Source organism: Arcticibacter sp. (assembly GCF_045629565.1).
Taxonomy (GTDB): domain Bacteria; phylum Bacteroidota; class Bacteroidia; order Sphingobacteriales; family Sphingobacteriaceae; genus Arcticibacter.
Genome location: NZ_JAZQRL010000048.1, coordinates 1 through 54,282, shown reverse-complemented (window position 1 = coordinate 54,282; position 54,282 = coordinate 1). Strand labels below are relative to the sequence as shown.

At 44.9% G+C, this 54,282-nt stretch carries 47 protein-coding genes; 35 read left to right on the top strand and 12 right to left on the bottom strand.

Features of this window, described 5'->3' with window-relative positions; genetic code table 11:
- The 4 genes from ACKI5J_RS06665 to ACKI5J_RS06650 all read left to right on the top strand — a co-directional run.
- The coding region (locus tag ACKI5J_RS06665; protein ID WP_407427784.1) for an MFS transporter at positions 1 to 768 on the top strand (768 nt) is incomplete at its 5' end.
- Position 769: 1 nt separating this feature from the next.
- On the top strand, positions 770 to 2,254 hold the full coding sequence (locus ACKI5J_RS06660; RefSeq protein WP_407427782.1) for an ATP-binding cassette domain-containing protein: 1,485 nt from the start codon (positions 770 to 772) through the stop codon (positions 2,252 to 2,254).
- Between the two features lie 161 nt (positions 2,255 to 2,415).
- On the top strand, positions 2,416 to 3,456 hold the full coding sequence (locus ACKI5J_RS06655) for a glycosyltransferase family protein (protein ID WP_407427780.1): 1,041 nt from the start codon (positions 2,416 to 2,418) through the stop codon (positions 3,454 to 3,456).
- 21 nt (positions 3,457 to 3,477) lie between these two features.
- Complete coding sequence (locus ACKI5J_RS06650; protein WP_407427778.1) at positions 3,478 to 4,806, top strand: GH1 family beta-glucosidase; 1,329 nt, start codon at positions 3,478 to 3,480, stop codon at positions 4,804 to 4,806.
- 45 nt (positions 4,807 to 4,851) lie between these two features.
- Here the strand turns inward: ACKI5J_RS06650 and ACKI5J_RS06645 are convergent, their stop codons facing one another.
- The gene (locus ACKI5J_RS06645) at positions 4,852 to 5,580 is read right to left on the bottom strand and encodes an acyl-CoA desaturase (RefSeq protein ID WP_407427776.1); all 729 of its coding nucleotides are present in this window, start codon (positions 5,578 to 5,580) and stop codon (positions 4,852 to 4,854) included.
- A gap of 46 nt (positions 5,581 to 5,626) precedes the next feature.
- Positions 5,627 to 5,986, bottom strand: coding sequence for a DUF3817 domain-containing protein (locus ACKI5J_RS06640; RefSeq protein ID WP_407427774.1), 360 nt, complete (start codon positions 5,984 to 5,986; stop codon positions 5,627 to 5,629).
- An 86-nt stretch (positions 5,987 to 6,072) separates the two neighbouring features.
- Between ACKI5J_RS06640 and ACKI5J_RS06635 the strand changes: the two genes are divergently transcribed.
- The 3 genes from ACKI5J_RS06635 (at position 6,073) to ACKI5J_RS06625 (ending at position 11,660) form a co-directional block, all read left to right on the top strand.
- On the top strand, positions 6,073 to 6,717 hold the full coding sequence (locus tag ACKI5J_RS06635; protein ID WP_407427772.1) for an HAD family hydrolase: 645 nt from the start codon (positions 6,073 to 6,075) through the stop codon (positions 6,715 to 6,717).
- A 3-nt stretch (positions 6,718 to 6,720) separates the two neighbouring features.
- On the top strand, positions 6,721 to 7,347 hold the full coding sequence (locus ACKI5J_RS06630; RefSeq protein WP_407427770.1) for an HAD family hydrolase: 627 nt from the start codon (positions 6,721 to 6,723) through the stop codon (positions 7,345 to 7,347).
- Between the two features lie 176 nt (positions 7,348 to 7,523).
- Positions 7,524 to 11,660: a two-component regulator propeller domain-containing protein gene (locus tag ACKI5J_RS06625; protein ID WP_407427768.1), complete on the top strand. Its 4,137-nt coding sequence runs from the start codon at positions 7,524 to 7,526 to the stop codon at positions 11,658 to 11,660.
- Positions 11,661 to 11,693: 33 nt separating this feature from the next.
- On the opposite strand, the gene ACKI5J_RS06620 is transcribed toward ACKI5J_RS06625, so the two are convergent.
- From ACKI5J_RS06620 to ACKI5J_RS06605, 4 genes are all read right to left on the bottom strand, one after another.
- Positions 11,694 to 12,551, bottom strand: a complete 858-nt coding sequence (locus ACKI5J_RS06620; protein ID WP_106295365.1) for an RNA polymerase sigma factor RpoD/SigA — start codon at positions 12,549 to 12,551, stop codon at positions 11,694 to 11,696.
- A gap of 251 nt (positions 12,552 to 12,802) precedes the next feature.
- Complete coding sequence (locus ACKI5J_RS06615) at positions 12,803 to 14,050, bottom strand: metallophosphoesterase (RefSeq protein ID WP_407427765.1); 1,248 nt, start codon at positions 14,048 to 14,050, stop codon at positions 12,803 to 12,805.
- A 7-nt stretch (positions 14,051 to 14,057) separates the two neighbouring features.
- Positions 14,058 to 14,591, bottom strand: a complete 534-nt coding sequence (locus ACKI5J_RS06610; protein ID WP_407427763.1) for a YfiT family bacillithiol transferase — start codon at positions 14,589 to 14,591, stop codon at positions 14,058 to 14,060.
- Positions 14,592 to 14,647: 56 nt separating this feature from the next.
- On the bottom strand, positions 14,648 to 15,238 hold the full coding sequence (locus ACKI5J_RS06605) for a Crp/Fnr family transcriptional regulator (protein WP_407427761.1): 591 nt from the start codon (positions 15,236 to 15,238) through the stop codon (positions 14,648 to 14,650).
- 268 nt (positions 15,239 to 15,506) lie between these two features.
- Here ACKI5J_RS06605 and ACKI5J_RS06600 point away from each other — a divergent pair, with 268 nt between their 5' ends.
- The 9 genes from ACKI5J_RS06600 to ACKI5J_RS06560 are packed head-to-tail and all read left to right on the top strand — an operon-like array spanning position 15,507 to position 24,133.
- Positions 15,507 to 17,186 carry a GMC oxidoreductase gene (locus ACKI5J_RS06600; RefSeq protein ID WP_407427759.1) on the top strand — a complete coding sequence of 560 codons (1,680 nt, stop codon included), beginning with the start codon at positions 15,507 to 15,509 and terminating at the stop codon, positions 17,184 to 17,186.
- Between the two features lie 4 nt (positions 17,187 to 17,190).
- Positions 17,191 to 17,760, top strand: a complete 570-nt coding sequence (locus ACKI5J_RS06595; RefSeq protein WP_407427757.1) for a gluconate 2-dehydrogenase subunit 3 family protein — start codon at positions 17,191 to 17,193, stop codon at positions 17,758 to 17,760.
- Positions 17,748 to 18,917 carry a Gfo/Idh/MocA family protein gene (locus ACKI5J_RS06590; protein ID WP_407427755.1) on the top strand — a complete coding sequence of 390 codons (1,170 nt, stop codon included), beginning with the start codon at positions 17,748 to 17,750 and terminating at the stop codon, positions 18,915 to 18,917. The genes ACKI5J_RS06595 and ACKI5J_RS06590 overlap by 13 nt, the downstream gene beginning before the upstream one ends.
- The gene (locus ACKI5J_RS06585; RefSeq protein WP_407427753.1) at positions 18,914 to 19,969 is read left to right on the top strand and encodes a sugar phosphate isomerase/epimerase family protein; all 1,056 of its coding nucleotides are present in this window, start codon (positions 18,914 to 18,916) and stop codon (positions 19,967 to 19,969) included. The genes ACKI5J_RS06590 and ACKI5J_RS06585 overlap by 4 nt, the downstream gene beginning before the upstream one ends.
- Before the next feature lie 9 nt (positions 19,970 to 19,978).
- Positions 19,979 to 20,422, top strand: coding sequence for a c-type cytochrome (locus ACKI5J_RS06580; RefSeq protein WP_407427751.1), 444 nt, complete (start codon positions 19,979 to 19,981; stop codon positions 20,420 to 20,422).
- A gap of 2 nt (positions 20,423 to 20,424) precedes the next feature.
- Positions 20,425 to 21,129 (top strand): DUF1080 domain-containing protein, encoded by a 705-nt coding sequence (locus tag ACKI5J_RS06575; protein ID WP_407427749.1) that lies wholly within the window; start codon positions 20,425 to 20,427, stop codon positions 21,127 to 21,129.
- Positions 21,130 to 21,144: 15 nt separating this feature from the next.
- Positions 21,145 to 22,371: a nucleoside permease gene (locus ACKI5J_RS06570; RefSeq protein WP_407427747.1), complete on the top strand. Its 1,227-nt coding sequence runs from the start codon at positions 21,145 to 21,147 to the stop codon at positions 22,369 to 22,371.
- Positions 22,368 to 23,243, top strand: a complete 876-nt coding sequence (locus ACKI5J_RS06565; RefSeq protein WP_407427745.1) for a hydroxypyruvate isomerase family protein — start codon at positions 22,368 to 22,370, stop codon at positions 23,241 to 23,243. The genes ACKI5J_RS06570 and ACKI5J_RS06565 overlap by 4 nt, the downstream gene beginning before the upstream one ends.
- A complete protein-coding gene (locus tag ACKI5J_RS06560) occupies positions 23,243 to 24,133 on the top strand; it encodes a sugar phosphate isomerase/epimerase family protein (protein ID WP_407427743.1) in 891 nt (296 codons plus the stop codon). Before ACKI5J_RS06565 ends, ACKI5J_RS06560 begins: the two co-directional genes overlap by 1 nt.
- A 3-nt stretch (positions 24,134 to 24,136) precedes the next feature.
- Here ACKI5J_RS06560 and ACKI5J_RS06555 read toward each other — a convergent pair whose 3' ends face one another.
- Positions 24,137 to 25,006 (bottom strand): AraC family transcriptional regulator, encoded by an 870-nt coding sequence (locus ACKI5J_RS06555; protein WP_407427741.1) that lies wholly within the window; start codon positions 25,004 to 25,006, stop codon positions 24,137 to 24,139.
- A 143-nt stretch (positions 25,007 to 25,149) separates the two neighbouring features.
- On the opposite strand from ACKI5J_RS06555, the gene ACKI5J_RS06550 reads away from it, so the two are divergent.
- Genes ACKI5J_RS06550 through ACKI5J_RS06535 form a run of 4 tightly spaced genes read left to right on the top strand, consistent with a single transcriptional unit; the run spans position 25,150 to position 29,269 of the window.
- Positions 25,150 to 26,814: a UxaA family hydrolase gene (locus tag ACKI5J_RS06550; RefSeq protein WP_407427739.1), complete on the top strand. Its 1,665-nt coding sequence runs from the start codon at positions 25,150 to 25,152 to the stop codon at positions 26,812 to 26,814.
- 9 nt (positions 26,815 to 26,823) lie between these two features.
- Positions 26,824 to 27,588: an SDR family NAD(P)-dependent oxidoreductase gene (locus ACKI5J_RS06545; RefSeq protein WP_407427737.1), complete on the top strand. Its 765-nt coding sequence runs from the start codon at positions 26,824 to 26,826 to the stop codon at positions 27,586 to 27,588.
- Positions 27,589 to 27,594: 6 nt separating this feature from the next.
- Positions 27,595 to 28,458, top strand: coding sequence for a fumarylacetoacetate hydrolase family protein (locus tag ACKI5J_RS06540; protein WP_407427735.1), 864 nt, complete (start codon positions 27,595 to 27,597; stop codon positions 28,456 to 28,458).
- Positions 28,459 to 28,480: 22 nt separating this feature from the next.
- Positions 28,481 to 29,269, top strand: coding sequence for an SDR family oxidoreductase (locus ACKI5J_RS06535; RefSeq protein ID WP_407427733.1), 789 nt, complete (start codon positions 28,481 to 28,483; stop codon positions 29,267 to 29,269).
- A gap of 46 nt (positions 29,270 to 29,315) precedes the next feature.
- Here ACKI5J_RS06535 and ACKI5J_RS06530 read toward each other — a convergent pair whose 3' ends face one another.
- The gene (locus tag ACKI5J_RS06530; RefSeq protein WP_407427731.1) at positions 29,316 to 29,645 is read right to left on the bottom strand and encodes a YtxH domain-containing protein; all 330 of its coding nucleotides are present in this window, start codon (positions 29,643 to 29,645) and stop codon (positions 29,316 to 29,318) included.
- 386 nt (positions 29,646 to 30,031) lie between these two features.
- On the opposite strand from ACKI5J_RS06530, the gene ACKI5J_RS06525 reads away from it, so the two are divergent.
- Positions 30,032 to 30,712, top strand: a complete 681-nt coding sequence (locus tag ACKI5J_RS06525) for a response regulator transcription factor (RefSeq protein ID WP_407427729.1) — start codon at positions 30,032 to 30,034, stop codon at positions 30,710 to 30,712.
- Positions 30,661 to 32,031 carry a sensor histidine kinase gene (locus tag ACKI5J_RS06520; RefSeq protein ID WP_407427727.1) on the top strand — a complete coding sequence of 457 codons (1,371 nt, stop codon included), beginning with the start codon at positions 30,661 to 30,663 and terminating at the stop codon, positions 32,029 to 32,031. Before ACKI5J_RS06525 ends, ACKI5J_RS06520 begins: the two co-directional genes overlap by 52 nt.
- Here ACKI5J_RS06520 and ACKI5J_RS06515 read toward each other — a convergent pair whose 3' ends face one another.
- From ACKI5J_RS06515 to ACKI5J_RS06505, 3 genes are all read right to left on the bottom strand, one after another.
- A complete protein-coding gene (locus tag ACKI5J_RS06515) occupies positions 32,032 to 32,448 on the bottom strand; it encodes a hypothetical protein (protein WP_407427725.1) in 417 nt (138 codons plus the stop codon).
- A gap of 66 nt (positions 32,449 to 32,514) precedes the next feature.
- Positions 32,515 to 34,572 carry a M3 family metallopeptidase gene (locus ACKI5J_RS06510; RefSeq protein ID WP_407427723.1) on the bottom strand — a complete coding sequence of 686 codons (2,058 nt, stop codon included), beginning with the start codon at positions 34,570 to 34,572 and terminating at the stop codon, positions 32,515 to 32,517.
- A 159-nt stretch (positions 34,573 to 34,731) separates the two neighbouring features.
- Positions 34,732 to 35,529 (bottom strand): SDR family oxidoreductase, encoded by a 798-nt coding sequence (locus ACKI5J_RS06505; protein ID WP_407427721.1) that lies wholly within the window; start codon positions 35,527 to 35,529, stop codon positions 34,732 to 34,734.
- A 71-nt stretch (positions 35,530 to 35,600) separates the two neighbouring features.
- On the opposite strand from ACKI5J_RS06505, the gene ACKI5J_RS06500 reads away from it, so the two are divergent.
- Together ACKI5J_RS06500 and ACKI5J_RS06495 are read left to right on the top strand one after the other, a co-directional pair.
- A complete protein-coding gene (locus ACKI5J_RS06500; RefSeq protein WP_407427719.1) occupies positions 35,601 to 36,218 on the top strand; it encodes a thioredoxin family protein in 618 nt (205 codons plus the stop codon).
- Positions 36,219 to 36,397: 179 nt separating this feature from the next.
- The gene (locus tag ACKI5J_RS06495; RefSeq protein WP_407427717.1) at positions 36,398 to 36,907 is read left to right on the top strand and encodes a hypothetical protein; all 510 of its coding nucleotides are present in this window, start codon (positions 36,398 to 36,400) and stop codon (positions 36,905 to 36,907) included.
- A 58-nt stretch (positions 36,908 to 36,965) separates the two neighbouring features.
- Here ACKI5J_RS06495 and ACKI5J_RS06490 read toward each other — a convergent pair whose 3' ends face one another.
- Positions 36,966 to 37,475, bottom strand: a complete 510-nt coding sequence (locus ACKI5J_RS06490) for a hypothetical protein (protein WP_407427715.1) — start codon at positions 37,473 to 37,475, stop codon at positions 36,966 to 36,968.
- 184 nt (positions 37,476 to 37,659) lie between these two features.
- Between ACKI5J_RS06490 and ACKI5J_RS06485 the strand changes: the two genes are divergently transcribed.
- The 11 genes from ACKI5J_RS06485 to ACKI5J_RS06435 form a co-directional block, all read left to right on the top strand.
- Positions 37,660 to 38,031 carry an RNA recognition motif domain-containing protein gene (locus ACKI5J_RS06485; protein WP_407427713.1) on the top strand — a complete coding sequence of 124 codons (372 nt, stop codon included), beginning with the start codon at positions 37,660 to 37,662 and terminating at the stop codon, positions 38,029 to 38,031.
- Positions 38,032 to 38,164: 133 nt separating this feature from the next.
- Positions 38,165 to 38,725 (top strand): type 1 glutamine amidotransferase domain-containing protein, encoded by a 561-nt coding sequence (locus tag ACKI5J_RS06480; protein ID WP_407427711.1) that lies wholly within the window; start codon positions 38,165 to 38,167, stop codon positions 38,723 to 38,725.
- Positions 38,726 to 38,986: 261 nt separating this feature from the next.
- A complete protein-coding gene (locus ACKI5J_RS06475; RefSeq protein ID WP_407427709.1) occupies positions 38,987 to 40,414 on the top strand; it encodes an alanine/glycine:cation symporter family protein in 1,428 nt (475 codons plus the stop codon).
- A gap of 512 nt (positions 40,415 to 40,926) precedes the next feature.
- Positions 40,927 to 44,199, top strand: a complete 3,273-nt coding sequence (locus ACKI5J_RS06470) for a SusC/RagA family TonB-linked outer membrane protein (protein ID WP_407427707.1) — start codon at positions 40,927 to 40,929, stop codon at positions 44,197 to 44,199.
- A gap of 13 nt (positions 44,200 to 44,212) precedes the next feature.
- Positions 44,213 to 46,093 carry a RagB/SusD family nutrient uptake outer membrane protein gene (locus ACKI5J_RS06465; RefSeq protein WP_407427705.1) on the top strand — a complete coding sequence of 627 codons (1,881 nt, stop codon included), beginning with the start codon at positions 44,213 to 44,215 and terminating at the stop codon, positions 46,091 to 46,093.
- A gap of 7 nt (positions 46,094 to 46,100) precedes the next feature.
- A complete protein-coding gene (locus ACKI5J_RS06460) occupies positions 46,101 to 46,784 on the top strand; it encodes a DUF3823 domain-containing protein (RefSeq protein ID WP_407427703.1) in 684 nt (227 codons plus the stop codon).
- A 179-nt stretch (positions 46,785 to 46,963) separates the two neighbouring features.
- Positions 46,964 to 48,514 (top strand): alpha-N-arabinofuranosidase, encoded by a 1,551-nt coding sequence (locus ACKI5J_RS06455; protein WP_407427701.1) that lies wholly within the window; start codon positions 46,964 to 46,966, stop codon positions 48,512 to 48,514.
- A gap of 6 nt (positions 48,515 to 48,520) precedes the next feature.
- Positions 48,521 to 50,509 carry an alpha-L-arabinofuranosidase C-terminal domain-containing protein gene (locus tag ACKI5J_RS06450; RefSeq protein ID WP_407427699.1) on the top strand — a complete coding sequence of 663 codons (1,989 nt, stop codon included), beginning with the start codon at positions 48,521 to 48,523 and terminating at the stop codon, positions 50,507 to 50,509.
- Positions 50,510 to 50,514: 5 nt separating this feature from the next.
- Positions 50,515 to 51,534 (top strand): arabinan endo-1,5-alpha-L-arabinosidase, encoded by a 1,020-nt coding sequence (locus ACKI5J_RS06445; protein ID WP_407427697.1) that lies wholly within the window; start codon positions 50,515 to 50,517, stop codon positions 51,532 to 51,534.
- A 19-nt stretch (positions 51,535 to 51,553) separates the two neighbouring features.
- Positions 51,554 to 53,494, top strand: a complete 1,941-nt coding sequence (locus ACKI5J_RS06440; protein ID WP_407427695.1) for a glycoside hydrolase family 97 catalytic domain-containing protein — start codon at positions 51,554 to 51,556, stop codon at positions 53,492 to 53,494.
- Positions 53,495 to 53,514: 20 nt separating this feature from the next.
- A partial coding sequence (locus ACKI5J_RS06435) for a BNR repeat-containing protein (RefSeq protein ID WP_407427693.1) occupies positions 53,515 to 54,282 on the top strand: 768 nt, incomplete at its 3' end.

Below are 54,282 nucleotides of genomic sequence, written 5' to 3'. Positions count from 1 at the left end.
GGCGGGAATGCAGGAAGTGCTATCGGTCCGCTTTTAGCAGCGGTGGTTATTGTTCCTTACGGTCAGTTTAATATTTTATGGATTACGTTGGTTTCTGTTTTGGCCATTCTGATCTTGTTTCAAATAGGTAAATGGTACAAGGGGCATTTGATCCTGCGTGCGGCGACAAATCATCCGGCGGACGTGAAGCCCAATCTTTCGAAGCTTAAAATTTGGACTTCTGTAGGCATTCTGCTGGTTCTGATATTCTCGAAGTATTTTTATATGGCCAGTATGACCAGCTATTTCACTTTTTATCTAATTGAAAAGTTTGGCGTCTCTGTTCAGCAATCGCAGATGTATCTGTTTATCTTTCTGGGATCGGTAGCTGCCGGAACGCTGATCGGAGGTCCACTGGGAGATGCTTTTGGGCGTAAATACGTAATTTGGTTCTCGATATTGGGAGCTGCACCATTCACCTTATTACTGCCATTCGCCAGCTTATTTTGGATAGGGGTGTTGGCGGCAATTATCGGGGTGATCATCGCTTCTGCGTTCTCTGCAATTCTGGTATATGCACAGGAGCTGTTGCCGGGGAACGTAGGAATGGTATCAGGCCTGTTCTTTGGTTTTGCCTTTGGAATGGGCGGACTTGGATCTGCCATAATGGGTGAGCTCGCAGATGCCACAAGTATTGAGCATGTGTTTTATATCTGTTCTTTTCTTCCGCTAATCGGGGTGATAACCGGTTTCTTACCTTCACTTAATAGACTAAAATCAAGAGCATAAGATGAATAGAATCATCCTGGCATTTAATGAAATAACGGTTCGTAGTCTGAATCAGGTAATTTTTAAAGATCTGAGCTTTGAAATTCGTGAGAATGAAAACTGGGCATTGATTGGTGATAGTGGATCGGGCAAGAGCGCCCTGCTGGAAGCAATTGCTGGACGGCTCGCTGTAAGCAACGGGCATATTGATCATACCTATTTCGATAGCAGACAGGGTGTGGCCGGGGGACTGGTGAATTGGCATAAGCGGGTGTCTTTCGTATCATCGAGACATAGTTTTCGTAATCTTTCCAACACCACGGAGTTTTACTATCAGCAACGATACAACTCGTTTGACTCGGACGATGCGCCTACGGTTGGTACTTATCTGTCCGGATTAGATTTAGGTGAACGATCCTCGTACTGGACTATGGAAAGGGTTGTGGATCGACTTAATTTGCAAGAAGTGCTGGATGAACAGATCATTAAACTGTCGAACGGTGAAACCAAACGTCTGCTGCTGGCCGCTGCCCTTCTTAAAAATCCCATCCTTTTATTGCTGGATAATCCCTTAACGGGTCTTGACGTTGGGCGTCGAGCCGACTTCAACAATCTGATCGACGAGATCAATCAATCGGGGATCAGGATCATCATGGCCACTTCTCCTCTTGAAATACCTGATGCGATAACCCATATAGCCGTATTAAGTGCGGGAAAGGTGCAGAACACTGGCACTCGTGCTGAATTCTCATCTGAGAAGTATATGGCTGATTCGTCTTCTGAAATTGATGAGAGGGAACTAAGGGACCTGATCGGCAGAAAGCCTGTCGAGCCTTTTGATTTTATCGTGCGTATGAACAGTGTGAATATCCGCTATGGGGATGCGGTGATTTTAAAAGATGTCAACTGGACGATACGTCAAGGCGAGCGTTGGGCGTTGGTGGGGGCTAACGGGTCAGGTAAATCTACCTTGCTAAGTTTAATCAACGGTGATAATCCGCAGGCGTATGCAAACGATATTTTGCTATTTGACAGAAAGAGAGGGAGTGGCGAAAGTATCTGGGATATTAAGAAGAAAATAGGCTTTGTATCTCCGGAGTTGTTTCAGTATTTCCCTTCATCGATGACGTGTATACAAGTTGTGGAATCGGGATTTTACGATACTCTCGGGCTGTTTCGGCCATCAAACGTTAAACTTGCTGAGATTGCACGTCGTTGGATGAAGCTAATAGGCGTTAATGTTAAGGAATCACAGCTGTTTCGTAATGTCTCGGCCAGTAACCAGCGTCTTTGTTTACTTGCCAGGGCAATGGTAAAAAATCCTCCGCTTTTTATCTTTGATGAACCTTGTCAGGGTTTGGACGCCCATCAGCAGGTACACTTTAAACAAGTTGTTAACACCATTTGCAGAAATAGCAAAGCCTCATTAATTTACGTCAGCCATTACCATGATGAGCTTCCAGAAGTAATTGAGCAAACTCTGACGCTAAGTAAAGGGAATCGGTAACACAGGATTTCATAAAAACATTACCTGGACTGAACATATAGTTCACATTCCAGTAGTAATTTAACGGTATTAATCGTTACAGCTATGAGATTAAATCCGGTTTGTATATACTTTTACGTTAAAGAACGTTATTTTCGTGCGAGGATACGGTCCTTTTTTCTATGAAAATACTTTATGCTATTCAGGGTACCGGTAACGGACACTTGAGTCGAGCCATGGATGTCATCCCTTGTCTGCAGCAGCTGGGGGAGGTTGATATACTTGTCAGCGGTATACAAGGCGACCTGGTTTTGCCCTTCGATGTGAAGTATGAGCTGAAAGGACTAAGTTTTATTTTCGGGAAATCAGGGGGTGTGAATCTATGGAAAACGCTTGTTAAGGCTAACCTCCGTCGGCTCGTGAAGGGGATTAACTCATTACCCATAGAAAAATACGATCTGGTGCTGAATGACTTCGAACCCGTTTCTGCATGGGCTTGCTATATGAAAAATAAGCCATGTATCGCGCTTAGCCACCAGGCAGCAGTGTTATCACCTAATGCTCCGCGCGCTGAGCATCGCGATATGATCGGTAACCTCGTGCTTAATAATTACGCACCCGCCAGTTCCAGACATGGATTTCATTTCCAGTCTTACGATGAGGATATTTATACACCTGTAATAAGAAGCCAGGTGCGTAATCAGGATATCAGGAATGATGACCATTACACCGTTTACCTTCCCGCTTATGACGACGCCCGCCTGATTAAGCAACTTTCTGCATTCAAGGATGTTCAATGGGATGTGTTTTCGAAACACAACAAGAAGAAATTGACGGTAAAGAATATCACTATACAGCCGATCGATAATGAAAAGTTCACCAGAAGTATGGCCCGTTCTGCCGGCGTGCTCACCGGGGCAGGGTTCGAAACCCCGGCTGAAGCGCTGTACATGGGTAAGAAGATACTGGTGATTCCCATGAAAAACCAGTATGAGCAGCATCTGAATGCTGCAGCTCTCCGTGAAATGGGCGTGCCGGTGATTAAAAGTCTCAAAGACAAATATGCGCCGGCGATACAGAGCTGGATAGAGTCCGGTGAAACTATCCCTGTCCATTATCCTGATATGACGCAGGAAATCGTAAATTCTGTCGTTAATAGTTATACGGGCAAAGAGCCCGGACAATGGTCTGTTGACGATCAGTTTCGCTCAACCACTCTTTAATTGTAAACAGATAGACGAGGCTTGGATAAGGACTTATTTGGTAAAGATTTTAAATGGGGCGTTTCTACGGCTGCGTTTCAGATAGAAGGTAGCTGCTTCTCGGATGGCAAAGGAGCGTCTATCTGGGATACGTTCACCGCCAGGAAGGGGAAGGTACACGGTGGCCAGCATGCCGGGTTAGCATGTGATTTCTATAACCTTTATGAGAAAGACCTCGACCTGGTAAAGACCCTGAACATTCCGAACTTTAGATTTTCGATTGCCTGGAGCAGGATATTGCCCTTCGGGAAAGGTTCTGTCAATCAGAAGGGCTTAGATTTTTATAACAGGCTAATAGACGCGTGTCTGGAGCGCGGCATCGACCCATGGCCAACCTTATACCATTGGGATCTGCCGCAGGCACTGGAAGACTTGGGTGGATGGACTAACCGGGATGTCGTTGAGTGGTTTTCTGCTTATACAGATATTTGTGCGAGGAACTTTGGTGACCGGGTCGGTCACTGGATGGTGATGAATGAGCCGATGGTCTTTACGGGTGCCGGGCATTTTCTTGGTGTACACGCCCCCGGGAGAACAGGACTAAAAAATTTCTTTCCGGCAGTGCATCATGCCGTTTTAAGCATGGCAGCGGGCGGCAGGATATTGAAAGAATCTCAGCCTCATGCTGAGATTGGCACCACGTTCTCGTGTTCGCATATTGAACCCTATTCGCAACGGTCATGGGATGTGTCTGCTGCTAACCGGGCAGATATATTGTTTAACCGTTTATTAATTGAGCCGGTTCTTGGAATGGGTTATCCCGATAAAGAGGTGTCTGTGATGAAGGGTATTCGTAAATATATGCTCCCTGGAGATGAAGAGAATATGACCTTCGATTTCGACTTTATCGGCATTCAGACATATACAAGGGAGGTCATCAGATATTCTTTTCTGACGCCCTACCTGCACGCTAAACTCGTGAAGGCTGAGAAGAGGAAGGTGCCGCTGACCACTATGAAGTGGGAGGTGTATCCTGAGGGTATCTATCCGATCATCAAAAAATACAGTCAGTACAAGCAAATTAGAAAGATCTATATTACGGAGAATGGTGCTGCTTTTCCAGACGTCGTTATGGGTGGCGCAGTGGATGACCAGGAACGACTTTCATTTATCCGCACAAGTTTGCAGGAGCTGCTGAAAGCCCGGAAGGAGGGCTGTCCGGTCGAAGGCTATTTTGTATGGACCCTCACCGACAATTTTGAATGGGCGGAAGGGTACCATCCCCGATTTGGCCTTGTTCATGTGGACTTTGAGACACAGGAACGCAGAGTCAAGTCTTCAGGTAAATGGTACCGGGATTTTCTAAAATAGAAAAGGCTCCCTGAAGGAGCCTTTTGTGATCTCTTGATTAAAGTTTTATGCTTTGCGCAACCGAATGAGTTTGGTCCAGTGCAGAAACTTGATGACCGGATAAATAGGATCTACTTCAAACCACCGGTATCCAAAGTTTGGACTATTGGGAAAGCGATGATGATTATTCTGAAACAGCTCACCCAACATCAGAAAGTCAAACGGTGTTGTGTTTTTCGAATGATCGTTGTTGTCAAAATTGGCGTATCCGTACTTATGACCGCACCAATTTACAATAGCTCCGTGGATCGGTCCCATCAGAAAGTGGATAGGCAAGAGAAGATACATCCACCAATGAGTAGCAAACTCCATGTAGAATGCGATATATAGCGCGCCGAACATTAATCGTGAAGCAATGGATGAACCTATGCGGTCGACGATCGGCCATTCAGGATAAGTGGCAGAGCCTCTCGCCGTTTTGTCTTTAGTCATCCTGACATGGTCTTTGAAAGTTAATACCGTAGCCCACATTAGTTGAAATACATCTTTAAAAAAATGCGGGGAATGTGGATCCTTCTCTGTGTCACTGAAAGCATGATGATCTCGGTGCATAGTTGCATACGCCCTGGGGTTCAGAAAAGAAGATCCCTGAAATATATAGGTCATTAGATACAGAACGCGTTCAAAAAGTTTGCTGGTGGTGAACACCTTATGAGAAGCATAACGGTGCAAAAAGAAGGTCTGGAAAAACAAAGACAGGAACCAGTGACCGACAAAAAATAATAAAATATACATTGGTATTAAAACGTGTAAAGGGCAATAATAGTTCTATTCGGCGAAATTAAACTTTAATATCTTCTAAAGATACTGTATTTGGAGATAAATTGTTTTTCGCAATCGCATTTGCTTCATTCTTCAGTTCTCTGTCGAGAAAAAATGTGGCAAGTGGTATTAGGGAAGCAACAAGATATTTGAATGTTTTGTAAAAAGACCATTTCGCCATGAAGGTGACTTTAAATACGGCGGCTATATAAAGAACAAATAAGATACCGTGTGCCCAGCCAGTGTATTTAACGACGATAGGGTAATCAAACATATATTTTAGGGGCATTGCAATGACCAGTAGGAATACATAGGAAATACCTTCGATGATTCCGACAACACGGAGTTGGTTAAGAGCTTTTACTGTGACGTTTGTCATATTTGATCTATATTAAAGGCTTATGATAGCCTTTGGCAAAAATCAGCAATTGTTTTCAGTATCAAACCTATATTTTTGCGCGCAACATGGATATTACATTAAAACAACGATTTGACAGTATCATCTTTGATTTGGACGGTACTCTATGGGATTCGACTGAAGGAGTGGCTGCCGCCTGGCAGTCTGCCAAAGAAGAGTATGGTTATGTGAAAAATGACATTACGGCTGCGAGTGTAAGCGGAATCGCCGGTATGGCCTATGATGCAATATATGATTATCTTTTTCCGGAACTCACTGATGAACAGCGTCAGGAATTTAAAGCAAAGTGTGCAAAAAAGGAGCTGGAAGTGCTGAGCAGTAAGGGCGGTATCCTCTATCCTGGGCTGGTTGATGCATTGAAAGATTTATCTGTAAAGTATAAGCTCTTTATTGTAAGTAACTGCCAGTCAGGTTATATTGAGGCGTTTCTTGATTACTATAAGCTTCATGACTATTTTGTCGGTCACCAATGTTATGGAACCAAGAGCCGTCCAAAAGCAGACAACATCAGGGATATTGTAGTTGATCACCAGCTGGAGTTTCCGGTTTATGTAGGTGATACGCAGGGCGATTACGAATCAAGTAAAAAGGCGGGTGTTCCTTTCATTTTTGTATCCTACGGATTTGGTGAAGTCAAGGAAGGTCAAGTTGCAACAGCTAAAAGTTTGACGGAACTAGCGAAAATTTTATAGCTCATGGCAGAAACTGAATCTAATAAATTGAAGCTCGCTGAGCTTACAGAGCTTAGTAAGGGAGATTACGAAGCTTTTTTATATGACTGTGATGGGACACTTGCCGATAATATGGCAGCCCATAAAGAGTCGTATGCGCAGGTAGCACTCGGAGGAGGCATCGAAATAGATCCGGCAATTATCGATGAGTTTGCCGGACTTCCCATCCCCGTCGTGGTTGAGAAAATTAACGAAAGATATGGGGCGACATTTGATCCACAGACTTTTGAGATGGAAAAGTACGCTATATTTTATAACAACTATATAGAGCACACCAAACCGGTTCAGTTCGTGGTCGATCATTTGCTTGCTCATGTAGGGAAGGTGAAAATTGCTGTGGTGTCGGGAGGGTCAAGAGAAGCTATTTTGAAAACATTGCGAGTACTGGGGATAGAGTCTGAGGTTGATGTGCTGGTCTGTGCGGGCGAGACTCCTAGAGGCAAACCTTATCCTGATCCTTTTTTGAAGGCAGCTGAACTGCTCGGTGTCAAACCTGATACATGTTTGGTTTTCGAAGACGGACAGGCAGGAGTAGAAGCAGCAGAAATGGCTGGTATGGACTGGATCAGAATAGACAAGTTAAACCCGTAAAAATGTGTATATTAGGACAAACGATTCACGCGAGATTTTGGCCCTAATTTGTTCCCATGCCTAACCATCCTAGCCTTTATCACACTCTTTGTACATTATTCTTTTGCTATTTAGGAATCATATCAGTTCAGGCACAGAGCCCATTCACATTTAAGAGGCTTACAACGAAGAGTGGTTTGTCGCAAAGTAACGTAACCAGTATAGCGAAGGATGAGAAAGGGTTTTTGTGGTTTGCCACCCGCGATGGACTGAACCGATATGACGGATATCAGTTTAGGACCTATCAATACGACAGAGAAGACAAGACAAGCCTGAGCAGTAGCTATGTGAGTGTTGTTTATGTGGATTGGCGGGGACGAATATGGGTGGGTACATCTTCGGGACTTGATCTCTACGATCCGGCAAGTGATTCTTTTAAGCATTATCGACCGCACAGAACTGATACTTATGTAAAGACGATACTTCAGGATTTTGACGGGCGGATGTGGATCGGTACGAAAGAAGGACTCTTTCTTTTTGACCCTGAAAAGGGTCAGTTTAATAGTTTCTATTACAATGTTTCTGATTCTGAATCCATTAGTAATAATGATATTAACGTTCTTTGCCAGTTTGATAACGATAATATCTGGATTGGAACGACGGGGGGACTGAACAAACTTGACCTAAAGACTAGAAAGATAAGACGGTATCTTGCTACCAATGAAAATTTATACCATTCACCTGGATCAGTCAAAGGAATAGTACAGGAACGCAACGGCTATATATGGGTTGCATATGAGGGCAGAGGTTTGTTCAAACTCGATCAGCGTACAGGTCAGTTTGTTGAAGTTGGTAAAGATAATAAGAATTCACGACTACCAAGCAATAACCTGATTACAATGAAGATGGGCGGTGATGGTCGTTTATGGATCGGTACTGAATCAGACGGATTAATTATTTATGACCATGTCAGGAATAAGTTTGAACAATACAAACACGATAGCTTTGATGAGAGCACAATTTCACACAATATCGTACGCTCAATATATCATGACCCCTCAGGAATCGTATGGCTGGGAACCAATAGTGGCGGCGTCAGTTACATCACCAGAAATGCAGACAAGTTTATTCATTATAAGCCGATACCCTACCGGGTGAATACTCTCCGAAATGCGGGAGTAAAGGGATTCGCAGAAGACGATAGCAAGCACATATGGATTGCAACCGAGGGAGGTGTAGATTTTTTCGATCCTTTAAAAAAGACATTTAAGCACTATCAGCATACGGAGAATCAGAAAAATGGCCTTTCTGATAATAACATTTACTGCGTTGCGCGCGTAGGCAAAGATTCGATGGCGTTCGGCTCATTTGAAGGCGGAATGGACATTCTGGATATTAAAACCGGTAAGTTCACCAATTTCAGGAAGGATCCGCTCAATCCAAATTCGTTGTCGGATAACCGGATCTTTAAAATTTTTCTGGATAGTAAAAATAATGTTTGGATAGCGACTTGGGCAGGTGGATTAAATAAGTTCAATAAGAACACCAGAAAAATGACCCGATATTCTATTGCCCGGGATCTGCAAAAGACAAATGAGGCGCTCATTTACACGTTAAATGAAGACTATGACGGGAATATGTGGCTCGGAACGGAACAGGGCCTCTATCTCTTAAATGTCCCTACAGGCGATTTTAAACGATACATACATAAGAATGGTGATAACACATCCTTAAGTAATGATATTGTAACCTGTATCTTGCTGGATTCGAAAAAGAATCTTTGGGTAGGAACAGCTGGTGGTGGAATCAACTTATTCAACCGGAAGAGTGGGACTTTTGGTCTGCTCAATAAAAAGAAAGGGCTTGCCAACGACTATATACATGGAATAGTTGAAGACCGGGCAGGAGATCTTTGGATTAGTTCAAATAATGGCCTTACACGATACAATGTTTTAAGCGCAAAGTCAACAAATTACGGTCTGGCATACGGGCTTCAGGGGCTTGAATTTAAGCAAGATGCCAGTCTAAAAGGCTCCGATGGGGCGATTTATTTTGGTGGAACCAACGGGTTTAATGTTATTCGCACAAATGAACTCGTAACAAATACTTTGGTTCCTAATGTTGTGTTTACGGGATTCAATATTTTCAATAAGCCCGTGTCACCCCGGGACGAGCAATCTCCTTTGGAACATAGCATTACGGAAACGACACACATTACGCTTAATGCCAACCAGTCCACCTTCTCGCTTGAGTTCGCAGCGCTTAATATGATTGCGTCTGAGAATAATCAGTATGCATACAAGATGATTGGCTTGCATGATAGCTGGGTTCCTTTAGGTAGTCAGCGTACAGTTGCCTTCTCTAACCTACCACAGGGGGACTATACATTTGTCGTTAAGGCATCTAATAACGAGGGTATTTGGAACGATCAGGGGGCGATCATGCAGATCCGCATAATTCCGGTATTCTGGAAGTCACTATGGTTTAATATCTTAATATTTATTCTCGTTAGCGGTAGTATTTACGGAGTCTATCGTTTTAGGGTCAAGGTTATAAGGAGACAAAAAGCAGTTTTGGAACGATTGGTTAAGCAACGAACCCGTGAGGTGTATGCACAGGCAGAAGAGATCCAAGAGCAGTCTGAACGACTTCAGGCGACGAATGAAGAGCTGCAATCGCAATCAGAAGAAATTCAGCAGCAGGCTAATTATTTGCATGACCTTAATGAAAAGCTGAATGTTCAGCGAGAACATGAGGCAGAAGCGCGAAAGGAAGCGGACAAGGCAAATCAGGCGAAGAGTGTCTTTCTGGCGACAATGAGCCACGAGATACGTACACCTATGAATGGCGTTTTGGGAATGGCTTCTTTATTGTATGACACGGAACTTGATAATGAACAACGAGAATATGCCAAAACTATTAAAAGTAGCGGTGAGAGCTTGTTAGCAGTAATCAATGATATTCTTGATTTTTCCAAAATTGAATCCGGTAAAATGGAACTTGATCCGCATGAATTTCATCTTCGTACTCTAATTGAAGATGTGATGGATGTATTTGCGTGGAAGGCCGCCCAGCAGGGAATCGATTTAGTATTTCAAATTGACAATGGCATAGCCAACTCGCTGGTGGGGGATAGCCAGCGCCTTTCTCAAGTACTAATCAATCTGGTAGGGAATGCTGTAAAGTTCACCCATTCTGGAGAGGTATTTCTTTCGGTTAAGCAAGGGAGGGGTTCGCAGGGAGATGACATCAGCCTGCTATTTGAAGTAAGTGATACAGGGATTGGAATACCGGAAGAGTTTCATAATAACTTGTTCAATGCCTTCTCGCAATTAGATTCCTCAACGACGAGGAAATATGGGGGTAGTGGTTTGGGTCTTGCAATCTCCATGCGTCTGATTAAGCTTATGGGTGGTGTGGTCCAAGTAAGTAGCAAGCTTGGTAAAGGCTCTACTTTTAGCTTTGATATTGTTTGTCAACGCGGCAAACAAGAACAGGGAGAGCCTCTTTTAGCCGACTCGATCCATGGAAAGAAAATTCTGATCCTCGACGACAACACCACGAACCTGAAAGTGTTGACCCTTCAGTTAAGACAGTGGAATTTAGATGTTGATGATTTTCAAACTGTTTCGGACGCTCTGAGTGCAATCAATAGTGGAGCGCACGATATGATCATCACCGACATGCAGATGCCTGAACATGATGGCATAAACTTCGCTTTGTCTGTAAAGAAGCAGATTCCTTCAATTCCCATACTGCTTCTTACTTCCATAGGCAATGAATCTGCTAAAAACTTTCCTGATCTTTTCTGTGAGGTTCTGACCAAACCTGTAAAACAGCGTATATTGGCAAGAGTTGTTCAGAAGCATCTTTTGGGTGGGGATACACCGATTGACAGTAAAAAGCAAGGATCTCTACTGGATAACTCATTCAGCAAAAAATATGCGATGGATATTCTGGTTGCCGAGGATAACCAGATTAATCAAATGCTGATTAATAGAATACTTCATAAGCTAGGCTACAACCCCGTGATAGTCGGTTCAGGACTGGAGGTTCTTGAGATAATGGAGAAAAAGAATTTTCATCTTATCCTGATGGATGTGCAAATGCCAGGGCTCGACGGTTTGGCTACTACGATGAAGATACGTTCTCGCGACGAGATCGTCCAGCCTGTGATAATTGCATTAACTGCCAGCGCAATGAAAGAAGATAAAGATGCTTGCATGGTTGCGGGAATGGACGATCATATATCAAAGCCGATCAACATTCCCGAACTGGTTGAGCTGCTGGAGAGATATCACAAAAAGCTGGAAACGCAAAAAGCCGAAATATAATTCCGGCTTTTGCATGCTCTATTTGAAGATCTACTATAAGTAAGACTGTAAAATTTTGCTTCTTGAAGCGTGCTTTAAACGCTGAAGCGACTTGTCTTTTAACTGACGAACGCGTTCTCTAGTCAGATTAAACTTCTCGCCAATTTCTTCCAATGACAGAGGGTTGTTGCTTCCAATTCCGAAGAATAAGATCAGCACTTCGCGATCACGCTCCGAAAGAGTAGCCAGCGAGCGGCTGATCTCCATAGCAAGTGAATCGTTGATCAAGTGGCTGTCTGTTCCCGGATCGTCACTTTGCATCACGTCTAATAGTGTGTTTTCTTCCCCCTGTACAAAAGGAGCATCCATAGAAACCTGGCGACCAGCGTTACTCAGAGAGTCAGAGATTTTATCGACTGTCGTTTCTAGAATGTCTGCAAGTTCCTCAGGAGAAGGCTGACGCTCATACTCCTGTTCAAGTTTTGAATAGGCCTTGTTTATTTTGCTCAGTGAACCAATCTGGTTCAAAGGAAGGCGTACTATACGTGATTGTTCTGCAACAGCTGATAGGATGGATTGTCTGATCCACCAAACAGCATAAGATATGAATTTAAATCCTTTGGTTTCATCAAAACGCTTAGCGGCTTTGATGAGTCCCAGGTTACCTTCGTTTATAAGGTCACCTAGCGTCAATCCCTGATTTTGATATTGTTTTGCCACAGAAACAACGAAACGTAGATTTGTCTTTGTTAAACGTTCTAATGCTGCCTGGTCACCCTCACGAATTTTCTGTGCGAGGATTACTTCTTCTTGTGCAGTAATTAAATCTACTTTTCCTATTTCGTGAAGATACTTATCCAGGGACTGGGATTCACGATTAGTAATAGATTGGGATATTTTAAGTTGTCTCATTTTTATTCAAATGTGTTAAAGCAACGCAATCGTCACATTTAACGGAAATTGTTATAAACTATTTTGCTTATCTCGATTATTGTTATAACATTTACAACGGAAAATACCGCACAAGGTTGCAGATATTTTCAAGTAAATAGTTTTAAAAACTCGATTAGCTTGTTACTACAGTTATAAACATTGCCGCGAAGATAGCAAAATTAAGTTAGAAAACGTGTATATAGTGTAAAGAAGGCGTAAAATTCAGTGAGTTATACAGCAGAAGTTATTTCGCTATTCTCTTGCTTTTTTCGTAAGGTGATGAGGGTGATCTCAGGCCAGATACCTACTCTTCCGGAAAAGCCGAGGAAGCCGAAACCTCTGTTGATATTGAGATAGCGCCCGTTGAAGTTTGCTATGCCAGCCCAGTGTGGGTAGCGATACTTTACCGGGCTCCACTTAATGCCAAGTGCTTCCAGCCCCACCTGCATGCCATGAGTGTGGCCGGATAATGTAAGATGAACCTTTGAGGGATGTTTTTTTACGATGGTTTCCCAATGTGTAGGATCATGTGACAATAGAATTTTAAAAGCATTATCGTTGACGCCGTTGATCGCCTTCTTCAAATCTCCACGCTCTCCGAAGCCAAGTCCCCAGTTTTCCACTCCTGCTAGAATGACCTCGTCACTTCCTTTTCTTATAACTACATGCTCGTCAAGCAGAAGCTGATATCCTAGTTTAGCATGGTATTGCTTAAGTGCCTGAAGGTTGCGCTGCTTGGCGATCGTGTCAGGCCATCGAACATAATCGCCGTAGTCATGATTGCCTAGAATTGAAAATTGACCAAACGGGGCTCTGATTTGAGAAAAGACGTCAATCCAAGGTAGTATTTCGGAAGCTTTGTTGTTTACCAGATCACCGGTAAAGACAAGCAGGTCTGCTTGTTGTGCTTTTATCAAATCCACGCCCTTTTGAACAGACTTCTTGTTCCCAAAGCTGCCGGCATGAATATCCGAAATCTGCACAATTTTGAAACCGTCGAAAGCAGTCGGAAGATCATTGTAGAACAGTTCATGTTTGATCACGCGATATGCATATTTGCCTCTTAATATTCCGTACACGAAAAGAACACAGCTCAAACCTGAAAGCGCTATGGCAAATTCGGTAAGATGTACGCTTCTTTCAGGGATGAAGCTCTTGCCTTGTGAAACAAACGTGAAAGCGGCTGTTAATACCCGAAAGATATCCATGGGCAGCAGCACCGAGACAAAAACCAACTGGCCGACCAAAGTCAGGAGGAAAGCATGTGCCACGGTTTTTGAAACGCCGGTCATACCTGTCTTGCCTATTTGAACCAGCGAAAAAGACAGTGAAATTAAAATTAACAGTATAGCACCTAGGAAACAGTAAACAGCAAGTGGACTACTCACCACTACACGGATCCCTGAAATTACGTACCAGTTAAGAAGAATGAAGAAAAGGGCAGTTACACCTATTACTAATGGAATGTTGCGTTTCATAAAAAGTTTACCAGCCTCGTCGTTTCCGCAATGTCCTGATTTGTTCCATGTGGTGCCTGCTGTGCCATGCGTAGTGTGCAGTCATTTGCCAGAGAGCGACTTGCTCCTTCAATTCGGGATGGTAATAGGTTCTTTGCCAGTCATCTTCCGTCATTGATCTCAACGTTTCAATCCAACGTCTATGCAGAGCATGAAGAAGTGTTATAGATACGTTTACAGGAACCAATTTATTGTCGGGTAATTCTGCCCATAGCTTCTCGTCATAAGGTTTTACTGTTGGGTTGGTTTCGGTCAGTGTCAGCTTAAGGCGGATGTAAGCATTCATATGGCTATCTGCCAAATGATGAATAACTTGACCGATAGTCCAGCCTTCGGGCCGGTAAGCAGTTTCTAACTGACTCTCATCCAGATTTTCGATGCAGACGTCCAGCCATGACGGCAATGCCTCAATGACAGATATAGATTGCTTAATAAGATCTTGCGTGAAGTTGAGAGGTGGTTGATATCGTCCGATAGGGTACACCCATGTATCTGCATTCATAGCTTCAGAATTGTTCCTGAGCTAAAATACTTAATAAGAGAGAATAATTAAATCCTTTATTTTTTACCCGGCGGTAACAGACTTTTTAAAATGAAGTTATAAGTCTGGCTATTTGTTCTCAGGAAAGAAATGATGTCCCTTTTTCTACAAGACTCAATAACCGAAGGTAGTTCTTCTACCAACTTCTTGACACGGCTCTCTACCGGCGCCGTTTCAAGAAAGTGCTTTGTCTCAATAGCGATATTGGAATAATAGTCTTTCATTTTAATAAAAGCCTCCCGTACAGTCGGAATGGCATCCATCAGCCCATGAAGTTTAAAGTAGTCAATGCTGTAAATGGTACAGGTACTTTCAGTATTAAATGTTGTACTCGATCCTTTTCTTCGTTCAAAACTATCCAGATCGGTGAAGAAGGTATTGTCTGTAATAAAGCCTGTTGTTTTCTGATGTCCTACCTGAGAGATATGATATCGCCTGACAATACCCGTTTTAAGAAAGTAGACGTTTCTGTTTGTGAAACCTTCTCTTAAAACTGTCTTTTCTTTTGGAAGTTCAATCACTTTAAACGCGTCCACAATCTGTGGAATGATTTCGTCCGGAAGAGCACAAAACTCGTTTAATTTCTGAATTAATGAATGACTACGCATGCTATTGTTATATAATGCTAATCTATTAACGAAGGCTCTGTCTAAAAATGACCGATGTCACTGTAATTGAATATCTGGAACATATTTTTTAAGATTCTAGTCATAAAGTCTTTATAATAATTATATTTATATCTGTAAGAGCTGTGTTTCCAAGAAGTTCAGCTTGTTATAAACTAACTAAATTAAGGTTCGGCATATCGTGATATCTAGATAGATAGTGGCGATTTAATGCAATGCCGAAGTGAGACCTATTCATATCCAGATTAATATGGCTAACCAATCATATGATGCGATTGTAATCGGTTCCGGAATATCAGGTGGATGGGCAGCGAAGGAGTTGACGGAACGGGGACTAAAGACACTTCTTCTCGAACGCGGAAGAAATATTGAACACATCAAGGACTATGCAAGTACGAACAAGGCGCCTTGGGAGTTTGAACATAGGGGGGGACGAACGCAGGAAATGATCGACAATTACCCTGTTTTGAAACGGGACTATCCTTTAAATGAAACCAATCTGAATTATTGGGTCAATGAAAAAGAAAGCCCTTATGTTGAAGTGAAGCGTTTTGACTGGTACCGTGGGTATCAGGTTGGAGGAAGATCTCTTACCTGGGGCCGGCAAAGTTACCGCTTCAGTGATCTTGATTTTGAAGCTAATGCTAAAGAAGGAATCGCAGTGGACTGGCCTATTCGTTACAAAGACATCGCATCCTGGTATAGCTATGCGGAGCGTTTTGCAGGAATCAATGGAAATGCCGACGGTTTACCTCAGTTACCAGATGGAGAATATCTGCCACCAATGGAAATGAATTGTGTAGAGAAGGATGTGGCTGCACGAATTAAGTCGCATTATAAAAATGCACGCGCCATGATCATTGGCAGAAGCGCCAACCTTACTGCCCAACACCATCAACGAACGAATTGTCAATATCAGAATAAATGCTGGCTGGGTTGCCAGTTCGGAGCATATTTCAGCACTCAGTCTGCTACCCTTCCAGCAGCTATGGCAACCGGCAATCTCACCTTAAGACCCTGGTCTATTGTTACACGGATTCTTTATGATAAGGAAACCAGAAAGGCTTCAGGCGTTGAAGTTCTCGATGCAGAAACCAACCAAACTTATGAGTTCTTTTCGAAAATTGTTTTTGTCTGCGCATCAACATTAAATTCCACCTGGATTTTAATGAATTCTGCCAGGGATGTCTGGGACGGAGGCCTCGGAAGCAGCAGCGGCGAGCTCGGTCATAATTTGATGGATCACCATTTCAGATGCGGTGCCTCCGGGGTGGCGGAAGGATACGATGATAAATACTATTATGGCAGGCGTCCGAATGGTATTTACATACCCCGGTTTCGAAACCTTTTTAACGACAAACGCGACTACCTGAGAGGCTTCGGTTATCAGGGCAGTGCGAGCCGGGAGAACTGGGGAAGAGAAATTGCAGAATTTAATATAGGCGGGGAGTTTAAAGATGCACTTTGTGAACCGGGGCAGTGGAGAATCGGCCTCGGCGCTTTTGGAGAGACTTTGCCTTATCATGAGAACATGATTTCACTGGATAAAACAGTGAAGGATAAATGGGGGTTGCCCGTGCTCGCTATTGATTGCGAGATCAAAGCTAATGAACATGCTATGCGTGAGGATATGATGCTTGATGCAAAAGAGATGTTGGAAGTTTCTGGTATGAAAGACGTTAATACCTATGATTCAGGTTACGCCATGGGGCAGGGGATTCATGAAATGGGGACTGCGCGAATGGGAAGAGATCGGAAGACGTCAGTTCTCAATCAGTGGAACCAGGTATGGGATGCTCCAAACGTGTTTGTTACCGACGGATCTTGTATGACCTCAGCAAGCTGCGTAAATCCTTCTTTAACCTACATGGCACTTACGGCCAGAGCAGCAGACTTCGCGGTAACAGAAATGAAAAAACGAAACCTTTAAATAGATGAACAGAAGAGAGGCTATCGCGAAAGTCGCCTGGATAGTGGGTGGTGCCGTAATCGGTGCAGAGCTTTTTATGAATACCGGTTGTAACTCGTCACAAAATAGCAATGATGGTCTTTTCAATACGGACGAAATAAGCCTGCTAGACGAAATCGCGGAAACAATACTTCCTGAAACGTCCACGCCGGGAGCAAAGGCGGCGGGGGTAGGAGCATTCATGGCGGTAATGGTAAAGGATTGCTACTCCAAAGAAGATCAGAAAGTGTTTACTAAAGGTTTGTCTACGCTGGAAGATAGTTTTAAGGAGCAATATGGCCAAACGTTTATGAATAGTGATAAAATAAAGCGCACTGCCTTTTTAACAGCACTCGATACAGAACAAAAGAAATTCTCTATGGCCAAAAAGCCTGAGGAGCCTAATCATTATTTTGGCATGATGAAACAACTAACCTTGCTCGGCTTTTTTACCTCTGAAATAGGAGCGACCCAGGCACTGCGCTATCTACCCGTTCCCGGAAAATATGATGGATGCATTCCCTACAATAAAGGCGACAGAGCATGGGCACTATGAAGTTACGTCTGGGAATGATCGGCGGAGGTCAGGGAGCTTTCATCGGCGCAGTTCATCGTATCGCGGCCAGAATGGATAATGAGTATACGCTGGTATGCGGTGCATTCAGCAGTGATCCGGAAAAATCGACGGAGATGGGTAGAATTCTTGCTCTTCAAGAGGCCCGTGTATATCAGAACTATCATCAGCTTATCGAAAAGGAGACCCGGCTTCCACTAGAAGAACGGGTGCAGGTTATCAGCATCGTAACGCCAAATCATCTGCATTTTGAGCCGGCGAAGCTTGCCCTCGAAAATGGCTTTCACGTCATTCTCGATAAGCCAGCCACTTTCTCTCTCTCTGAGGCGCTCCAGTTAAAAGAAATTTGTAAGCGTACAGGTCAGTTATTATGTCTGACTCACACCTATACCGGTTATCCCATGGTAAAAGAGGCCAGGCAAATCGTGACTTCCGGCAAATTGGGGAACATCACGAAGGTGTATGCAGAGTATCCGCAAGGTTGGCTGAGCCGCTTTGAAGAGGGCTCAGGTATGAACAAGCAGGCAGCCTGGAGAACGGATCCCGCCAGGAGCGGAAAAGCGGGTGCTATGGGGGATATCGGCACGCATGCATTTAATCTGATAGAATATGTGAGCCGACTCCAGGTGACAAAGCTCTGTGCGGATGTTAATACCGTTGTTCGGGGTCGAAAACTCGATGACGATGGTGCGGTACTTCTTAAGCTTTCCAATGGTTCCAGTGGCGTGCTGATTGCAACCCAAATAGCTACAGGAGAGGAAAATAACGTTAAAATACGTGTCTATGGAGAGCACGGTGGGCTGGAATGGCAGCAAGCCGACGCAAATACGCTAAAGCTCATGATGGCAGATGAACCTGCTCAAATGTTACGCACTGGTGGCGCTTATTTAAGCTCGTATGCGTCTCATAATACACGGACACCGGCGGGGCACCCTGAAGGATATCTTGAAGCATTCGCTAACTTATATCGAAACTTTGCATTAACGATAAAGGCGCTTCTTGCCCATGAAGAACCCTTACCAGAACATCTCGATTTTCCGGGTATAGATGAAGGGGTACGGGGAATGGCATTTATCGAAAATGTCATTCGCTCGGGAGAGTCAGACGTAAAATGGTCAGAATTTAGTTTAGAAGTATGAAGACAATTAAAGGACCAGCTGTATTCATCGCACAGTTTATTGGATCGGAAGCTCCGTTTAACAGCTTGAGTACTATATGCAGATGGGCTAAAAGCCTTGGGTTTGAAGGAATACAGATCCCTACTACAGATAGTCGTTTCATAGATTTGAAAAAGGCGGCAGAAAGCCAAACTTATGCGGATGAGATTCGAGGAGTTGTAGAAGAAGAAGGCCTTAAAATTACCGAACTATCCACCCATCTGCAGGGTCAACTGGTTGCTGTTAATCCGGTATATGATCCTTTATTCGACGGTTTCGCACCTGAAAAATACCGTAATAATTCAGCGTTGCGGACTGCATGGGCCGTCGAGCAGCTCATGTTTGCGGCCCGGGCCTCGGCTAACCTGGGCCTCAGTGCACACGCCACATTCAGCGGGGCCTTGCTCTGGCCTATGATATATCCCTGGCCTCAACGGCCTGCAGGGTTAGTGGATGAGGGATTTACGGAACTGGCGCGCAGGTGGCTGCCTATCTTGAATGCGTTTGATGAGCAGGGCGTGGACGTTTGTTATGAAATACATCCGGGAGAGGACTTGCATGACGGTGTTAGCTATGAAATGTTTCTGGATAAAGTAGCTAACCATCCCAGGGCTTGTCTTCTGTACGATCCTTCGCATTTTGTCTTGCAATGCCTTGATTACCTCTCTTATATCGATCACTACCATGAGCGTATCAAGTCATTTCATGTCAAGGATGCAGAGTTCAATCCCACTGGAAAGCAGGGTGTATATGGCGGATATCAACCCTGGGTTGATCGTGCGGGACGCTTCCGTTCTCCGGGGGATGGTCAGGTTGATTTTAAAGCAATCTTTAGTAAACTAAGCGCATATGATTTTGACGGCTGGGCGGTAATGGAATGGGAATGCGCGCTGAAGAATTCAAATGATGGAGCTAAGGAGGGTGCAAAATTTATAAGCGACCATATCATTCGGGTAACAGAAAAGGCTTTTGATGATTTTGCCGGTAGTGGTATGGACACCAAGCTAAATAGACGTATTTTAGGTCTACCTTAATATATTTGAATGAGAAAATTAATGTTTTTGCTGGCCGTTGCGATGACAACAGCTTGTGGTAATCAATCTGAACAAGGAAATAACAGAGATTCAGTGAGTGCTGGTGATATGGCAGCTGCAACCCGCCAATCCGAAGCAGATACAAATGTAAACGACATTGGCACCAACCGAAGCGCCGGAGCTCCGCCTTCGGGTTCGTTTGAAAAAGGGGCGCAGTTAATTTCATCCTCAGACTGCCTTAGTTGTCATAAGGAAAAGATCAAAATTATCGGTCCCGCCTATGAAGAGGTAGCAGAGAAGTATGAACCCACAGACGAGAATATTGAAATGCTTGCCGGTAAAATAATTGACGGTGGCAGTGGCGTATGGGGCGATATCCCAATGACTCCCCATACGGCGATATCTAAAACAGATGCTAAAGAAATGGTTCGTTATATACTTTCACTCAAATAGATATGAACGCTCTCTCGTTTTCTGCTTTGTCTCTTATGACAATTTTTGGATGCTCAAATGCCGACTCCTCACGTCAAGCTGATGAATCCTGGCAGGTTCTTTTTGACGGCAAATCGTTGGATGGGTGGCATGCCTATGGTAAGCCCCACCCGGGAACAGCCTGGGTTGTGGAGGACAGTGTCTTATATCTCGATGCGTCGGCCAAAAAAGCGGGTGCATCGGGTGGTGACCTCGTTACCAATCAGGAATATGAAAACTTTCACTTGCAACTGGAGTGGAAGATCTCCGTTAACGGAAATAGCGGCGTTATTTTCTATATAAACGAGGATGCTGACAAATATCCCGAAACGTATAGTACCGGTTTGGAGATGCAGGTTTTGGATAATGACGGTCATCCGGATGGAAAAATTCACAAGCACAGAGCCGGGGACCTTTATGATTTAATCCCTTGCACGCGTGAAACTGTCAACCCTCCCGGTAAATGGAATAAGGTAGACATTATTAGCAATAAAGGACATCTCGAACTTCATCTGAATGGAACCAAGGTTGTCGAAACTACTCTTTGGGATGCAGATTGGAAAAACCTGGTATCAAAAAGCAAGTTCGCTTCCATGCCTGGATTTTCCGCATTTAAAAAGGGAAGGATCGCCTTGCAGGATCATGGCGATGACGTATGGTACCGGAATATCCGGATCAGGAAGCTCTAAACATTAAACCAATATATGATACTAACCAATCGAATTAAGCTTTCAGTAATGATGTTCCTCGAGTTCTTTATCTGGGGAGGATGGTTTGTGACCTTAGGCACGTTCCTGGTTAAAAACCTTAACGCATCCGGAACGCAGATAAGCATGGCGTACCTGACTCAATCGATCGGTGCTATCATTGCACCCTTCATCATAGGCTTGGTAGCAGACCGATTCTTTTCCGCACAAAAAATCTTGGGTGTATTGCATCTGGCAGGGAGTTTGGTCTTATGGTTCGCTTCTCAAACTTCCGCATTCGATAGCTTTTTTCCTCTTATCGTGATCTATATGATCTTATATATGCCAACGCTTGCGCTGGTTAATTCCGTATCCTTCCGGCAGATGAGAAATCCGGCAGTCGAATTTCCGCCTGTGCGTGTTTTAGGAACGGTTGGATGGATCATAGCAGGACTCACTATCGGCTATTTCGGATGGGAGCAGACAAGTCAGCTGTCGCTGACCTTTAAAATGTCAGCTGCTGCCTCTGCATTACTCGGATTGCTCAGTTTCTCCCTGCCACCGGCCCCGCCGATGCAACGAAACGCAAATGTAAGTATCAAGGAGATGCTCGGACTGGACGCCCTGAGGTTGTTGAATAATCAGTCATACCTCCTGTTTTTTCTTTCGTCGATTGCCATTTGCATTCCTCTGGCCTTTTATTACAACTTTACCAATCTATTTCTTAATGAAGCGGGAATGAAGTCGGCAGCTGCCGTACAATCGTTGGGACAGGTCTCCGAAGCCTTGTTTATGCTATTGATTCCGGTTTTCTTCTTACGCTTTGGTGTCAAGAAGATGCTTGCAATCGGTATGCTGGCCTGGGTGCTGCGGTACATTTTTTTCTCTTTCGGAAACGTCGACCAGAATTACTGGATGCTCATTGCCGGCATTGTATTGCATGGAGTGTGTTATGATTTCTTCTTCGTTACTGGTCAGATTTATACCGATTCTCATGCGGGTGAACGGTTTAAAAGTGCCGCTCAGGGAATGATTACGCTCGCCACCTATGGAGTGGGAATGATGATCGGTTCCTTAATATCCGGGCCTATAGTAGACGCTTACGTAACCTCAGCCGGGCATGATTGGGCGATGATCTGGATGATTCCAGCATCCGTATCAGCGCTGGTCTTACTTTTATTTATTGCCTTTTTTAAAGATACAAAAGTGCCTGTAAAGGGAACCGAAACGAATCAGCTATTATGAAAGACAGAAGATCTGCAATAAAAACAATTTTAGCGGGCGCTGCCTCCCTGACAACCATGTCTATGGCACAAAATACTCTCGCGGGTTCTAACCTAAAATTGGCCAAGCTAAAAGGAAATATCAACCATTCAGTATGTCGCTGGTGTTTTAACAATCTAAGCTTGGATGAACTGTGTAAAGTTGCTAACGAAATAGGTCTCAAGGCTATTGATCTCGTTGGTCCTAAGGACTGGAACATATTGAAAAAGTACAACCTGGATTCTTCCATGTGTAATGGCGCGGAGATAAGCCTTACCGAAGGCTGGAATACAATTAGTTACCATGAAACGCTGATTCGGAACTATAGCGAGATGATTCCTCTCGTAGCAAAAGCAGGATATAAAAATCTGATATGTTTTAGTGGCAATCGCAGAGGCATGGATGATGAAACCGGACTTAAAAACTGCATAACCGGACTGAAAAAGATCCTTTCGCTCGCCGAAAAGCATGGCGTTGTTTTAGTTATGGAATTGTTGAACAGCAAAGTGGATCATAAAGACTATCAGTGTGATCATACGGCATGGGGGGCAGAGTTAGCTAAGGTTCTCGCCTCTGAGAACTTCAAACTCCTATTTGACATTTATCACATGCAGGTAAATGAAGGTAACGTCATTCAGAACATCCGTGATTATCATCAATATATCGCCCACTATCACACAGCGGGAGTACCCGGGAGGCACGAAATCGACGATACCCAGGAACTATATTATCCTGCAATTATCAGAGCCATTAAAGACACCGGATTTAATGGTTACATCGCGCAGGAATTCATTCCGGCACATAAAGACAATATGGAGTCTTTAAGGAAAGCCATTCAAATTTGTGATATATAATGATTAACAGAAGATCTTTCATTCAGCAAGCTGTCCTGATGGCAGCTGGAACAGCTATACTTCCCCAATTATCTTGCGCAGGCACCGCCCCCGAAAAGCGGATCGGTTTGCAGCTATACACACTAAGAGATGAAATTCCAAAGGATGTTGTCAAAGTAATGGAGCGGATAGCAGCGTCTGGTTATCAGGAGGTGGAAGTTTTCGGATACAGCCCGTCAAAACATTTCTGGGGTTTCAATCCTAACGCTTTTGCAGAGATACTTGCTTCCAATGATCTTAAAGCAATCAGCGGACATTATGATTTTGATGAGTATTTGAGTCCAGCATCAAAGCAGGAGCGTTTCGATGCTTATATCAACGCGGCATCAACCTTGAAACACCGCTATCTGACGATCCCCTATATTAACGAAAAGTTTCGCACATCTGCCGATGATTATAAACGGCTGGCAGAGAAGTTTAACCGGGCCGGTGAAAAGTGTCAGAAGAGCGGACTGCAGCTCGCATATCATAATCATGCTTTCGAATTTCAACCATTTGCTGATACCACAGGTTATGATATACTGCTTGCCGAAACAGATCCAAAGCTCGTCAAATTTGAACTCGATCTGTACTGGGTTGTCAGGGCTGGAAAAGATCCTTTAGAATTGTTTAAGAAGAATAAGGGACGGTTTGAGCTATGGCATGTCAAAGATATGGACCGAAAAGATCAGGCATTAAATACAGAAGTAGGGAGCGGCTCAATTGACTTTAGGAAGATTTTCGCGGAAGCCCGACTTTCAGGTCTTAAAAATGTAATCATCGAGCAGGAGAACTTTGCTATCGATCCGTTCGAAAGTATCTCCAGGAGCGCTACGTTTACCAAAACCAATCTGCTGCCACAGATGCGATAACGCTTAGTCGCCTACCACATCCCTGCGGTAGCTGAGTGGGCTTTTTCCTGTAATGTTCTTGAATTGTGAATGAAAGCTGGTGAAATTGGAGTAGCCACTTTCATAACAAATTTCTTTTACGCTCATCTTATTTTCCAGCAGTAGTTTACAGGCGTAACCAATTCTTATCTCATTAATAAAGCCCGAATACGTCTTTCTTGTACGGGATTTAAAGTATTTACAGAATGAGGTAGGATTGATTCCTGCTATTTCCGCTACGGTGTTTAGTTGAATTTTCCGCCGGAAGTTAACGATAGAATAATTATAAATGTCCTGTAACCGGTCTCTGCCGGATGCCGAGATGTTATGCTTAAATCCGAAAGAGGCGAGAGGCTCCATACTGCCCGCTTCGGCAATATGAAGCAGTATCTGCATAAGAAGAATGATCTTAACGGGGCCATCTGCTTTGACAATATCCTTGATCAGCGAAATCGCAGGATGACTTTTTATGCCGCTTATGTGGAGGCCAAGTTCCGACTGTGCAATTAGCTCTTTGAGCGGCCTGTTTTCAGGTAAATTCAAAAATGACTTGCCCCAAAAATCATCACCGAAGTGGATGACATAGACCTCTGCTGCCAGTTCTCTTTTTGAATCAAAGTAGGAATCGTCAAACCGGAAATGATGCGGCAAATTCGGTCCTATAAGTACTATATCACCCGAATGAAAAGGTTTAATCCGGTCTCCGACGAACTGGGTCCCCGTTCCGCTCTTGAAGTACACCAGTTCAACCTCCTGGTGATAGTGCCATTTATTGTTAATATCAGGACTTACATCCTTGCGTGCGCTGAAAGAATGCGAAATATTTTTAGATACTTTTAGCAGTGTGGCTTTCATTCCTTGTCAGTAATTAAGCTAATATATGCAAAATATACCCCTATGGTACTTATTTTGGATAATAAGCTTTAATAATATGACAAAAACAGAGAATCATATACAGCACACTTATTCTTAATTTGTGGCACCTAATAAGAAAGGTAATGCAACCAGCAAAAAAAAATACGTATATACAAATTCATCCCACAGACAATGTCCTCGTTGCTTTGGTCGACCTTCAGGCAGGAACTCCGATTGCATTCGGAACGCAAACCTTTAATCTGACCACAGATGTGAGTGCCAAGCATAAGTTTGCCTTGGAAGACTTTGCTCCTGGCGCGCCAATATTTATGTATGGTGTGCTGGTAGGAAAGGCTTGCGAGCCGATAGCAAGAGGCTCAGCACTTACTGTTGACAATATTGAGCACGCATCCGAAGGTTTTAATTTAGGGTCGCGTAAAACAGAATGGGCCAGGCCCGAGATCGGTCGCTTTGAGGCGGCTACCTTCCAAGGTTTCCATCGGGCAGACGGAAGCGTAGGTACCGCTAATTACTGGCTTATCATCCCCTTGGTTTTTTGTGAAAACAGAAATGTTGACATGATCAGAGAGGCACTTACAGAGAAGCTGGGATTCAGAAAGCCACGTGGCTATGAATCTGAAGTTGAAGCCATTCTCAACATGTACCAGACTGGGAAGACGGTTGCTGAGATCCTCGAAGCCGATATCGCACCAACGGCAAATGCTAGCCATTTAAGCAAAATCTTCCCAAACGTTGATGGTATCAAATACCTTAATCACAGTCTCGGTTGTGGAGGAACACGTACAGATTCTGACGCCCTTTGTGGCTTGCTTGCAGGATATATTACCCACCCCAATGTTGCGGGCGCAACAGTATTGAGTCTCGGCTGCCAGCATGCCCAGGCCAGTATCTTAAGATCTGAAATAGAAAAAAGGGATCCGAATTTCTCTAAGCCGCTCTTTATTCTTGAACAACAACAGATTGGTACAGAAGAGAAGATGCTGCAAATGGCCATAAAGCAAACCTTTGCAGGTTTAATAGAAGCAAACAGCTGTCATCGGGAGCCGGCTCCGCTTTCTAAACTTTGTATAGGACTCGAATGCGGTGGTTCAGACGGGTTTTCTGGAATCTCTGCGAACCCAACTTTAGGCAGGCTTTCCGATATTCTGGTTTCCGCTGGTGGTAGCGTAATACTTGCAGAATTTCCAGAATTGTGCGGTGTTGAACAGGAGTTAAGCGATCGTTGTGCAAATGAAGACCTTGCCAACAAGTTTATGCACCTCATGCGCACATATAACGCTAAGGCAGAAGCTGACGGTTCAGGATTTTATGCAAATCCGTCACCCGGAAACATTAAAGACGGCCTGATCACAGACGCTATTAAATCTGCGGGTGCAGCTAAGAAAGGCGGTTCATCGCCCGTAACAGACGTTCTTGACTATCCTGAAAAGGTAAGTAAATCAGGTTTAAACCTTCTTTGTACCCCCGGAAGTGATGTCGAAAGTACCACTGCGGTTGTCGGATCAGGTGCTAATGTAGTTCTGTTTACAACGGGGCTTGGAACACCTACCGGAAATCCCGTAGCACCTGTTGTGAAGATTTCGACCAATTCCGCTCTTTTCAAGCGTATGCCCGATATTATTGATATCAACTGCGGGCCAATCATTGAGGGCGAAGAAAGTATCGAACAAGCTGCCGAGCGCATGCTCGACTATGTAATCCAGGTTGCCAGCGGAGAAATAGTACCTAAAGCGGTGGGTCTGGGTCAGGATGATTTTATACCCTGGAAAAGGGGTGTTTCACTATAATTTGATGAGATGTTCAGTTTAACGAATAAACATGCCGTCATTACAGGCGGCGGTAGCGGTATCGGAAAGGCGATAGCGCAGGTTTTTGCAAAACAAGGTGCATTTGTGCACATCATAGAGCTTAACGAAGAGTCCGGAAAACAAGTTACAGAAGAAATTCAGGCCGAGGGCGGACAGGCTAAGGCTTACGGACTCAACGTTGTTAATCAGAGCGACGTCATTGCAACGTTCCAAGCTATCGGTAGAATAGATATTCTGGTTAATAACGCCGGTATTGCGCATGTAGGAAATGTCGAAAACTGTCCCGAGTCTGACTTCGAAAGGGTTTATCAGGTGAATGTTAAGGGTGCTTATAATTGCATCTATGCCGCCGCGCCATTGATGACGGCAAATGGCGGAGGATGCATGTTACATATGGCATCTATCGCTTCGGCGGTGGGAATAGCCGATCGTTTTGCTTACTCCATGAGTAAGGGAGCCATTCACGCCATGAGCATGTCCGTGGCGAGAGACTATCTCAATGCCAACATTCGCAGCAACACGATTTCTCCTGCCCGTGTGCATACTCCTTTTGTAGACGGCTTCATAACAAAAAACTATCCGGGAAAGGAAACGGAAATGTTTGAAAAGCTTTCCGCAAGCCAGCCTATCGGAAGAATGGCAAAGCCGGAGGAGATTGCCAACCTCGCTTTGTACCTGTGTTCTGACGAAGCAGGGTTCGTTACCGGAAATGACTATCACATCGATGGAGGATTTATAAAACTAAACAACTAGCAGATCATGAAATTAATAAGATTCGGAGAACCCGGAAAAGAGAAAACCGGAGTAATTATAAACGACGTTAAATACGACACTTCAGCTTTTGGGAGTGATTATGATGAGAACTTTTTTGAGAATGACGGTCTTAACAGACTGAAGGCTTTCCTTAATGAAAATGAAGGTAAACTGAACGTTGTTTCAGACTCAGTGCGGCTCGGAGCGCCTATATCCAGACCATCGAAAATTGTCTGTATTGGTTTAAACTATGCTGATCATGCAAAAGAAACCAATGCGGCACTTCCTTCAGAGCCTATCTTGTTTATGAAGGCCAGTACATCATTTGCGGGTCCGAATGATGACATCATCATTCCGAAAAATTCTGAAAAGACAGATTGGGAAGTCGAACTCTCAGTAGTTATAGGCAAAAAGGCCTCCTATGTGGAAGAAGCTGAAGCTGACCAATATATTGCTGGTTATGCTCTTCACAATGATGTATCAGAGCGAGCCTTTCAGCTTGAGCGCAACGGTACCTGGGATAAGGGAAAAGGCTGCGATACATTTGCACCTACCGGTCCTTTTCTTGCTACACCTGACGAGATCGATGACGTCAATAATCTGCGACTGTGGCTAAAGGTGAATGGAGAGATGATGCAGGATGGTACTACTGCCAACCTGATATTCAAAATACCTTTCCTCGTTTCCTATGTCAGCCAGTTTATGACATTGCTTCCGGGGGATATCATCTCCACAGGTACACCTGCGGGAGTCGGTCTTGGCTTCACGCCGCCGGTATTCCTGAAACACGGAGACGTAGTAGAACTGGGAATCGACGGGCTGGGTGTTTCAAAGCAGACTGTTAAAGCATATGAAGCTTCCAGGGGATAAATACCATTAAACCAACCAATTTATGGATCTGAAATTAAAGGATAAGGTAGTCATTGTTACCGGAGGCGCCAGAGGCATTGGGAAAGGTATCTCCCTCGCGTTAGCGCGCGAGGGCGCAATACCTGCTATCGTAAGCAGAACAGCGTCTGAAAGTTTAAAGACTATAGCAGAAATAGAAGAGGCAGGGGGGGCTGCTTTTCAAATCGAAACCGATCTGAAAGATCCGCAAGCTTGTAAAAGGGCTGTTGACGCCGTTTACTCCGCCTTCGGACGAATCGACGGACTGGTCAATAATGCTGGCGAAAATGACGGTGTAGGTTTGGAACATGGCGACTTCGACTCGTTCATTTCTTCTCTGCATAAAAATCTGATTCATTACTATATGATGGCACACTACGCCGTCCCATATTTGAAAGAAACGCAGGGAGCGATCTTGAATATTAGTTCAAAGACTGCCGATACCGGACAGGGAGGCACTTCCGGATATGCTGCTTCAAATGGTGGAAGAAACGCTTTGACGAGAGAGTGGGCTGTCGAATTGCTGAAGTATAATATTAGAGTTAACGCGATTGTTATCGCTGAATGCTGGACTCCTCTTTATGAGCGGTGGATTCAGACAGTAGAAGATCCGGAAAAGGCGCTTAAATCCATAGTCGCTAATATTCCTTTGGGGCAGCGGATGACTACACTGGATGAAATAGGCAATGCTTCTGCCTTTTTACTTTCGCCTTTGTCGAGCCATACAACAGGCCAGATAACGTACGTCGACGGAGGATACGTACATCTTGACCGAGCGCTGTTAAACGCATAAAAAAACCCGGACTGTTATTAATAGTCCGGGTTTTTTTATATCAATCTTAAATAGCTCCTTCCGTCGCATCAGTAGCGTCGTTTGTAGCTTTCGTGTATTTTTCCTTTGCTTTATCTAAAGCATCATTTGCAGAATGTTTCAACTCATCTGCTTTTACCGATAGGGAATCTTTGGCAGTTTGTACCTTATCTTTAACTGTACTTGCCAGGTCTTTTGCCTTATCGGAAATCTGACTTCTCGTTTCAGAGCCGCTGTCCGGAGCAAATAGTATTCCTATTGCAGCACCTACCGCTACACCTGCCAGCAGAGCAGCGATAACTTTGGCTGAATCGTTATTGTCAGATAGACATCCGTTTAAATACTTTTTATAGTTCATGACGTGTTTTCTTTTGTTATAAGACTAACATCTTTGTACTCATTGTGTTTAAAGAAATTTTAATTAAATGATTATTGCTCGTTAAACTGAGCATTAATCCAGAAAATATATGTATTTAATTAAAAATTGATGAACTTTACATAGTGATTCAACACAGCAATAAACGGATAATTTACGTTTTACTAACTGCCTTCTTATTAAGCTGCGTGCCTGACGCTCATGCCTCAGTTCTGCAGGATAGAAAAGGAGGGAGTAAGGGAAAATCTGAACGAACGCAAAAAGGCGGTAGTTCGGCGAAACCGGTCAAAGAGGTTCCGAAATCCCGGAAGCAAGATAAGCCTGAACCGGTCAAAGGTAAAGGTCGCCGATAGTTAACTGACAATGATTTGAAGGTATTATTAGTAGAGGACGAAAAGACCCTGGCTTTTGAAATAGAGCTGTTCCTGAAAAAGTCATTTTATTTATGTGATCTGGCGCATACTGCGCAATCATCCCTGCAGCATATGTCATCCAATCAGTATGATTTTATCCTGTTGGACCTTGGTCTCCCCGATATGGATGGACTCAAACTGCTGCTTGAAGCAAAGAAGCTCAATCCTGAAGCAGCTTACATCATTCTTACTGCCCGCGGCAAGACAGAAGACCGGATAGCCGGACTAGATCTCGGAGCTGATGATTACTTGTCAAAACCCTTTTCCCTGCCTGAGCTTCACTCCAGAATGCAGGCCATCGCCCGTAGAAAATACCGATTAAGCAATTCCGAAGTATCTATCGGGGAGTTTGTTGTGGATATCCAGAAAAGGACTATACATCATCAGGAAACAGAGATTGAACTTTCAAGGAAAGAATTTGATTTGTTAAGCTATCTTCTTCTTCACAAAAACCGTCCGCTTACCCGGATGCAGCTAAGTGAGCATATCTGGGGCAATTTTATCGAAGACGATAACGACTCAAACTATATCGATGTTCACGTTAAGAATGTTCGTAAAAAGCTTGGTGCCTTTGCCAGCACAGAATGGCTGGAGACCATCAGGGGCGTGGGTTACAAAATAAGGAAACAGGCGTGAAGCTGCTCAATAAATTGACCCTTTCTATCACGTTATCCAAATTGGGTATTGTGTTGCTGTTTATTATAATTTTGCCTTTTATCGTCGAGAAGGTAGCTTCAGAATACACTAACTACCACTTAAAGAAACAGAAGGAGGCCGTGATGAAGTCAGTTGCATGGAACGGTGTTAACTATTATCTCGAAGGTGATGATAGTTATGGAAGTTATACCATGCTGAAAGAAGAATATATTTCTCTCGAAGCCTCGCCCGACATCCGATTGGATACTATTGAGACAAGCAGGCGTCTTGTTGAACAAGATACGTTAGTCTACAGGGTACTAAGCTATACATTTCAGGAGAAGGGAAAAACCTATCTGCTCGAGATCGGCAAGAAGCTTACTTCCATTAATGAGTACAACAAACCCTTGCAGCGGATAGCGCTGTATGTCTTGATCGGATTGATTATTTTATCCTCAATAATCGATTTGTTATATACCAGATACCTCCTTCGTCCCCTGCAGCTTATTATCAAGTCTAAACTGGTAAAACAGTCCTTCCCGTTTAAGAATACAGCTAAGCCGGTAGAGACAAGTACGACCGACTTCAAATACCTGGATAGTTCGCTAATCAGCTTAATGGACCAGATAAGGGAAGCTTTTGAAAAAGAAAGGGAGTTCACTGCGAATGCCTCACACGAGCTGATGACGCCTATTAGTATCCTCAAAAGTAAGATTGAGAATATGATGATCCAGGAAGACGTCAGTGAAGATAACCTGCAAAAGCTAACAGAGCTCATGACAACGGTAAGTCGTCTTAGCAGGATAGTTCATTCTCTTCTGATGATATCCAGGATAGAGAATGACCAGTACCTGATGAAAGAAGAGGTTGATATAAAAGCGCTGGTATTGGAGGTTGTAACAGAGATTGAAGATAGGATACAGGGAAAGGAGATTCAGGTGGAGCTCAGGTTGAACGAATCATTTATCTTTCAGCCGTCCAATAGGGACCTCCTTTTTCAATTGATATACAACCTGCTCAACAATGCCATAAAATACAACGTTCCAAAGGGATCCATCCGGATTACGGATGGATACACCCCGGAACATCGCTATGAACTGATGATCAGCGATACCGGTATAGGTATCTCATCAGCTGATATCCCCCTGATTTTTAACCGATTTAAAAAAGTGCATGTTCAGCGGTCCTCAGGGGGCTACGGTCTCGGGTTAGCAATCAGCAAGACTATTGCGGATTACCACCGAATCGAGATCGGAGTGGAGTCAGAGCCGGATAGAGGAACAACCTTTAAGTTGCTGTTCCCTGTCTCCCAGCCTTGATTATCTATGGTTCCCATGGCCACGTCCACGTCCATTGCCTCTGCCGTGATTGCTTTTATGATGTCTTGATTCTTTTCGGGGGCTCTTATGATAAGAGTACCTTGAGCGATCAGAGCGAGAGTATCTGTCTCTGTAATAATGATGCCTTAAATAGGGCCGTGGTTCGTGAACCTCAATATGCCTGACATTATAGACATTGTAATTTCTGTACCTGCCAGGGAGATGTGACCGGTGTACCCAGCGTCCTCTATCCTGATAATAGTAGACCCTTTCAGTAGTATGGTAATAGGCACCTACATCCGGCATATAATAATAGGCTGGCTGTCCGATATTAACATTTACACTAACCTGTGCTTTTACAGTTCCTGCGGTGATCAGTGTAAATAGAATGGCGAGAGTTAATGTTATCTTTTTCATGTTGCGCTTGCTTTTAATCAAAGAACAAGCAGCAACATGAAAATTAGATGAATTTTGAAGTTTATTTTAAATAGGCTTCTTATCTGGCTGAATATCAAGGCCTCTTTTTTTCAATAAAGCTTTTATGCCCGGCTCGGCACCTCTGAATCGCTTGTAGAGCACCATCGGATCTTCAGTTCCTCCTTTTTCCAGAACATTCTTTCGGAAGCTCATTGCTTTCTCCTGATTGAACAAATCGCCGGTTTCTTTAAAAGCAGAAAATGCATCGGTATCCAAAACCCCAGACCAGATGTAGCTATAATATCCAGCGGAATATCCCCCCGCAAAAATATGGCTGAAATAGGTGCTTTTATACCGTGGAATGATCTCATCGCTAAGCCCAACCTTTTTCATTGAAGCCGCTTCAAATGCTCCAATGTTGTCCTTCAATTCGTTTGTTTGTGTATGATAGTCCAGATCCAGCAAAGAGGCCGCCAAATATTCAGTTGTAGCAAATCCCTGGTCAAATGTCCCTGCGTTCTGCAGCTTGTCAATCAAAGCATCCGGAATCACCTCATTCGTTTTGTAGTGCTTAGCGAACATCTTCAACACCTCTGGTTCGGCTGCCCAGTTTTCCATGATCTGTGAAGGCAGCTCGACAAAGTCACGCGATACTGCTGTGCCCGCCAGGCTCTCATAATTTACGTTTGAAAGCAAACCGTGCAGTGCGTGCCCGAATTCGTGAAAAAAGGTAGTTACCTCATCGAAAGTCAGCAATGCCGGTGCATCACCAGTAGGTTTGGAAAAATTACATACAATCGAAATAACAGGTGCTATCCGTTTTCCTTTTTCCATCTTTTGCGAGCTGTAAGATGTCATCCATGCACCACCCCGTTTAGAAGCTCTCGGAAAGAAATCTGTATAGAGAACTCCCACCAACTTCCCATTCGCTTCTGTCACCTCATACGCTGCAACTTCTTCATGATATTTAGGCACGTTGGTTATCTCTTTAAACTGCAAACCGTATAACTTCCTGGTCACCGTGAATACGCCCTCACGTACTTTTTCCAGGCTGAAATACGGCTTTAGCTCCTGCTCATCCAGATCGAAACGGTCCTTACGTACTTTTTCGGCATAATATCTCCAGTCGTAAGGCGCCAGCTTGAATTTCTCACCTGATGCGTCAATCATTTTCTGAATATCGAATGCCTCCCGCTCTGCAACACTTAAAGCCGGCTTCCAAAGCTGGTTCAGCAGCTTATATGCGTTCTCGGGATTTTTAGCCATGGTCTCCTCCAATACATAACTGGCGTGGTCTTTATATCCAAGCAGCTGTGCCTTTTCTCTCCGCAGGTTGACTATAGAATTTACAACTTCCTTGTTATCGAACTCATTGTTCTGGTCCCCTCTTAGTGTATAAGCTTCCCAAATCTGCTTTCTCAACTCACGCTTATCGGCATACTGAAGGAAGGGCATTACACTCGGGTTCTGCAAAGTAAAGACCCACTTTCCTTTTTTTCCTTTGGTCTTAGCCTCCTCTGCAGCCGCTGAGATCAGTTCGGCAGGCAAACCTGCCAGATCCTCTTTCTTGTCGACCACCAAACTGTAGTTATTTGTCTCAGCCAATAAGTTCTGACCGAATTTTAAACTTAAGAGCGACAGTTCCGAATTGATCTTTCTAAGCTTATCTTTGTCGGCATCGCTCAGATTGGCCCCGCTGCGGATAAAAGACTTATGAGTTTTCTCCAAAAGCTTAGCCTGTTCAGAATTTAGTTTCAGTGACGCTCTGTTGTCCCATAGATTTTTTACTCTCGCAAATAACTTCTGATTGAGAATGATGTTATCGCTATGTGCGGCCATGGCCGGAGAGATTTCCCGTGCTGTCTTCTGTATCTCTTCATTGGTATTTGCAGAATTCAGATTGTAGAATACCGAGCTCACACGCGTTAATAGTGCTCCCGACTTATCCATCGCCACAATGGTATTTTCAAAGGTAGGCTTCGATGAGCGGTTCGCAATCGCGTTTATTTCCGCCTCATGCTGCTTGATGCCCTCTAATATTGCCGGCTTAAAATGCTCGTTCTGTATACGGTCAAAAGGCGGGACCTGATGAGGGGTGGTATATTCTTTAAAAAAAGGATTCATAGTGCTTGTTTGAGTAAATGCATATTGGCTGGTACAAAGGCCGAATGCGAGCGCTGCAGTTAAGAATTTTGTCTTATTTATCATATGCTGTTAATATCTCCGCAAAAGTAGTTAGCTTTCATGGATTTGTATAATCTGTACCGTGGATATTACCATTTATTAAAAAAAACTCCTGCTAAATTCGTAATTCAAGAGTTTTGGAACATTTACACTCTCTATTATTTTCCAGCTGATCAGTTCATCGACAAAGTCAGGAACCTTATAACCTGATGCCTGAGATGCTTTAGAATAAAAGACCTGTTTTTGCGGATGTTGCGGAGTGACTGCATGGAAGATATGGCCAAATGCCCGTCTCTCCAAAATCGCCGTCGTGATTCGCAGGCAATCGTCCAGGTGAATCAGATTGACAGGTGCTTGTCCGTTAGGAATATCGGTTTTGCCAGCGAAAAATCTTCCCGGATCCCGGCCAGGCCCGATTAGTCCTGAAAAACGTATTACGGTTGTTTGGAAGAAACTGCAATCTTGCAGGCAGCTTTCTGCAGCGAGAATTGCTCTACCCGATGATGTTTCAGGAGAGGGAACATCCTTTTCGGTAAGGACGCTGTTGGTCTCTGAAAATACGGAGGTCGAGCTGATGAAAATAACCTGCTTCACGGGAGTGCCCCGCAAAAGTTCTGTTAGTCGCCTGATCTTACCTGCATAGTCGTCTCCGCTACCGGTTCTCAACTTAGGAGGAATGCCAAGGATCAAGATCTCACTCTGGAAAAAGTCGCCGGCATCCCCGTCCTGGTCCAGGCTAAAGAGATGGGCTTCTATACCAGCCGATCGGATATCTGCTAATTTGCCCGTTGTAGTGGTGGAACCTTTCACCTGATGCCCTGCATCTACCAGTTGTTTTGCAAGAGGGTAACCAAACCAGCCGCAGCCAAGAATACTCACCGTATACCGTTTCGTCATATCATTGGAACGTTTTTCCAAATGTAAAAATTACTGCTTCGCAATGGCTAAGTTTGTCGAAAAGAAGTAAAATGGCGTTTAAGTATACACACGATCTGATAAATCAGGGATTGACCTATGCTGCTTACAGGAAAAAGATTGTAAATCAGCTTGCCGAACAGGATTCAGCTCAGGAGAGCGTCCGAAAACTGTTAAAATATACAGCTAAAAACGAAGGCAGGATGACCGCCATTGATCAGAGCCTGAGGCTTATCCCGGACGTGCTGAATATACTCAAGGATGCTAAGCCCGTGACCTGGTTGGTTCTTACAGAAGGTTGGTGTGGCGATGCTGCAAGCAGCATACCTGTTATAGCCGCAATAGCGGCACAATTCCCCGATAAAATAGATCTGCGTTTGGTCTTCCGGGATGAAAATCCCGAGCTGATGAATGCGCACCTAACTAATGGGGGGAAGTCTATTCCGAAGCTCGTTGTGTTAGATGAATCTTTAAATTTCTTAACGAGCTGGGGACCCAGGCCCCAGGCACTTCAGGATCAGATGGAAGTGTGGAAAGCGGAGTATGAGAACGACTTTACAGCGCTTATCAGGAAAGTGAACAGCTGGTACGATGAAGATGGAGGTGTATCCATACAGAAGGAGATTTGCAAGATGATGGCTGATCAGTCAATGGGACTACAGTCTGTATAACCCTGCCAACATATATTTAATTTATAAACAACGGGAGCCTGACATCCAAACACAAACTTATCTTCTAGGAAAGTGCTTATTATGAATGTTTTCCGAAAACCTCAAATCCCATGCATGACAAGATCCGCAGTTTGGCATGCAAATTGACCTGAATGGCATACATACATTAATTTAAAAATATGAAAAAGTCATTTAAACTATTCACAGCGGCAGCTTTTGCTTTAGGCACTTTGTTATTTTCTACAAATTCGAATGCGCAGGATTCTCAAGCCTGGAGATTAGGTGTAGGCGTAAGTGCTGGTGCAGCTACTGATAATCCTTTCGGACTAGTGCTTGGAGGTGATGTAAAATTGCAGAAAGACTTCGTAGGTCCTGTGTCTGCAACCCTGACAACAGGTTATACCAATTTTTTCTTGAAGGATGATTACAATGGATCTGACCTTGGTATTATCCCATTAAAAGCTGGTATTAAAGTTTTCCTAACCCCTAACTTTTATGCAGGCGGTGAAGTAGGTGCTGGATTTGGAACCAAAGACGGAGCTGAAACTTCTTTCGTATGGGCACCAGCCATAGGTTGGGGATTCGGTAACGGTTTAGATCTTGGTATTAGATATGAAGACTATACGAAATACAGCAGCGCAAAGCAAGTTGCTTTACGTGTAGCTTACGGATTCAACCTGAGCAAGTAATTAGTTCAGATTAATTAAATCAAGAGGTGGTTGAAGCAAAGAGCTTAACCGCCTCTTGTTATTTTACAAGTTCTGCATCCATCAGAAACAGTTCTGACCGATAATCCCCCGTCTCATTTAGTACAAGTTTTCCCTTTATCTTAACGGGTTTGTCACTATAGCGCACAGGTTTTTTTGAATGTACCTCGATCATCGCCGGAACATCGCCCTCTCCGCAAAACTGACATTGATCTGTAGGTAAGACCGACAGCATGAATAAAGAATGATTCATGCCGGCTTTCACCGGTATAATATACCCTGGAAACTCCAAAACCTTATTTTCGAGAGCTTTTAGCGCCGTTGGAAAGGACGCAGCCCAAACTTTTTTGCTGTTCAGCTTGTAAGTACGGTCAGCAATCAGTTCCCATGTCTTAGTCATTAGCGGTATGTCACCGACATGCTGAGATTTTGCGCAAAAGGAGTACAGAATAAATACGGCTACAATAGCAGTTCTTTTTAACGCATGCATAAAGGATGTTCTTTTTCTTCTTAATGACGCAAAGGTAGCCAATCCATCTTTTGCAAGCATTATGTAGACATTGATATTGTAAAAGATTGATCTTTTAAGTTAAACTTGACAATATAAGGCCGGGTTGGAGCGTTTCTTGATAAATATTATATTATTTTTGAAAAAGTATTATTAGTTGTAACAATCATCATTGTTCTTCAGTATAAACGAGACTAGACCCCATCATCGCATACACACATAAGTAATGGTTAAGTTATTTGCAGGCGGATTTCCCCGCGATTTAGAAGAAATAGAATTAAAAGACATCTTCGAGCAATTTGGAACAGTTGATTCTGTTAATATTGTGAGGGACAAACACACAGGCATAAGCAGACGGTTCGGTTTTGTGAACATGCCTAATGAAGAAGAAGCCAGTATTGCACTTCAAAGTTTACATGAAGCAAGTATCGACCAGGATGTCATCAGCGTCACCTACGCAGATGACCGCAAAAAAGAAAAACCTGCACCAAAACCGGCTGCCCGGAAAATAGAATATAAGGCGAGGCCCAAGGTCTATCAAAAGGTTACCAGACCCGGTGAGCGTGTTGGCGGTAAAAGACCAAGAAAACGAATTTAATAGTAAAGCTATCCTCCGGGATGGCTTTTTTTATTTAGCGTCCCTTCGTATCTCAATCAGTTTAAACATTATAACGGTAATGCTGTAATTAATAGGTGCAGATTATTGCCAAACTAATGCCAAATGAAGACATATGAAAACACTAAGTAATCGTCAGATCGCCATTCTAACAGAGAATGGCTTTGAAGAGGTCGAACTGACCAGTCCAATGCAGGCTTTAAAGGATGCCGGTGCAACCGTTCATATAGTGTCTCCTCAGAAGGAGAAGGTAAAAGCCATGAAAGATCATGACTGGTCAATTGAAATTCCGGTGGATAGACATGTTTCCGAAGTAAGTGCCAGCGACTATGACGGCCTCGTCTTGCCAGGAGGTGTCTTTAATCCTGACCAGTTGAGGATGAATGATCAGGCAATCCGTTTTATAAGCGAATTTTTTGAAGCCGGAAAACCCGTGGCGGCGATATGCCACGGACCTCAAGCGCTGATCAACGCCAACGTCGTCCGCGGCCGGGATATCACCTCATATCCATCTATTAAAACCGATCTGATTAATGCAGGTGCTAACTGGCAGAATCTCGAGGTGGTAGTCGACAATGGCCTTGTCACCAGTCGTACGCCAGAAGATCTTCCCGCATTCAACAAAAAGATGTGCGAAGAATTCGCTGAAGGCATCCATGAAGGGCAAAAACCCTGAGACGAAAGATTTAATCCGAAACGTTTCAGATCTTGTCATTTATCTAACTACTGGCAGCACCCTAAAAGTGCTGCCTTTTTACATAATCAGCTATCGAATCGTGGCTTTTTTTGGTGCTCTTGTGTCGTTGATGTATATATTTTAGTCTTTTTCGAAGTTTTTTTGCTCAAAATGGTATTGATACCCCCAATTTGTTGTGATATTTTCCTTTCTTTAAAGGAAAATGGACTATAGGTAGTCTGTCCCCTCTTAGAAAAATATATGAACGAACTGATTAACAAAATCAACAGCGTTGTTTGGAGCGACGCTCTCATTATCTTATGTCTCGGTGCAGGAGTTTACTTTTCTGTCATAACACGGTTCTTGCAAGTTAGATTTCTGCGCGATATGGTTGGTTTGTTATTCAACGGTCAGGCATCAGACAAAGGAGTAAGTTCCTTTCAGGCGTTCAGTATAGCTATAGCGGGAAGAGTGGGAACAGGTAATATCACGGGTGTGGCCACGGCGATCGCCATGGGAGGGCCTGGTGCCATCTTTTGGATGTGGACAATTGCTTTTCTCGGAAGCGCCTCTGCTTTTATTGAGGCCACATTAGGGCAAATCTATAAACAGGTCAAAGACGGCCAATACAGGGGCGGCCCCGCATTCTATATTGAGAAGGGCCTGGGAATGAAATGGTATGCTGCGCTTTTTGCTGTAGCCACTATTCTCAGTACAGCTCTTTTACTTCCGGGCGTGCAGAGCAACAGCATCGCCACAAGTATCCATACAGCTTTTGACATTTCGCCTGCAGTGACGGGGGTAGGCATAGCCGTTCTGCTCGCCCTGATCATCTGCGGAGGAGTCAGAAGGATTGGCAAAGTGGCTGAAATTGTAGTCCCTTTTATGGCGGCCGCATATATCCTTATGGCTGTTGTTATCATCTGTATGAACATCACAGAGGTGCCTGCAATGTTCGGATTGATCTTTCGGTCTGCGTTTGACCTCGAGCCGGCATTTGCAGGAATCTTCGGACTAGCTGTTTCCTGGGGCGTAAAGCGTGGAATCTACTCCAATGAGGCCGGGCAGGGAACAGCCCCCCATGCTGCTGCTGCCGCTGAAGTTACGCATCCGGTAAAACAAGGTTTGGTTCAGGGATTTTCCGTCTATATAGATACGCTTTTCGTATGCACAGCTACCGCCTTTATGATCCTGTTTACCGGGCAATACAATGTGGTGAATCCCGCAGGGGGATTCCTCGCCGAAAACATGCCTGGGGTTCCGGTTGGTCCTGAGTTTACCCAACGTGCTGTGGATACCTATTTCCCTGCACTCGGCGCGGGATTCGTCGCTATCTCGCTTTTCTTCTTCGCATTTACAACCATAATTGCTTATTACTATATCGCAGAAACGAACCTTAGCTACCTTGATAAAAAGGAGAAAGGCAAATGGATAGTATGGGTACTACGTGTCGTGATCATTTTTGCCGTCTTTTACGGCTCAATACGGACCGCCGAACTTGCATGGGCGGTAGGCGACATAGGCGTCGGTATCATGGCATGGTTAAATATCGTCGCGATCTTTCTCCTTCGTAAACCTGCGATGCTGGCCCTTAAAGATTATGCAGCACAGAAGAAGCTTGGTGTTGATCCTGTTTTTAGTGCCAGGAAGCTGGGGATAAAGAACGCCGACGAATGGGATAAGGACTAGTCTCCTGCACACCGCATCCTTATACAGGCCATTGTAATATAAGGGAGACTGCTCTCCCTTATATTACAATGGCCTGTAGCTTTTAAGAAAGGAACCTCATTTTGATACGAAATGTCGAAATTATGAAACATATTATGTGATTTCTTAAAATGATATTACTTCTATTTGTGAGGTAATATCATTTAAGAAATTAATTCTATCGTATGCCTTCTTCAAATAATTGTTTTGCTGACATTTTATTTTTTTGAGGTAAAAACATTGCTCAAATACCTGATTAATATTTAGTATATTAGTTTATAACTACCAATTGAAAAAACCAAATTCAAACCGCCTATGGCAATCAATCCGTCCTGGTTTATTGAGGCACTCTTCCCTGTAAAATAGTAACGCTTAATCATTTTTAATCAAACCCCTATGAGATCAAACCACATGAATTAAAGTCAAGCTGTACACATTTTAAAAATTAGCCAATTCTTCAAAATGTACAAACTCCAAACTAATCAAAAGAACCTATGCAAAGAAAATTACTAAGGGTATGCCAGCCTGCTGGCATCCGTGTTATGGGTGAACATTGGTACCCAAAACTGCAATCGAAATTATCACTGATGATGATGTTCTTTCTCCTGTCATCAGCTGCATTTGCTCAAACCAATGTATCGGGACGAGTGACCGATGAGAGCAATCAACCCCTGATCGGTGTAACCGTAACCGTAAAGAACGTCAAAGGTGGCACGCAAACTGATGCCAACGGGCGATATACGCTGAGCGTACCCAACGCATCCGCAACGCTCGTCTTCCGCTATATTGGCTACCAGAACCGGGAAATAGTCGTCGGCAGTCAGACGGTTATCAATGTCCAGATGGCCGCCGCAGGCAGTGAGGCCCTGGAAGAGGTCGTCGTGGTAGCTTACGGTACCCAAAAGAAAGCGACTATATCCGGTGCCATCAGCAATATTCAGGCAGCAGACATTGTGCGTACACCTGCAGTCGCGGCAACAAGTGCACTGGTTGGCAAGATTCCCGGCGTGACAGCACGTACATCAGATGCTCGCCCGGGTAACGGAGCAAGTCTTCAGATCCGTAACCTGGGTAACCCGCTATATGTAATCGATGGTGTAGCCTATAGTACCAGCAATGGTACCGATGCCTTCGGTTACAATACAGGAATTTCCGGGGTGAATGCCTTCAACCAGTTAGGGATAGACGACATCGAAAGTATCACCGTTTTGAAAGATGCATCAGCTTCTATCTACGGATTAGCTGCAGGTAATGGTGTAGTTCTCGTTACTACAAAAAAGGGAAGGAAGGGCGATAAACCAACGTTAGGGGTTTCTGGGTATTACGGTTTTCAGAATTTTACTCGCTTCCCAAGACCCGGGAATGCGGGTCAATATGTACGCGGACGTCTGGAGTCAGAACAAAACCTCGGACGTAATCCCGCTGACCTTTATTCACCCGAAGAACTGGCTAAGTGGGAAGCTGGCACGGAGCCTGGATATCAGAACAACGATTACTATGATTTCGTAGTGCGTCCAAACGTTCCGCAATATTACGTAACAGCAAACGCTTCAGGCGGAACCGAGAATTCTACATATTATTTGTCTTTAGGTCATCTGAATCAGGATGCTACTATAAAGGACTTCAATTTTAACAGAACCAATCTGCAGGCCAATATCTCGAGTACCATACTAAAAGGCCTCACAGTAGGCGCTCAGATCAGCGGAAGAATCGAAGACCGACATAACGTAGGTGTACCGGGCTTGGATGACTTTTTTAACCCGCTGCTTAGTATCGGCAGTATGTGGCCAACTGAAACACCCTATGCTAATAATAATCCGGCATATATTAATCAGACACACAATGTAAATGTAAATCCCGCCACTTATCGTGACGACGTGACTGGTTACATTGACAACATTACGAGGGGGGGCAGTGCAAAGTTCAACGCGCAATACGACTTTGGATTCGGCTTATCGGCTAAGGGCCTGTATTCTTACGATTACAGCAACGAAGATTTTGAAGGTTTTGAATACACCTACCCTGCCTATATTTACGATCCCGTCACAGGCACATATAATGACAGGGCGCCTAACGGTGCTCTCTATGGAAATCAAAATCCCTGGAGAGAGCGGCATAAGAGGAACGTAATAGCAAAGTTTGCTCAGTTCCAGCTGAACTATAGCAAACAAATCAAGGAGCACTCTATAGCAGCGCTGGTTGCATTTGAACGTAAAGAAGCAACTAACGACTACCTGGCTTTGCACTCCGTTCCTCCGAACAATATTATTCCTACTCAGGTATTCGCTGACCTCGATTACATTGGCGACACCCATTACGAAGAGGCTTTCGAAGGATACGCCATGCGTCTTAATTACGATTATAAAAAGAGGTACCTATTGGAAGCGGTAGCTAGATACGACGGATCTTTTCTCTATAACTCAGGAAACCGGTTCGGGTTCTTTCCAGGAATCTCCTTAGGTTGGCGCCTTTCCGAAGAGAGCTTCTTCAAGAAGATTTTTAAAGAAAGTGTAAATGACTTTAAGCTAAGAGTGTCTTACGGTGAAACCGGTACCTCTCTTCAGGATGTAAACGGAAATTACTATTCTCCATCACCTTTTGCTTACCTCGGGGGATATAATGTAAATGCAGGTAACGCAGTTTTTGACGGTACTTTCTACAATGGAGTAGCACCAAGAGGTTTACCGACAACCAACATATCGTGGCTAACCAACGAGATGACTAACATAGGTATTGATTTTACAGTGTTTAGAAATTTCACGGGCCAGTTTGATGTCTTCAGACGTAAACGTTCAGGATTTCCTGCAGCAAGGTATGATGTTGTTTTGCCTACAGAGGTTGGCTACGGGTTGCCGGAAGAGAATTTGAACTCGGATATTACTCAGGGTTTAGACGGCTTTATTACCTACAGCAGCAAAGTTGGACAGGTAGAGTTTTCCATAGGCGGTAACGCAACACTCGGAAGAACGAAAGATAATTATATCTATAAGCCACGTTTCGGTAATTCATACGACGAATATCGGAATGACAGGACCGATCGTTGGCAAAACGTTAACTGGGGACACCACATAGTAGGCAGGTTCCAGTCTGAACAAGAGATTAATGATCACCCCGTTAACATTGACGGACAAGGAAACAGAACTTTGCTGCCGGGGGACCTTATTTATGAAGACTTAAACGGAGACGGAATTATTAACGGAATGGACATCAAACCTATTGGTTATGCCGAAGGTACTTTGCCATACTTCAATTATGGAGTAAACGGAAGAGTCAGCTTCAAAGGCTTCTCTCTGGCATTTGATTTTATGGGAGCTGGTATGCAGACTTATTTCAGGGACTGGGAACTGAAGTATCCATTCCAGAATAATGGAAACTCACCGGCGTATATGCTTGAAGACAGATGGCATAGGGCGGATCCTTATGATCCGAACAGCGCCTGGATATCAGGCACCTATCCTGCTTTAAGAAAGGATAATACAGAACTTTCGATTTTTAGAAGTCCGCTGAGCGGCAGTACCCGCAACGATTTCTGGACTACCAATATCAATTATTTCCGGCTGAAAAACCTCGAGTTAGGGTATACATTTCCAAAAGCACTGATTCAAAAAGTGAACATCTCCGCTCTGAGGATTTATGTAAATGGTTCTAACCTGTTCTCTTTTGATAATGTGAAAGACTATGAAATAGATCCCGAAATCTCCGCCACTAATGGACTGATCTATCCGCAGCAGAAGATCTATACGTTTGGCTTTAATCTAACACTTTAAGACCATTACGATTATGAAAAATATATCAAAATATTTGGCTCTTTGCCTGGTGCTCACCCTGAGTATAACTTCATGTGAAAAGGATTACTTAGAGAGGGAGCCAACAACTATAGTAACAGACGAACAACTTTGGGAGGACCCGAAGCTTATTGTTGGCTTATTAGCAAACTACTATAACCGCCTTCCTACAGACATGGGCCTCAATGATCAGGCAGGTTCTCAATGGAGGAATATGGCAGATTATGATGATGCTATGTGGTCTGGTAGCTCGAACGATGAATTTCGAAACAATATCGTATCCTACCCGGCCACGCGATGGCGGTTATATGACTATGGTTTTGTCAGGGATCTCAATCTCGCGATCGAAAACGTAGACAAGTTTGGTTCCGCTACACTGAACGAGGCCCAGAGGACACAGCTTAAAGCGGAGTTCCGATTTATTCGGGCCTATCTGTATTTCGAAATGGTTAAGAGGATGGGAGGTGTTCCTCTCATTACAACGCAGTTGCTCTACGATTTCAGCGGCGATCCTACCTATCTGCAGCAGCCTCGTGCTAAGGAGGCCGAGGTCTATGATTTTGTAGCTGCAGAGCTCGACGCAATAAAAAATGATATAGCAAACGAAGGTAGCACTGGTAGAGCCAATAAATATACTTGCATGGCTCTTAAGAGCCGTGCGATGCTTTATGCCGGAACCATCGCAAAATACAACGCCTTGCTGACACCCAATGTTGTTACTCCCGGTGGTGAAGTCGGCATTCCTGCATCCAGAGCTGCGGAGTACCTGCAGAAATCACTGGATGCTTCTAAAGAGGTCATAGCTGGTCCCTATTCGCTATATAAAAACAACCCTAATCTTGGCGAGAATTTCTACGAGGCGGTTGTCAAAAAGACCAATAATCCGGAAGTGATTTTTGTAAGAGACTTTTTAAGCTCAAAGGCAAAAAAACACTTCTTTACTTATGAGAACATCGCGAGAGGTATCCGTGAAGATAACCTGAGTTCTTCGAGTATCGTTCCCTCGTTAAACCTGGTGGAGAACTACGAATATCTCGATGGAAGCCCGGGAATCTTAAGGACCCGGAATGCCGCTAATACGGATTATATCTACTACGATAATACAACAGATATTTTCGCTAACAAAGACGCTCGTCTTTACGGTACCGTTATTTACCCCGGAGCCCCTTTTCGTGGTTTGACGGTCGATATGCAGGCCGGAGTGATGAGGTGGGACGCCGGGTCGGGTTCGTATCAGACAATAGAAGGACCAGATCTGGGTACAAACTATACGGATGGAAAGCCGCTAATCGCTGCCTCGGGTCCTCACCGTTCCATTCAGGAGGTCTCCAATACCGGTTTTTACCTGCGTAAATATGTGGACGCTAATGGCGGAGCCTCAACGCGCGGTATCCAGAGCGATGTCTGGTGGGTATGGTTTCGTCTTGGCGAAGTTTATCTGAATGCAGCAGAAGCAGCGTTTGAGCTTGGACTGAGTAACGAGGCTTTGACTTACGCCAATGCAATCCGTGAAAGAGCCGGCTTTCCAGCAAATAGCCTCACTACAGCAACAATCACCTTAGACAGGATAAGAAACGACAGGAGAAATGAGCTGGCTTTTGAAGATCATCGTGTATGGGATCTCAAGCGATGGAGACAAGCAGACAAGGTTTGGAATGGAAATGCAAACAATCCTAGCGATGTCGTCTATGCGCTGTATCCTTATCGCGTTGTGCGGCCTGGCGATCCTGCCCGGGACGGAAAGTATGTATTTGTAAAAATGCGTGCTCCCAAATTCGGATCACCCCGTTTCTTTCAGATCTTCAATTACTATTCCTCCATTGATCAAGGGGTAATTAACAGCAATCCTAAAATTGTTCCTAATCCATTTAACTAGTCAGACAATGAAAATTAAGCCATATTTATATATCCTATTGTTCATGGTGGCGGTAGGTAGCATAGGATGCGCGAAAGATAATTACGACGAACCGCAATCTATGCTCTCTGGAAGAGTTGTTTATGAGGGCCAGCCTATCGGTTTAAGGTCTAATGGTGTGCAACTGGAATTGTGGCAGCGCGGCTATGCCTTCTTCTCGAAGATCCCTGTTTATGTTAATCAGGATGGATCTTTTTCGGCGCGCTTGTTTGACGGAGACTATAAGTTGACGCGACAGAATGGCGTCGGTCCCTGGATCAATAATGCCGATTCAATAGACGTTCAGGTCCGTGGCAATACTGTTGTTGATGTTCCGGTTACACCCTATACTTTCGTGAGAAGTGCAACTTATCAACGAAACGGAACAACCATCACAGCGACCGCCAACCTTCAAACGGTAAGTACAGCCAATCCGCTTGAATCCGTCAGATTGTATGTTTTCAGAACAGCATTGGTAGATGACGTAAACCAGAATGCGATAACTATAACAGAAGCTTCTGCCATACCCAATATCGCTCAGCCAGTCATAATGAACGTAACAGTTCCCGCAGCTCTGGCTAATCTTGATGCGGTATACGTCCGAGTCGGAGTAAAGACCGCGGGAGTTGCAGAACTCGCTTATTCCCCAGCAGAGAAGATTGCTCTCAGGTAGTATCCAATCACACACCGGATATAGCAGAACCAATCTGCAATATCCGGTGTGTTCCCCTAATTAATTGTTTACTTGACGCTTCTATATTTTTATTTACCTTAGTCTGGCTAACTAACAAATTTTATGAATCCAAATCGCCCTGCCTTACTCATTGAAGTTCCGGGTCCAATTAAATTCCAATGAAAAAAACCTCACTATCACTTCTGATCGCCTTTCTTGGCGTAAACCTGAGCGTAAACGCACAAACAGCTGTGACGATCGACGTCAACACAGCGAGTGCAAAAACGGTTATCAGCAAAGACATCTACGGTCACTTTTCCGAGCACCTGGGGCGCTGTATCTACGACGGGTTCTGGGTTGACCCCGCAATGAATGTTCCGAAAAAAGACCGTATCCGTCTCGATATCGTCGATGCGCTCAAGAAGATCAAAGTCCCCAACCTCCGATGGCCGGGAGGCTGCTTTGCTGATGAATACCATTGGCGAGACGGTATAGGCCCGCGCGAACAGCGTCCTAAAATGGTCAACACCAACTGGGGCGGCGTCGTTGAAGACAACAGCTTCGGTACGCATGAATTCCTGGAACTCTGTGCCCTGCTCGAATGTGAGCCTTACATTGCCGGAAACGTCGGCAGCGGAACAGTAGAGGAGATGGCCAAATGGGTAGAGTACCTGAATTTCGACGGCATAAGTCCGATGGCTAACCTTAGAAAAGAAAACGGCCGGGAAAAACCATGGAAAGTAGCTTTCTGGGGTGTTGGTAACGAAAGCTGGGGCTGCGGTGGTAACATGACTCCTGAGTACTACGCCGACCTGTACAAAAGATATGCTACGTATGCGCGTGACTATCCGGGTGCGCCACTGAAGAAAATTGTCAGCGGGGCAAACTCATGGGACGTAAACTGGACGGAGGTGCTCATGAAAAACATCCCGATCCGCGACATGTGGGGCGTATCCCTGCATTACTATACACTGCCTACGGGCAACTGGGGTAAGAAAGGTTCCGCTACCGTATTTGACGAAAAGGAATATTTCCAGACGATGAAAAATGGACTGGCGATGGACAGCCTCGTGAAGAAACACTCCGAAGTGATGGATAAATATGATCCTCAGAAGAAGGTTGCCCTTGTGGTCGACGAGTGGGGGGTATGGACTGACGTAGAGCCCGGAACAAACCCTGGATTTCTATATCAGCAAAATACCATGCGCGACGCACTGATAGCAGGATCTACATTGAATATTTTCAACAATCACGCCGAAAGGGTAAAGGTGGCTAGTCTAGCTCAAACAGTAAATGTTTTGCAGGCACTGATCCTGACCGAGAAGGAAAAAATGCTGCTTACACCTACCTACCATGTTTTCGACTTGTACAAAGTTCACATGGATGCCAAACTGATCCCTCTCAACTTTAAGAGCCCCGATTATGAAGTAGCTGGAAACAGAATTCCTGCAGTCAATGCGTCCGCTTCTATCGATTCAAACGGCGTGGTGCATATCACCCTGGTGAACCTCGACCCGAAAAAGAAAATCAACATTAACACGGCCTTGAATGGCTTGAAATGGTCAGGTGTAACCGGACGTATCGTTACATCTCCTAAATTCAACGACTATAACTCCTTTGATAACCCTAATAAAATCGTCGCCGCCCAGTTCAAAGGGGCGAAAAAGAACGGTAACCAGTTGAGAGCAGAGCTTCCTCCGCTCTCCGTTGTCGAGTTAACACTGAAATAGATAAATATGATTTCAAAGGCAAATAAATGCACAGGACTGCTCGCTTTAGCGGCAGTCCTTGCCACCTGTGCGGTGACTACCGGAAGTGCCCAGACTCCAAAGGTTTTCACAATCAAAGCAAACGAAATAAAAGCGGAAGTTGCACCCACCATGTGGGGGCTGTTCTTCGAGGATATTAACCAGGGTGCAGACGGTGGTCTTTACGCCGAACTGGTGAAGAACAGGTCTTTTGAGTTCGATGTTGCCGGAATGGGTTGGAAAGAAATTAAAGATAAGGATGCGGAAGGCAGTGCCCTCTACCAGAACCGTGGCAATGCCAATCCTGCGAACAGGCGGTATGTTCAGTTAAAATCTGAATCCGGCCGCTACGGTCTGGCCAACGAAGGATTTAAAGGGATGGGTATCAAGCAGGGCATGCAATACGACTTCTCGGTTCTGGCAAGGCAGCACGAAGGCCGCTCAGGCAGCCTCCTTGTTGAGCTGGTCGACGAGAAAGGTACTGTGATCGGCTCCACATCAGTGAAGCCGGCCAGCACAGACTGGGCAAAGTACACTGCGTCTTTCGTAGCGAGTGCGACGGTTCCGAAAGCAAGCCTCAATGTCGTGCTGACCGAGAAGGGCGGCATGGATCTGGACATGATCTCTTTATTTCCAAAAGATACCTGGAAGGGGAGAAAAGGCGGTTTGCGTGCCGACATGGTACAGCTGCTCGCTGATATGAAACCCGGGTTCTTTCGGTTTCCCGGAGGATGTATCGTTGAAGGACGTACGCTTGATGAACGCTTTCAATGGAAAAAGACCATTGGAAAGCCTGAAGACCGCGAGCTGATCATCAACCGCTGGAATGTAGAGTTCAAACACCGGCTTGCACCCGATTACTTCCAGTCCTTCGGTCTTGGCTTCTTCGAATATTTCCAGCTTTGCGAAGATATAGGTGCATCTCCCTTGCCTATCTTGAACGCAGGTATGGCCTGCCAGTTCAATACCGCGGAGGTAGTTCCTCTCGACGAGCTGCAGCCCTATATCCAGGATGCCCTGGATCTCATTGAGTTCGCTAACGGGCCTGCCTCATCTCCCTGGGGAAAGAAGCGTGCTGAAATGGGGCATCCTGAACCCTTTAATATGACCATGATCGGTGTAGGGAACGAAAACTGGGGCCCGCAGTATATCGAACGGCTGAAGGTGTTCACCAAAGCGATCAACGATAAATACCCCGGCATCAAAATTGTGAACAGCTCAGGTACTGATCCGAGCGGCGACCGTTTCGACTATCTCGACAAGGAGCTGAGAGCCATGAACGTCGATATTATCGACGAGCACTATTATCGCGCCCCTCAGTGGTTTCTCGATAACGCCGGGCGGTACGATAGCTATGATCGCCAGGGGCCAAAAGTATTCGCCGGCGAATATGCCGCTCAAAGTGTACGCATAGCAAGTCCCGATAACAAAAATAACTGGCACTGCGCCATGTCGGAAGCCGCTTTTATGACTGGCCTGGAGCGCAACGCCGATGTCGTGGTGATGGCATCTTACGCGCCTCTTTTCGCACATGCCGAAGGCTGGCAATGGACTCCTGACCTGATCTGGGTAGACAACCTTCGCTCTTACGGGACCGCTAACTATCAGGTGCAGAAGCTATTCTCGCTAAACAAGGGTACCCACGTTGTTCCGGTGCTGTTGGACAATAAAGCCGTTTCGGGACAGGAAGGATACTATGCATCCGCTACCATAGACCGCAAAACCAACGAGCTGATCCTGAAAGTTGTTAATTCAACAGGCAAGAGGCAGAGCGGTGCTTTTCTGATCGATGGAGCGAATAAGGTGCAGGGTAAAGGCTCCCTTACTGTGATAAGCAGTGCCGACCTGGAAGCCGTAAATTCATTTGAAGCACCCGATACGATCAGTCCGAAGGTCTCTCCGATCTCTATAAAGAACAAGCGGATAAACCTCGACCTGAGCCCGTATTCGGTCAATATGGTCAAGGTAAAAATCTAAATATCATGAAGAAGCAGATCCTGATTCTGTTCATCTATCTCGTTTCGGGTCTCACCTCCAGAGGGCAGGGACTCGAAACCGATATCTCTGTCCACGACCCCGTCATGATCAAAGAAGGAAACCGGTATTACCTGTTCTGCACAGGACGGGGAATAGCCGTATGGTCATCTGCCGACATGAAGAACTGGAGGAGAGAAAAGCAAGTCTTCGAAGAAGCCCCTCCCTGGGCGGTGGCAGCGGTGCCGGGGTTTAAAAACCATATCTGGGCACCCGACATCAGTTATTGGAATGGTCAGTATTACCTCTATTACTCGATCTCGGCCTTCGGGAAGAATACCTCCGCCATCGGGCTCGCGGTGAATAAAACACTCAATCCGGAAAGCTCCGATTATAAGTGGACAGACAAAGGAAAAATCATTCAGTCGTATCCGGGCATAACCAACTGGAATGCCATAGACCCCAATCTTATCACAGACAAAAAAAACAATCCATACCTTTCCTTCGGCTCCTTTTGGGATGGGCTTAAGCTGGTGAAACTCAGTAATGACCGGCTGCAGGTTCTGGGCGACACCATACACCTGCAAACCATCGCCAGCAGAAAAACAAATCCCAACCAGCAGGCTAATCCTCCGGCGGTCGACAATAATCCCCCTGACGCTGGTGGCAATGCGATAGAAGCCCCCTTTATTTTTAAGAAAAATAGCTATTATTACTTGTTCGCCTCCATTGATTACTGTTGCAAGGGAGCGAACAGCACGTACAAGATGATAGTAGGTCGCTCCCGCGATGTAACCGGACCCTATCTGGACAAAGAAGGGCGCGACATGAAGACAGCCGGAGGAACGCTTCTGATGGCCGGTAACGATGAGTGGCACGGCGTAGGACACAATGCTGTTTGCCATTTCGATGGTGCCGACTATCTGATCTATCACGGCTACGATGCGAAGGATAACGGCAGGCCCAAGCTGCAGATTAAGATGTTGCAATGGGATAAGCGGGGCTGGCCGCAAGTGCAGGCTAATTAGAATTTAAATAAACCAGTTCATGATGATTAGAGACCTAAAGAAATCCTGTTTCTTTCTGCTGCTATTTGCCGGCTCCTCAGCGGTAGCGCAGGTTAAAAGTTTTAAGATAGCAAGCCCCAACGAGAAGATCGTCCTGACCTTTAATGTCAGTGTCAGCGGCGAACCGAGTTATGCCATATCCCGGAATAATGTACAGGTGCTCGAGCCATCCAAGCTCGGCCTCGTGAGAGCAGACGGCGATTATTCGAGAAACCTGAGGCTGTTATCTGTATCGGGCCTCGAGGGTATAGCGGGACAGTATGAGACGCTCGTCGGTAAGCGCCGCGTCAACAGATACTCCGCTCACCAGCAAGTCTTCCATCTTAGCAACAGTGCGGGCAAAGCCCTTGACATGATATTCCGGGTGTCGGATGATGGCGTAGCATTCCGGTATTACTTCCCCGGTCAGTCTGCAGACCTGAAGAAGATCACCAACGAGCTTACTTCTTTCAACTTTCCTGAAAGAGCCAGAGGCTGGCTGCAGCCAATGGCCGATGCGCAGACAGGCTGGGAGCGGTCGAACCCCTCTTACGAAGAAAACTATGAGCAGGGAATTTCTGTCGGCACAAAGTCACCTATCCGTGCTGGGTGGGTATTTCCCGCGCTGTTTCAGAACGGCGATACATGGGTGCTCATTACGGAGTCGGCCTCTGAGGGGAATTACGCAGGTACCCGCCTGAAGCCTGATTCTCCTGCCGGTGAGTATAGTATCGGTTTCCCCCAGTCGCCCGAAGTGTTTTCTCCTCAGGCTGCTTTGTTGCCGGAGTCCAAATTGCCCTGGTACACTCCCTGGCGCATCATTGCCCTGGGCAGCCTCAAGACCATCACAGAGTCCACACTGGGCACAGACCTGGCCAAACCTACGGCTGAACGTGATCTCTCCTACATTAAACCCGGAAAGTCTGCCTGGAGCTGGGTGCTCATGAAAGACGACTCTACCGTCTACCATGTGCAGAAGCGCTTCGTTGACTATGCTGCCGATATGAACTGGGAGTACTGCCTGGTAGATGCGGAATGGGATAAGCGTATCGGTTATGAAAAGATCGCTGAGCTCTCGGAATATGCTCAGTCAAAGAAGGTGGGACTGATCCTTTGGTACAACTCCGCCGGTGCCTGGAACAGCACTCCTTACACGCCACGCAACCAGATGCTGACGCGCGAAAGTCGCCGCGCAGAATTCGCCAGGCTTCAGAAGATGGGAATCAAGGGAGTCAAGATCGATTTCTTCGGCGGAGACGGTCAATCGTTCATGCAATATTATCAGGACATTCTCCGCGACGCAGCCGATCACAAAATACTCGTGAACTTCCATGGTGCAACTTTACCGCGTGGACTGCAGGTTACCTACCCGAACCTGATGACGATGGAGTCGGTCAAAGGAATGGAATTCCGCACATTCGCCCAGGTAACAGAAGATATGCAGCCGGCGCATTGCACCACCATTCCGTTCACCCGGAACGTGTTTGACCCCATGGACTACACTCCAATGGTGCTCCACAAGATCCCCAACATCAAGCGAAAAACCAGCAACGGATTCGAGTTGGCGCTTCCCATATTGTTTACCTCAGGGATCCAGCACATGGCAGAAACCCCTGAAGGTATGGCGCATGTGCCGGATTACGTCAAGCAACACCTGAGGAGCCTTCCTTCTACATGGGACGATATTCGCTTTATAGATGGCTTTCCCGGTAAGCGTGCGGTGATCGCGCGAAAGTCGGGAAACAAGTGGTATGTAGCCGGCATCAACGGAGAGGGTACCGAAAAGGAACTGACCCTTGATCTTTCTTTTATTCCGGGAAAAGGAAAGATGATCACTGACGGAAAAGAAGAATTTTCGTTTTCGCAGGCTGATATTGTACCATCGCGCACTACAAGCGTAAAGCTGAAACCAGCTGGCGGCTTCGTGATGGTTTTTGAATAGTGAAATACTAAAAAGAGGTAATGAGGACTGATCAGACCACAAATTTAAACTTTAAAAACAAACCGAATCATTTTAAGGCGCTGCTAGTCGCAACGAGGCGCTTCCGGTATATTGACAGGCTCTTTGATGAAAAGCGTCTCAGGGGGCTTCTAAGTAGCCTCAAACGGGGCGCTCTGATACGCCGTCCTGGTCTGGGTTTTATTTTAGTCTTTAGCTGCGGGCTGGCAGCTTCCGCGCAGACGCCGGGTTCCCTGGAACGGGTCAAGCTCAGCTACGTTGGCGAAGGATGGGCAAACAACTCGGTGAACGCGGTGATCTTTCGCAAAAATTCCCTGGTCACGTGGCAAGATACGCAGTTCATCGCCTATTACGATAAAGATAGGAGAGTGGTACTGGGTAAACGTCGTGTAGGTGAAAGCCACTGGGAGATCCGGCCGACCCAGCATAAAGGCAATGCCGCAGATGCCCATAATTCCATCAGTATCATGGTAGACGGAGACGGCTATCTGCACATGTCCTGGGACCATCATGGTCATGTGCTGCGCTATTGCCGAAGCCTGGCTCCCGGCTCCCTGGAACTAACGGAGAAGATGTCCATGACGGGAAAGGTGGAGCAGAGTGTCACCTATCCGGAGTTCTACAAACTGGCCGATGGCAACCTCCTTTTTCTTTACCGGAACGGAGCTTCAGGGAGAGGTGATCTGGTGATCAATCGCTATGAAACAGCTACCAGGACGTGGACCCAGTTACACCAGAATCTAATCGACGGTGAAGGAAAACGCAACGCC

What these genes read in the sequence shown, in the direction of transcription:
- ACKI5J_RS06660 (WP_407427782.1), top strand. Translation starts at nt 770, where the DNA reads ATGAATAGAATCATCCTGGCATTTAATGAAATAACGGTTCGTAGTCTG.
- ACKI5J_RS06655 (WP_407427780.1), top strand. Translation starts at nt 2,416, where the DNA reads ATGAAAATACTTTATGCTATTCAGGGTACCGGTAACGGACACTTGAGT.
- ACKI5J_RS06645 (WP_407427776.1), bottom strand. Translation starts at nt 5,580, where the DNA reads ATGTATATTTTATTATTTTTTGTCGGTCACTGGTTCCTGTCTTTGTTT.
- ACKI5J_RS06640 (WP_407427774.1), bottom strand. Translation starts at nt 5,986, where the DNA reads ATGACAAACGTCACAGTAAAAGCTCTTAACCAACTCCGTGTTGTCGGA.
- ACKI5J_RS06635 (WP_407427772.1), top strand. Translation starts at nt 6,073, where the DNA reads ATGGATATTACATTAAAACAACGATTTGACAGTATCATCTTTGATTTG.
- ACKI5J_RS06630 (WP_407427770.1), top strand. Translation starts at nt 6,721, where the DNA reads ATGGCAGAAACTGAATCTAATAAATTGAAGCTCGCTGAGCTTACAGAG.
- ACKI5J_RS06620 (WP_106295365.1), bottom strand. Translation starts at nt 12,551, where the DNA reads ATGAGACAACTTAAAATATCCCAATCTATTACTAATCGTGAATCCCAG.
- ACKI5J_RS06615 (WP_407427765.1), bottom strand. Translation starts at nt 14,050, where the DNA reads ATGAAACGCAACATTCCATTAGTAATAGGTGTAACTGCCCTTTTCTTC.
- ACKI5J_RS06610 (WP_407427763.1), bottom strand. Translation starts at nt 14,591, where the DNA reads ATGAATGCAGATACATGGGTGTACCCTATCGGACGATATCAACCACCT.
- ACKI5J_RS06605 (WP_407427761.1), bottom strand. Translation starts at nt 15,238, where the DNA reads ATGCGTAGTCATTCATTAATTCAGAAATTAAACGAGTTTTGTGCTCTT.
- ACKI5J_RS06600 (WP_407427759.1), top strand. Translation starts at nt 15,507, where the DNA reads ATGGCTAACCAATCATATGATGCGATTGTAATCGGTTCCGGAATATCA.
- ACKI5J_RS06595 (WP_407427757.1), top strand. Translation starts at nt 17,191, where the DNA reads ATGAACAGAAGAGAGGCTATCGCGAAAGTCGCCTGGATAGTGGGTGGT.
- ACKI5J_RS06590 (WP_407427755.1), top strand. Translation starts at nt 17,748, where the DNA reads ATGGGCACTATGAAGTTACGTCTGGGAATGATCGGCGGAGGTCAGGGA.
- ACKI5J_RS06585 (WP_407427753.1), top strand. Translation starts at nt 18,914, where the DNA reads ATGAAGACAATTAAAGGACCAGCTGTATTCATCGCACAGTTTATTGGA.
- ACKI5J_RS06580 (WP_407427751.1), top strand. Translation starts at nt 19,979, where the DNA reads ATGAGAAAATTAATGTTTTTGCTGGCCGTTGCGATGACAACAGCTTGT.
- ACKI5J_RS06575 (WP_407427749.1), top strand. Translation starts at nt 20,425, where the DNA reads ATGAACGCTCTCTCGTTTTCTGCTTTGTCTCTTATGACAATTTTTGGA.
- ACKI5J_RS06570 (WP_407427747.1), top strand. Translation starts at nt 21,145, where the DNA reads ATGATACTAACCAATCGAATTAAGCTTTCAGTAATGATGTTCCTCGAG.
- ACKI5J_RS06565 (WP_407427745.1), top strand. Translation starts at nt 22,368, where the DNA reads ATGAAAGACAGAAGATCTGCAATAAAAACAATTTTAGCGGGCGCTGCC.
- ACKI5J_RS06560 (WP_407427743.1), top strand. Translation starts at nt 23,243, where the DNA reads ATGATTAACAGAAGATCTTTCATTCAGCAAGCTGTCCTGATGGCAGCT.
- ACKI5J_RS06555 (WP_407427741.1), bottom strand. Translation starts at nt 25,006, where the DNA reads ATGAAAGCCACACTGCTAAAAGTATCTAAAAATATTTCGCATTCTTTC.
- ACKI5J_RS06550 (WP_407427739.1), top strand. Translation starts at nt 25,150, where the DNA reads ATGCAACCAGCAAAAAAAAATACGTATATACAAATTCATCCCACAGAC.
- ACKI5J_RS06545 (WP_407427737.1), top strand. Translation starts at nt 26,824, where the DNA reads ATGTTCAGTTTAACGAATAAACATGCCGTCATTACAGGCGGCGGTAGC.
- ACKI5J_RS06540 (WP_407427735.1), top strand. Translation starts at nt 27,595, where the DNA reads ATGAAATTAATAAGATTCGGAGAACCCGGAAAAGAGAAAACCGGAGTA.
- ACKI5J_RS06535 (WP_407427733.1), top strand. Translation starts at nt 28,481, where the DNA reads ATGGATCTGAAATTAAAGGATAAGGTAGTCATTGTTACCGGAGGCGCC.
- ACKI5J_RS06530 (WP_407427731.1), bottom strand. Translation starts at nt 29,645, where the DNA reads ATGAACTATAAAAAGTATTTAAACGGATGTCTATCTGACAATAACGAT.
- ACKI5J_RS06520 (WP_407427727.1), top strand. Translation starts at nt 30,661, where the DNA reads ATGGCTGGAGACCATCAGGGGCGTGGGTTACAAAATAAGGAAACAGGC.
- ACKI5J_RS06515 (WP_407427725.1), bottom strand. Translation starts at nt 32,448, where the DNA reads ATGAAAAAGATAACATTAACTCTCGCCATTCTATTTACACTGATCACC.
- ACKI5J_RS06510 (WP_407427723.1), bottom strand. Translation starts at nt 34,572, where the DNA reads ATGAATCCTTTTTTTAAAGAATATACCACCCCTCATCAGGTCCCGCCT.
- ACKI5J_RS06505 (WP_407427721.1), bottom strand. Translation starts at nt 35,529, where the DNA reads ATGACGAAACGGTATACGGTGAGTATTCTTGGCTGCGGCTGGTTTGGT.
- ACKI5J_RS06500 (WP_407427719.1), top strand. Translation starts at nt 35,601, where the DNA reads ATGGCGTTTAAGTATACACACGATCTGATAAATCAGGGATTGACCTAT.
- ACKI5J_RS06495 (WP_407427717.1), top strand. Translation starts at nt 36,398, where the DNA reads ATGAAAAAGTCATTTAAACTATTCACAGCGGCAGCTTTTGCTTTAGGC.
- ACKI5J_RS06490 (WP_407427715.1), bottom strand. Translation starts at nt 37,475, where the DNA reads ATGCTTGCAAAAGATGGATTGGCTACCTTTGCGTCATTAAGAAGAAAA.
- ACKI5J_RS06485 (WP_407427713.1), top strand. Translation starts at nt 37,660, where the DNA reads ATGGTTAAGTTATTTGCAGGCGGATTTCCCCGCGATTTAGAAGAAATA.
- ACKI5J_RS06480 (WP_407427711.1), top strand. Translation starts at nt 38,165, where the DNA reads ATGAAAACACTAAGTAATCGTCAGATCGCCATTCTAACAGAGAATGGC.
- ACKI5J_RS06475 (WP_407427709.1), top strand. Translation starts at nt 38,987, where the DNA reads ATGAACGAACTGATTAACAAAATCAACAGCGTTGTTTGGAGCGACGCT.
- ACKI5J_RS06470 (WP_407427707.1), top strand. Translation starts at nt 40,927, where the DNA reads ATGCAAAGAAAATTACTAAGGGTATGCCAGCCTGCTGGCATCCGTGTT.
- ACKI5J_RS06465 (WP_407427705.1), top strand. Translation starts at nt 44,213, where the DNA reads ATGAAAAATATATCAAAATATTTGGCTCTTTGCCTGGTGCTCACCCTG.
- ACKI5J_RS06460 (WP_407427703.1), top strand. Translation starts at nt 46,101, where the DNA reads ATGAAAATTAAGCCATATTTATATATCCTATTGTTCATGGTGGCGGTA.
- ACKI5J_RS06455 (WP_407427701.1), top strand. Translation starts at nt 46,964, where the DNA reads ATGAAAAAAACCTCACTATCACTTCTGATCGCCTTTCTTGGCGTAAAC.
- ACKI5J_RS06450 (WP_407427699.1), top strand. Translation starts at nt 48,521, where the DNA reads ATGATTTCAAAGGCAAATAAATGCACAGGACTGCTCGCTTTAGCGGCA.
- ACKI5J_RS06445 (WP_407427697.1), top strand. Translation starts at nt 50,515, where the DNA reads ATGAAGAAGCAGATCCTGATTCTGTTCATCTATCTCGTTTCGGGTCTC.
- ACKI5J_RS06440 (WP_407427695.1), top strand. Translation starts at nt 51,554, where the DNA reads ATGATGATTAGAGACCTAAAGAAATCCTGTTTCTTTCTGCTGCTATTT.